This window comes from Pseudomonas sp. EZ-C24, assembly GCF_014525325.1.
Taxonomy (GTDB): Bacteria; Pseudomonadota; Gammaproteobacteria; order Pseudomonadales; family Pseudomonadaceae; genus Aquipseudomonas; species Aquipseudomonas shirazensis.
On sequence record NZ_JACDIU010000014.1, the window covers coordinates 113,293 to 169,473 of the forward strand.

A 56,181-nucleotide genomic window follows, 5' to 3' on the forward strand; every position below is an offset into this window, starting at 1 on the left:
CTATCAAGCGTCTGCAGCGCATCCCCGGCGGCTTTCGTTTGCTGCCGCGCAACCCGGCCTATGCGCCGATCGAGGTTGGCCCTGAGCGCGACTTCTGTATCGAAGGGGTCTTCTGCGGCCTGCTGAGGCGCGACTGATGGGCGCCGTGGTCGATCTGGACGGCCTGCTCGACCAGCGCCGAATTTGGCGTGGCCGGCAAACCCAGGCGCGCCCGCTCGGCCTGCAGCCAACCGGCCATGCCCAGCTCGATGAGCGCCTGCCCGACGGCGGTTGGCCTGCCGCTGCGCTGAGTGAGCTGCTGTTGGCCAGTCCAGGCTGTGGTGAATTGCAATTGTTATGGCCGAGCCTGGCCCGGCTCACCGCAGAGTCCGGGCGGGTAGTGCTGATTGCCCCGCCGTTTATCCCTTTTGCGCCGGCGTGGCAGGCAGCCGGGGTTGATCTGCGCTGGCTGACCCAGGTCGAGGCTGCGCCTACCGATGCCTTGTGGGCTGCCGAGCAGTGCTTGCGTTCGGGCAGTTGTGCAGCCGTGCTGTGCTGGCCTGAACGGGCCGATGATCGCGCCTTGCGCCGCTTGCAGGTGGCTGCCGAAACCGGCCAGGCGCTGGCGTTTGCCTGCCGCCTGCAGCACGCGGCGCACAATCCGTCACCGGCGGCGCTACGTATTGCTGTCGATACCCGGCCCGCACAATGGCGGGTGCTCAAGTGCCGCGGCGGCATGCCGCCTGCTTTGCCAATCGCCAGTCGCGGGCAGGGTTGATGCAGCATGTTGTGGGCCTGCATTCTATTGCCGCAGCTGACGCTGGACAGCGTCCTGCGTGAACGCGATGACCCGGATACGCCGCTGGTATTGATCGGCGGGCCGACTCAGCGCCGGGTGCTGCAAGCAGTCAACCCGGCTGCTGCCAGGCTCGGCTTGCGCGCTGGGCAGACGCTGACGGCCGCCCGCGCATTGGCCGATGGTTTCACCTGCGTTGAAGCCGACCCGGCCCAGGTCGAGCAGGTTCAGCAGTTGCTGGCTGCCTGGGCCTACCGCTACAGCGCGCAGGTCAGCCTGCATTATCCGCGGGCCTTGCTGCTCGAGGTCGGTTCCAGCCTGCAGTTGTTCGGGCCATGGCCTGTGCTCCAGGCGCGCCTGCGCGAAGAGCTGGATGCTCTGGGGCTGCGCCAACGCATTGTGCTGGCGAGCAACCCGGTGGCCGCTCGCATGCTTGCCAACTGTCATGACGGCCTTGCCCTGAGCGATGCCGACGACACCCGCGCGGCCCTGGCCAAGCTGCCGATCAACAAGGTCGGGCTGCCCACCGAGGCCAGCGAGGCCTTTATGCGGATGGGCCTGCGTCAGCTCGGTGAGGTGCTTGGCCTGCCGCGTGATGCGCTGGCCCGGCGCTTTGCCGCCGGGGTGCAACTGCATTTGGATCAACTGCTGGGGCTGCGCAGTCTGGGTCTTGAGTTCTACCTGCCGCCGGACCGCTTCGAGACGCGTCTAGAGCTCAACTTCGACGTTGAATCGCATCAGGCCTTGCTGTTCCCGTTGCGGCGGATGATCAACGACCTGGCGGCATTTCTGGCCGGGCGCGACTGTGGGGTGCAGCGCTTCGAACTGCACCTTGAGCATGTTGAGGGCCCGGATACCGTGCTCAAGGTCGGGTTGTTGGCCGCCGAACGTGATGCGACCCTGCTGTTCGAGCTGGCCCGCGGGCGCCTCGAGCCGCTGCGCATCACTGCGCCGGTGCGCAACCTGCGTTTGCTGGCAGCAGACCTGCCGGCCTTTGTGCCGCAGCATCAAGCGCTGTTCGACCCGCGCGCGCAACAGGCGCAGCCGTGGGAGCAACTGCGCGAACGGCTACGCGCGCGGCTGGGTGATGAAGCGGTGCAGGGCCTGCGTGCCGAAGCCGATCATCGCCCCGAGTGCGCTTGGCAACTTGACAGCCAAGGTGCGTCCGGGCCGCTGCAGGCTGCTGTAGATAGCCGCCCGGGTTGGTTGTTGGCGGCGCCTTTGCGCTTGAGCGAGGCCGATGTGCAGCTGTTGGGGCGAGCCGAACGGATCGAATCGGGCTGGTGGGATGGCGGCGATGTGCGCCGTGACTACTACCGCATCGAAACCCGTGAAGGCTTGCGCGGCTGGGCCTATCAAGACCTCGCCGAGCCTGGTCCGCTGTGGTTGCAGGGGTGGTTCGCATGAGCGCCGGCGGCTATGCCGAGCTGCATTGCCTGTCGAACTTCAGCTTCCAGCGTGGCGCTTCCAGTGCCGACGAGTTGTTCAAACGTGCCCGCGAGCAAGGCTATACGGCGCTGGCGATCACCGATGAGTGCACCCTGGCCGGTATCGTACGCGGCTGGCAAGCCGCCAAAGCGCACCAACTGCGGCTGATCGTCGGCAGCGAAGTACGCTTGCAGGACGGGCCGAAACTGGTTTTGCTGGTCGAGAATCTGCGCGGCTATCAGAGCCTGTGTGGCTTGATCACCCGCGCCCGGCGGCGGGTGGGCAAAGGCGAGTATCAGTTGTTTGCTGCGGACCTTGAGGCCAATTGCGAGGGCTTGCTGGCGCTATGGATACCGGATGCGGCTGACGACGCGCACGCCGCTCAGTGGCTGCGTGAGCTGTTTGGCGAACGGCTGTACCTGGCCGTGCACCTGCACCGTGGCGCTGACGACACTACGCGCCTGGCTCGTTTGCGCACGCTGGCTGCCCAGTTAGACATTCGCGCTGTGGCCTGTGGTGATGTGCACATGCACAGCCGTGGACGGCGCGCCCTGCAGGATTGCATGACCGCCGTGCGCCATCACTGCACGATTACCAGCGCCGGGCGTTACCTGTTCGCCAACGGCGAACGCCACCTGCGCAGCCTGGCTCAGCTCAACGAGCTGTACCCTGCAGACTTGCTCGAACAAAGCCAGTTGATCGCCGAGCGCTGTCACTTCGACCTGAGTGAACTGAAATACCAGTATCCACGCGAAGTAGTGCCGCCAGGGCAAACCCCGGCCAGTTGGCTGCGCCACCTGTGTGAACAGGGCCTGCCCCGGCGTTGGCCGGACGGCGCCAGTGCCGAGGTGCGCCAGGTCCTCGACAAGGAGCTGGCGCTGATCGAAGAGCTGCACTACGAGAGCTACTTTCTCACCGTGCACGACATCGTCGATTTCGCCCGCAAGCAAGGCATTCTCTGTCAGGGCCGCGGTTCGGCGGCCAACTCGGTGGTGTGTTTTGTGCTCGGCATCACCGAGCTTGATCCGATGCAGCATCATCTGCTGTTCGAACGGTTTCTCTCACGCGAGCGCAACGAGCCACCCGACATTGATGTGGACTTCGAGCACAACCGCCGCGAAGAGGTCATTCAGTATGTGTTCCGCCGCTATGGTCGCCACCGTGCGGCACTGACCGCCGTGGTCAGTACCTATCACGCGGCTGGCGCGGTGCGCGATGTGGCGCGGGTGCTCGGGCTGCCGGCCGATCAGGTCGATGCGCTGGCCAAGTGCTGCGGCCGCTGGACGGATCGCATCCCCGATGCGCAGCGCCTGGCCGAAGCGGGCTTCGAGGCGCAAAGCCCGTCGTTGCGGCGGATTCTGGTGCTGGCCGGCGACCTGATCGGTTTCCCCCGGCACCTGTCGCAGCACCCTGGGGGCTTTGTCATTTCCGAGCAACCGCTGGACCAGCTGGTGCCGGTGGAAAACGCGGCGATGGCCGAGCGCACGGTGATCCAGTGGGACAAGGACGACCTCGATATGGTCGGCCTGCTCAAGGTCGACGTGCTGGCGCTGGGGATGCTCAGCGCGCTTCGCCGTTGTTTCGATCTGCTCGCGCAGCACCGTGGGCGCCATTTGACCCTGGCTACCATTCCCAGCGAAGACCCTGCGACCTACGCCATGATCAGCCGCGCCGAGACCATCGGTGTGTTTCAGATCGAATCACGCGCGCAGATGGCCATGCTGCCGCGGCTCAAACCCAAGACGTTTTATGACCTGGTAATCGAAGTGGCGATCGTCCGCCCGGGCCCGATTCAGGGCGACATGGTCCACCCGTATCTGCGCCGGCGGCTAAAGCAGGAAGAGGTGACGTATCCGTCGCCAGCGCTCGAGGCCGTGTTCAAACGCACGCTGGGTGTGCCGTTGTTCCAGGAACAGGTCATGGAGTTAGCGATGGTTGCCGCCGACTACAGCCCTGGCGAAGCCGATCAGTTGCGCCGCAGCATGGCCGCCTGGAAGCGGCACGGCGGCCTTGAACCGCATCGCGTGCGCTTGCTCGAGGGCATGCTGCGTAACGGCTACGAGCTGGCCTTTGCCGAGCGCATCTTCGAGCAGATCAAGGGCTTTGGCAGTTATGGCTTCCCTGAGTCGCACGCTGCCAGCTTTGCCTTGTTGTGTTACGCCAGCAGCTGGCTCAAGTGCCACGAGCCGGCGATCTTCACCTGTGCCTTGGTCAACAGCTGGCCAATGGGCTTCTACAGCCCTGACCAGTTGCTCCAGGACGCCAGGCGCCAAGGGATCGAAGTGCGCCCGGTGGACGTCTTTTACAGCGAGTGGGACTGCACCCTTGAGCCGTTGGCCGGCGGCGCCTTGGCGATCCGCCTGGGCTTGCGCCAGATCCGCGGGTTTACCCAAGCCGATGCCTTGCGCCTGGCACAGGCCAGGCAGCAACGACCTTGGCGCGATGTCGAAGACCTGTGCCTGCGCGCCGAACTCGACAGCCGTGCCCGCGCGCGCCTGGCAGATGCCGGGGCGTTGCGCGGGTTGGCCAGCGATCGTCATCAGGCCCGCTGGCAGGTGGCTGCCGTGCAGGCGCAACTGCCCTTGTTCGCCGATATCGGCAGCGCAGGCGAGCAGGCCGTGGCGTTGCCAAGGCCAACCGTGGCGCAGGACCTGGTAGCCGATTACGCCACCCTTGGCACCACCCTTGGGCCGCACCCGTTGAGTCTGTTGCGCCCGCGTCTGCGCGCGCTGGGTTGTCGCAGTTCGGCGGAGCTGGACAGCGTCGAGCATGGCGATGCAATTGCTGTGACCGGTCTGGTGGTTGGCCGGCAGCGTCCTGGCACGGCCAGCGGGGTGACGTTTGTCACCCTGGAAGACGAGGCGGGCATGGTCAACGTGGTGGTCTGGCGCGACCTGGCCGAGCGTCAGCGGCGGGCGCTGGTTGGCGCCCAGTTGCTCAAGGTCAGTGGCCGACTGGAGCACGAGAAGGGCGTCAGGCACTTGATTGCCCGGCGCCTGGAAGACGTCAGCCCGCTATTGCAAGGGCTGGACGTGCGCAGCCGCGACTTTCACTGAGGCCCGCCTAGACCATCGCCAGGTGCTGCTTGCGCGTAGGCGGGGCAAAGGCCTGATCAATCGCTTGCAGGTCGGCAGCGCTCAAGCACAGCTCGCCTGCCGCGGCATTGAGCTGCACATGCCTTGGGTCGACGGCCTTGGGGATGGCAATCACTCCCGAATGGCGGGTAACCCAGGCCAGGCTGACCTGCGCTGGGGTGGCGTTATGGCGCTCGGCGATTTCGGCTATCAGCGGATGCTGCAGTAGCTGACCTGCCTGGGCCAGCGGGCAGTAGGCCATGATCGGCATCTGCTGCGCCTGGCTCCAGGGCAACAGGTCGAACTCGATGCCGCGTTGGGCCGGGTTGTACAGCACCTGGTTGGCTGCACAGGCCGCGTTATCAAGCTCAACCATGTCGTCCAGATCGAAGTTGGAAACACCCCAGCGACGAATCTTGCCTTGTTCGCGCAAACGCTCGAAGGCCTCGACGGTTTCTTCCAACGGATACTGGCCACGCCAGTGCAGCAGGTACAGGTCAATGCAATCGGTGCCCAGCCGGCGCAGGCTGCGCTCGCAGGCTTGCGGCACGCCGCGCTGGCTAGCGTTGTGCGGGTAGACCTTGCTGACCAGAAACACCTGGTCACGGCGACCAGCCATGGCGGCGCCGACCACTTCCTCGGCGCCACCTTCGGCATACATCTCGGCGGTGTCGATCAGGCTCATGCCAAGCTCGATGCCTTGCTGCAAGGCCGCCACCTCGGCGGCCTTGCGCGCCGGGTCTTCGCCCATGTACCAGGTGCCTTGGCCTATGGCGGCAACGCGGCGGTCTGCAAGTTCTACTGTGCGCATGTCAACTCCTGTGGCGGGGTGTGGGCAATGACTACATCCAGCAGCGCCTCGGCTGCGGTTGAAAGCTTGTGTTCACTCAGCGAAATAACGCCAATACGCCGCTCGACGCTGGGTTCAACCAAGGCGACGCAGCGGGCGCCAAGCTCCTGCATCTGCTTGATGCACAGGGCCGGCACAGCGCTGACGCCAAGGCCATTGGCGACCATGCGGCCGATGGTGGTCAACTGATGGCTTTCGAACGCCACGGTCAACTTGCCGTGGCCGGCGGCGACGTTTTGTTCCAGCAGCAGGCGCACCGCAGACGGTCGTTGCAGGGCGATGAAATCTTCGGCCAGCAATGCCTGCCAGCTCACCTCATGCTGCAGCGCCAGCGGTGAGTCTGCTGGCACCACCGCCACGAAGCGGTCCATGTACAGCGGCACAAAGCGCAGACCGTCGAGGTTGTCCGGCTCGAAACCAATGCCTAGTTCGACGCGGCGATGGCGCACCAGTTCCTGCACCTGTTCATTGATCACGTCATGCACGGTGACGTTGACCCGCGGATAACGCTGGCGAAACACCTTCAATGCCTGCGGCAGCAGGTTGCCGGCAAAGGCCGGCATCGCCGCCACCGAGACCCGCCCCAGTTGCAAGGTAAAGCGCTGGCGCAGCATCTCTTCGGTGTCGTCCCAGTCGGCCAGCAGCCGCCGCGCCAACGGCAGCAGCACCTCGCCTTCGGGGGTCAGGCTGACGCTGCGGGTGGTGCGGGCGAGCAGGGCGCCGCCGAGGTTGTCCTCCAACGCCTTGATGGTCAGGCTCAAGGCCGGCTGCGACACATGCAGATGCTCGCCCGCCTGGGCAAAGCTCAAGTACTTGGCTACGGTGACAAAGGCACGCAACTGCTTGACGTTCATGCGGGGGTGGGCCTTTTGTTTTAGAAAAATTATCAATCGATGACTAAAACAAAATTAACAAATCAGTCGGCAGCGGTGAAGATGGCTGCACGCACAAACAACTATAAAGGCGAATCAGCATGGCCGGACTGGACAAGCGCGTTGCAACCTACGAAGAGGCCCTGGCAGGCCTGACCGACAACATGACCGTACTGGCCGGCGGCTTCGGCCTCTGCGGCATCCCGGAAAACCTCATCGCCCAGATCAAGCGCAGCGGGGTCAAGGGCCTGACCGTGGTCTCGAACAACTGCGGCGTCGATGGGTTCGGCCTGGGCATCCTCCTCGAAGAACGGCAGATCGCCAAGATGATCGCGTCCTACGTCGGCGAAAACGCCGAGTTCGAGCGTCAGTTGCTCAGCGGCGAACTTGAAGTGGTACTGACCCCCCAAGGCACTCTGGCAGAAAAAATGCGCGCGGGCGGCGCTGGCATACCGGCGTTCTTCACCGCCACCGGCTACGGCACCCCGGTTGCCGAAGGCAAGGAGGTGCGTGAGTTCAATGGCCGCAAGTACATCCTCGAAGAAGCCATCACCGGCGATTTCGCCATCGTCAAAGGCTGGAAGGCCGACCACTACGGCAACGTGGTGTATCGCAACACGGCGCAGAACTTCAACCCGCTGGCCGCAACCGCCGGCAAGATCACCGTGGTCGAGGTCGAGGAGATCGTCGAACCCGGCGTGTTGCTGCCAAGCGAGATCCATACCCCAGGGATCTTCGTCGATCGTGTGATCGTCGGTACCTTCGAGAAGCGCATCGAAAAGCGCACCGTCAAGGCCTGAACGCCGCCCATAGAACAACAAAGAGATCCAGACCATGGCACTGACCCGCGAACAGATGGCCCAACGCGTCGCCCGTGAACTGCAGGACGGCTTCTACGTCAACCTCGGCATCGGTATCCCGACCCTGGTGGCCAACTATGTCCCCGCCGACATGGACGTGATGCTGCAATCGGAAAACGGTCTGCTCGGCATGGGCGAGTTTCCCACCGAGAGCACTATCGATGCCGACATGATCAACGCCGGCAAACAAACCGTCACCGCCCGCCGCGGCGCTTCGATTTTCGATTCGGCACAATCGTTCGCGATGATCCGCGGCGGCCATGTCGACCTGACCGTACTCGGCGCCTTTGAAGTGGATGTGGAAGGCAACATTGCCTCGTGGATGATCCCCGGCAAGCTGGTCAAAGGCATGGGCGGCGCCATGGACCTGGTCGCAGGCGCCGACAACATCATCGTCACCATGACCCATGCATCCAAGGACGGCGAGTCCAAGCTGCTGTCGCGCTGCAGCCTGCCGTTGACCGGTGCTGGCTGCATTCGCAAGGTGCTGACCGACCTGGCCTATCTGGAAATCGAAAACGGGGCGTTCATCCTGCGCGAAACCGCGCCGGGCGTGACTGTCGAAGAAGTGATCGCCAAAACCGCCGGCAAGCTGATCGTTGCCGATGATGTGCAAGAAATGACCTTCTGATCGCCGCCGGTTTACCCCAGCCCCCTGTAGTGGTGGGCTTGCTCTGCAAAGGCCGACCCCTTTGCCGAGCAGGCCCGTTGCTGCAGGTTTTTTGCGTGTGCCTTGAAATCCCCTGACAAGACCAATAAAAGGAAAACTACCGTGGCCGCTGAAATTCAGGATAGCCGCTCCGCCCGGTTCGCTCTGCGCTGCTCCAACTGGGCCGAACGCTGGTTCCCCGACTCGTGGGTATTTGCCGCCTTGGCGGTGGTGCTGGTGTGCGTGGCCGCAATGGCCATGGGCGCCAAGCCGACCGACACTGCCAAGGCCTTTGGCGATGGTTTCTGGAGCCTGATCCCGTTCACCATGCAGATGGCCTTTGTGGTCATCGGCGGTTATGTGGTCGCCAGCTCACCGCCGGCGGCACGGCTGATCGATCGGCTGGCACGGATCCCGAAAAACGGCCGTTCTGCAGTCTGCTGGGTGGCGCTGATCTCGATGGTGGCGTCGTTGCTCAACTGGGGCCTGTCGCTGGTGTTCGGCGGCTTACTGGTAAGGGCATTGGCCCGCCGCACCGACCTGAAAATGGACTATCGCGCTGCTGGCGCAGCGGCCTACCTTGGCTTGGGCGCGGTATGGGCGCTGGGCTTGTCGTCGTCGGCGGCGCAGCTGCAGGCCAACCCGGCCAGCCTGCCACCGTCGATCCTGTCGATTACCGGCGTGATTCCCTTCACCGAGACCATCTTCCTCTGGCAGTCCGGCGTCCTGCTGGCGGCGCTGGTGATCGTCTCGCTGATCGTGGCCTATGCCACCGCACCCGGCGCCAGCAGCGCGCGTACTGCCGAGCAATGCGGTATCGACCCCAGCTTCACCGCGCCGCCGCCGGCGCAGCGTACCCGTCCCGGCGAATGGCTGGAACACAGCCCGGTGCTGACCTTGTTGCTGGTGGCATTGGCTGCAGGCTGGCTGTACCAGGAGTTCGCCAGCAAACCGGCGATTACCGCGATTTCCGGGCTCAACACCTACAACTTCCTGTTCATCATGCTCGGCGCTCTGCTGCACTGGCGGCCGCGCAGCTTTCTCGATGCCGTGACCCGCGCAGTGCCGACCACCACCGGGGTGCTGATCCAGTTTCCCCTGTATGGCTCGATCGCCGCGGTGCTGACTCAGGTCAAGGGCATCGATGAGCAGACTCTGGCTCACCATATCTCGACCTTCTTCGTGCAGATCGCCACGCACGACACCTATGCCTTGCTGATGGGCGTGTACTCGGCGGTGCTGGGCTTCTTCATCCCCTCGGGTGGCGGCAAGTGGATCATTGAAGCGCCGTACGTGATGCTGGTGGCCAACGACCTGCAGTATCACCTCGGCTGGGCGGTACAGATCTACAACGCGGCCGAAGCCTTGCCCAACCTGATCAACCCGTTCTACATGCTGCCGCTGCTTGGGGTGCTTGGGCTCAAGGCGCGGGACCTGATCGGCTTCTCGTTCGTGCAGCTGCTGGTGCATGCGCCGTTGGTGCTAGTGCTGCTGTGGGCACTCGGCTCGACCTTGCAGTACACGCCACCGGTGATGCCGTGAGCGGGTGCGGGCACTTAAACGGTTAAACGCGGTCACAGCCGGGCACATATTTACTCAGGAGCTGTAATGAAGAAGATTTCTCTGTGTCTCGGCGCCGCACTGTTGGCCGGGCTGGCGGGCTGCGCCGGCAATGACCACCTCGACACCAGCCGACTGACCAAGGTCGATGAGAACCACGCCAACCTTGAAGCGAACGGCGCGCGTTATACCCTCGACAGCTACATCATCCCGTTCAACCAGCCATACTTCATCAGCGTCCAGCGCGATGACGGCAAACCGCTGACCATCGCCGAGGCGGCAGCTGTCGCACAGCCGTACATCGAAACACGTGGCTGCACCCAGCCCGTGGCGCGTCGTCCGGATCTGGACAAGAGCAATGCTGCGAAAACCCAGTGGATCGTTGGCATCGAGTGCTGATGACTGGCTGTTTGCTGGTGCGCTGAATCGACAACGCCTGGCTGACCTCTGTTGAGGTTCAGGCAGGCGCTTGTGCAGGGGGGGCTACCCGCTCAAACCGCTCAGCGCAGTTGCGCCATCAGTTCCTGCAGTTTCTGGGCAAAAACGGGCACGGCGGATCACCCCGGTAGTGGTCAGGTCAGAGACAATGACGATGCTCGGCACGCGCTTGGCAATGCTGGCCAGGCTGTACTCGGCGACCTGTTGCCATTCACTGTCGCTCAGGTAGGCGCCTTCAACGGTGCTGCCCAGCGGCGCGATCACGTTGACTCCACTGTCGATCAGGCGCTCGATGCACTGGCCGAGTGCGGGCAGGTCAAGCTGTTCGCCGGCATGGCTGAACGGGGTAACGGTGTAGCCGATGATGCCGTGGAATTGTGTAGTCATGGTGCAAGGCCCCGCAAACAAGGCAGGCTTGCTCGACGCTGGCACCGGTCGACAGCTGGCCGTGGTGCGAGAGACTGATTTGCCCAGCCAGGCCGGAGTCATGGCCGTGGTCGAACAGAATTCGGCAGGTCAGTGCCAGCTTTTCGCGCACGGTCCACGTATTATCGGCGAGCGAACTTTGCATCTGGGTCAGCGCCTGGCGCACCAGTTGCTGTTTGCTGTGTGACAGGGTTGTGGCCATGGGCGACTATCCTCTGCGGCGAATGATGAAGGTCAGCGTTCTGTGCTCGGCTGTGTGGTGTGGTCCGAGCTCGACGACGCAATCTATGACACTAGATAGCCTATGTGACACAAAGTGTCATAAGCAGCAGCGTTTCTTGGGAATACCGAAATTCATGTCTATCCGATTGAAATTGAGTTCATCGATCCGACCTTCAAGGAGCACCAGGGCGAGGAGTTTCTGTTCGTCCATAGTGGCCAGGTTGAGGTCGATTTCATGACCGAGCGGGTGCTCCTGGGGCAGGGCGATGCCTTGCATTTCAACGCCCAGACTCCCCACCGGCTGCGCTCGATTGGCCCGCAGCAGGCGCAGTTGCTGGTGGTCGTGCAGGGCGGCGAGTAAGGGGGCAGGGCGATGATCGAGGTCTCACGGTTCTGGCGCGATCCGGCATTGCCTTTTGTTGAAGCGCGCCGCGTGGGTGACGGCCGCCAGGTGTGTTACGCGGCACACTCCCATGAGAGCTTCTCGCTTGGAGTGATTACGGGTGGGCGCAGCAGCTACATGACCGGAGCGGTCAGTCATGAGGTGACTGCGGGCAATACGGTGCTGATCAAACCGGGCGTGGTGCACAGTTGCAACCCGGTCGCTGGCGAGGCGTGGTCGTACCTGATGCTGTTTGTCGATATGCCGTGGCTGAGTGCGCAAGGCGTGCAGTTGCCAGAGGTAACCTTGAGCCATTCTCCGGCACTGTACAGCCGTGTGCTGGAGTTATTCGCTGACTTGTTCGATAAAGCGACGGCCGAGCGCGAAGGCTTGCTGGCTGCATTTTTTCGGGACTTGCCCGGCTATCTGCAACCTGAGGCCGCGACGCCCAGTGATGAACATGCGCAATTGGAAGCTGGCGCAGCGTTCATCCGCTCGCACCGGCAGGACCCGTTGACCCTCGCCGAGATCTGCGCCGCTGCTGGGTTGTCGCGGGCCTACCTGATTCGCGCCTTCCGCCAGCGCTTTGGGTTGACCCCGCATGGTTATCTGCTGGACCAGCGCGTGCAATATGCGCGCAGCCAACTGCGCCTGGGCCGGCCCATCGCCGAGGTGGCGGTGGACGCAGGCTTTGCTGATCAGGCGCATTTGCAGCGCGCGTTCAAGCGGCACCTGGCGGCAACCCCCGGGCACTACCGTAACGCCTCAGGCGCGCAGCAGCACCACAGCGCTGGCCACGAGTAATGCCGCCAGCAGGCGATTGAACAAGCGCAAGCGCTTCGGCTTGTCCAGGTAGTGGCTGATCACACTGCCGGCCCACGCCCAGCTGGCGATCGAGACAAAGCAGATCGGCGCGTAGATTGCGCTGAACAGCCACAGCAGTGGCTGATCTCCGCCGGTATAGGCGCCCACGCCGGCAACAGCCGCCAGCCACGCCTTCGGGCTCAGCCACTGCATGGCCGCGCCTTGCCAGGCTGAGGGTGCCTGCAGCTGTTGTGCAGCCGCTAGTTCACCGTTGTCGCGGGCCAGTTGCCAAGCCATGTACAGCAGGAACAACACACCGCCCCACAACAGCAACTGGCCCAGCGCTGGCCAGCGCAGCAACAGCTGGTGCACACCCAAACCGCACAGCAGCAGTAGCATACAGAAACCCAGCGTCGCACCTGCGACATGGCCAAGGCTCGCCCGCAGGCCGTGGCGGGCGCCGCTGGCCAGGGCTACGATATTGACGGGGCCGGGTGAAATCGAGGCTGCCAGGGCAAAGGCAGCCATGGACAAGGACAGGCTCATGAGCAGGACTCCAGAGTTGAGGTGCGCTGATGGTGCGCGCCCACCCGGCCTACGTATTGAACCAAAGTCCCCTGCGGTTTGCCTCGGAAACACCTGTTACAGGTTTTGTAATAGTTTCCCGCTGTCAGAAAATACGACTGTAATTGTAGGATCTCCATCCCAATTTCCCATTCAGGTATCTATGAACACCTTCTCGGAGCCCCCCAGTTCCTGGTCGTCCCGGCCATCTTGCACCCCCTCCCGTAACACATCCCTTGTGAGTACCCGCTAATGGAATGGCTTGCCGACCCCACGGCCTGGCTAGGCCTGTTGACGCTTATCGTCCTCGAGCTGGTGCTGGGTATCGACAACCTGGTGTTCATCGCCATCCTGGCTGACAAGCTGCCCCCGCATCAGCGCGACCGCGCGCGGGTGATCGGCTTGAGCCTGGCGCTGATCATGCGCCTGGGCCTGCTGGCGAGTATCTCGTGGATGGTCACCCTGACCGAGCCGCTGGTCGAGCTCTTCGGCAAGACGTTCTCGGGCCGTGACCTGATCATGCTGTTTGGTGGTGTGTTCCTGCTGTTCAAGGCCACCATGGAACTGCACGAACGACTGGAAGGGCATGTTGCGCAGTCCAGCGGCAGCGTCCGCCATTCGGCGTTCTGGCCGATCGTTGCGCAGATCGTGGTGCTCGATGCGGTGTTCTCGCTGGACGCGGTGATCACTGCAGTGGGTATGGTCGAACACCTGTCGATCATGATGATCGCGGTGATCTTCTCGATCGGTATCATGATTGTTGCCAGCAAGCCGCTGACCCGCTTCGTCAACGCCCATCCGACCGTGATCATGCTGTGTCTGGGCTTCTTGATGATGATCGGCTTCAGCCTGACCGCAGAGGGCCTGGGCTTCCATATCCCGAAAGGCTACCTGTACGCGGCGATTGGTTTCTCGATCCTGATCGAGCTGTTCAACCAGCTCGCCCGGGCTCGTCGCAAGCGCAGCCTGCAACAGCATCGCCCACTGCGTGAGCGCACTGCGCATGCGGTATTGCGCCTGATGGGCGGTCGCCGGGTAGAAGCGGACGAAGTTGGTGAAGAGATTGCCGATCTGGTTGAGGGTGGTCAGGAGCAGGTGCTGTTCGATCGCCGCGAGCGGGTCATGATCAGCGGTGTGCTGAACCTTGCCGAACGGCCGATCCGCACGGTGATGACGGTGCGTACCGAAGTCGATGCGCTGGACCTGGCACTGCCTGCCGAGAGCATAACCTTGGCCTTGGCCAACTCGCCATACTCGCGCCTACCGCTGATTCGTAACGGGCGTATCGAGGAGCCGCTTGGTTTCGTGCACAAGAAGGAGCTGCTCAAGGAGTACCTCGAGGGCAACAGACCTGACCTTGAGGCGATGGTGCGGGCGCCCCTGAATCTGCTGGAGAGCTTCAGCATCCTCAATGCGCTGGAGCAGATGCGCGGCCAGTCGACCCATATCGCCTTTGTGGTCAACGAATTCGGTGACTTCACCGGTTTGCTGACCATGACCGATATTCTTGAGTCGATTGCCGGTGAGTTGCCAGACGCCAGTGAGGTCGAAGGCCCGGCCATTGTCGAGGAGGCTGACGGCTTTGTGGTCAGCGGTGCCTTGAACCTTAGCCAGGTGCAGGCGCGGACCGGCTTCAGTGCCCGCGCTACCGAGGACTACCAGACCCTCGCGGGCCTGGTAATGAGCTTGCTGGACCGCTTGCCGCGGGTCGGTGATTGTCTGGCCTGGAACGGCTGGACCATGACCGTGATTGCGGTGGAGGAGCGGCGCGTGCGCCAGGTGCGCCTTACACAGAGCGGCGGCGTTGACGGAGCAGGTGCTTGATGCCCTCGAGCACCAGCACCAGTACTGCCGCCCAGATAGGCAGGTAAGTCAACCACTGGTCACGACCAATGGTTTCGCCCAGCAGCAGGGCGACGCCGACAAGCAGCACCGGTTCGACATAGCTGAGCAGGCCAAACAGGCCGAACGGCAACAGCCGACTGGCGAGTACATAGGCAATCAGTGCACCGGCGCTGATTGCCCCGAGCAGCGGAATCAAGCCGTAGAGCCCGGGGTGTGCACGCAGGTCGGCGGCCGACAGTGGGCCGTGGAACACGAAGTACAGCGCCCACGGCAACAGCAGGAACATGTCGCACCACAGACCGCCCAGGTGATCGGTGCGGCAGCGCCTGCGCAGCACGAAGTAGATCGGGTAGCCGATCATCACCACCAGGGTTTCCCAGGCGAAGCTGCCATGCTGGTACAGCTCGTGGCCTACCCCCAGCGCTGCGCACGCCACTGCCACTTTTTGCAGGCGTGAAAGCCGTTCGCCGTAGACCAGCCGCCCGGTCATGACCATCGCCAGCGGCAACAGGAAATAGCCCATCGACACCTCTAGGCTGCGCCCGTGCAACGGTGCCCAGAGGAACAGCCACAGCTGCACACCCATCAACCAGGAAGTGCCGAGCATGCCCAGTAGCAGCGCCGGGCTGCGGCGCACCCGGGCAAACAGCTCGGCGACACGCTGCCAGTCCTTGCTCAGCAGCATGAAAAAGGTCAGGCAGGGTAGGGTCAGCAGGGTCCGCCAGCCAAAAATCTCTTCGCCGTCGAGCGGCGCCAGCAGCGAGCTGTAGAAGTACATCACGGCGAACAAGCAGGACGCCGTGACCGATGTAACAATTCCTTTTGACACGAATGCCTCAATTACAGTGGATGAACGGTTTGGTCAGCTGCGCATGATCTCAGGGCGAACCTCCTTGGGCAACTGCGGACGAGCCGCCAACGCCTGCAGAAAGTCCTCCAGCGGCATCGGCCGGGCAAACAGGTAACCTTGCTGAAAGTCCACGCCGTGACCTTGCAGATAATCGCGCTGCGTGGCTGTTTCGACACCTTCGGCGACAATGCCCAGGCCCAGCTTGGCCGACAGTTCGATGATGCTCTCGAGGATGTGCTGCGACAGCGCGTCACCACCGATCATGGCGACAAAGCTCTGATCGATCTTGAGGTAATCGACCTTGAACTGACGCAGGTAATTAAGGCTTGACTGGCCGGTGCCAAAGTCGTCGAGGGCGATCATCACGCCCATGTCATGCAGTTTGGCAAACAGCTCGAGCGCAACCGGGGTGGCCTCAAGCAACTTGCGTTCGGTGAGCTCCAGGGTCAAGGCAACTCGCCCAGGAGGAAAGTGCTGCAGGAACGTCCGGCAATCTTCCAGCAAGCTCAGATCCTGGCAGTGGTCGGCAGTGATGTTGATGCCAATGTGAAAGCCGTCTTCCAACAGGGCGGCGTAGGGCGCGAGGCTTTGAGCGGTGTGCAGCATGAGGGCGCGGGTCATCGCGACGATCTGCCCGCTGTGTTCTGCATAGGGGATGAACAGGTCAGGGCGCACCAGACCTTCGCGCGGATGGTTCCAGCGCATCAACACCTCGGACCCGGCCCAGTGGTAATCACCCTTGCGTACTACAGGTTGGAAGTATGGTACGAATTCGTTGGCCTGTAGCGCCCGATCCAGCTCCGCGCGTGGGGACGATGCACGGCGCAGTTGCCAGCGGCAGACACCTGCGGCCGCGACGCCCAGCACCAGTAACAGGGCCATCACCGCAGGGTACTGCTGACTGATCAGTTCGACCTGCTCGCCTGCGGCAAAACCGCCATGGATACTGAACGGATAACGCGTCGAGGCCTGCTCTACTGCGGCGCTGGGCGATGCAGGCGGAGTGCCTTGGTGAACTATGCCATCTTGGCCCATCCAATTGCCGCCGACGCGCAGGTACAGTTGCTGACCGCTGCCAATGAGCCGCAAGGCAGTGAGCAGATGATCACTGTCGACAATGGTGAGCGCCGCGCGTTGTGCGTTGCCTGCACGATAGACCAGCAAGGCATGCCCTGGCGTGACAGAGTTGCCATCCATCAGCCACAGACGGTCGTCAGTGTAATGAATGGGGCTGACATCCTCCTGATGCTCGCCAAACAATGACGTACAGTAGAGGATGTTGTCGCTGACCAGATTGGCTGAGCGCACAAAAGGATTGCGCGTGACCTCACTGCGCAGCGCGACCGCAAGCTGCGCGCACGGCTGCCCTGCCAGTGGCAGCAGGGCCTGGGCTGCCGTTGCCAGGCTGTCAAGAATGTGCTCGACATGGGCAACGACCAGACGGCTGGTTTTCTCGCTGGCCTGATACATGTCACGCTGGCTTTGCCAAGCCATTACACCAGCCCCGCACAATACAGGCAGAAGGCCCACCAGCCACGGGAGCAGGGCATGCCAACGGCGGCGGCCGGGATGTTTGTTTGAAAGGGGCATGTGGACCTGAATGTGACGATGACCTGCCTAGGATAGCCGCTGGTCGGGCTGAGCGGACAACTAAAAGCGCGACAAACCCATTTACGCCCTATAGAATCCAATTACGAATAAAACAATAAAGTCCTCTCATGCTGAGGGCCAAGCCGCCGAGAATGTGCCCCTATGCCACACCATGGGTTCAAATTGATCATTGGTACTTTCCTCGCCCGCAGCGTGCGTGGCATCCCCTGCTCGCCACCCCGGCTGTCCGCCATCGAACGCAACTGAATAATCGTTATTACGCAGTAGATGAGGACACGAACATGGCTGATATCTTCGAAAACCCGATGGGCCTGATGGGCTTTGAGTTCATTGAACTGGCATCGCCGACGCCGGGCGTGCTGGAACCTGTATTTCAGATACTGGGTTTCACCAAGGTCGCTTCGCACCGCTCCAAAGATGTCCACCTGTACCGCCAGGGCGACATCAACCTGATCCTCAACAACGAGCCCAAAAGCATTGCCTCGTACTTTGCTGCCGAGCATGGTCCGTCGGTGTGTGGCATGGCCTTCAAGGTGCGCAACGCCCATGAAGCCTATGCGCGTGCACTCGAGCTGGGCGCGCAGCCGGTGGAGATCGAAACCGGCCCGATGGAGCTGCGACTGCCCGCCATCAAGGGCATTGGTGGTGCGCCGCTGTACCTGATCGACCGTCACGAAGAAGGCAGCTCGATCTACGACATCGACTTCAAGTTCATCGAAGGCGTCGAGCGCAATCCGGTCGGTGCGGGGCTGAAGATCATCGACCACCTGACCCACAACGTCTACCGTGGGCGCATGTCGTATTGGGCCAACTTCTACGAGAAGCTGTTCAACTTCCGCGAAATTCGCTATTTCGACATCAAGGGTGAATATACCGGCCTCACCTCCAAGGCCATGACTGCGCCAGATGGCATGATCCGTATTCCGCTGAATGAAGAATCGTCCAAGGGCGCCGGCCAGATCGAAGAGTTCCTGATGCAGTTCAATGGCGAGGGCATCCAGCATGTCGCCTTCCTTACCGATGATCTGCTCAAGACCTGGGACGCGCTCAAAGCTCTGGGGATGCGCTTCATGACCCCGCCACCACAGACCTACTACGAGATGCTTGAAGAGCGGCTGCCAGGCCACGGCGAGCCGGTGGACCAGCTGCAGCCGCGCGGCATTCTCCTCGACGGCGCGGCTGAATCAGGTGACAAGCGCCTGCTTCTGCAGATCTTCTCGGAGACCTTGTTGGGACCAGTGTTCTTTGAATTCATCCAGCGCAAGGGTGATGACGGTTTCGGTGAAGGCAACTTCAAGGCCTTGTTCGAATCGATCGAGCGGGATCAGGTGCGTCGCGGCGTTCTCGACGTGCAATGACGGCTGGCGCACCCTGCTTGTGGTTCAGGCAGTGGTGCGCTCTCGCTTGCGCCGAGCGCGGAGTATGCCCCAGTAGGTAATGGCGGCAGTCAGCAGACCTACCAGCGTCAGCGAGGGCAAGACCTGAACCATCAGCATACGCGCCTCTGACAGCGTGTACCCCGCTGGATAGCCCACGTTCACCCGATAGTCATGCCGAGTCGACGGCGTACTGCGGAAGAATTCGCTCTGTGAAGGTTGTTGCTGATCGCGGCTATCGCCTTGACTCCAGAGATAAGCGTCCTCGAACTCCAGTACCAACACAAGCCCATCCTGAAAACCCTGCAGTTCTCTGCGCAGCTCAATGCCATAGCTCGTCGCAATGATGCCTGGGCCATCGTTGCTCAACCGGTATTCGACCATCACGCCATTGGGCGTTGTCGGCGAGTCGAAATTCAGCCTGACCGTGCGTCCGGCGGTGATGTCGATGTGATGCGGAATGATCGTTGGCAAGGTGCTGCAGTACGCCAGATCATCTTTGGTCAGCTCCAGTGAGTGGATTCGCGGGTCGCTGGCGGTCATCGCTCGCAGTTGTTCGATCACGTTGTCACACGCCTGGCCGCTGAACTGGCTGGCGGTACTGGCCGTGAGCAACAGACTGTCCAAGCGTCGATCGATCGCGAACAAAGCCTCATGGGCCGATATGCGCGCGTTTTCGTCCAACTTGCGCTCCAGCTGGTAGTACATCACGGTCAGCCCGGAAACGATCGGTATCAGCCCGACCGCCGAGACTAACAGCAGCTCCAGCAAACTACGCCCTGTGTGCATGAGTTTTGACATCGGCAACATCCTTCCCTCTGGTGCTGTCCGCGTTTGGACAACTGGCAGATCAGATTACGTAGGGCGCGACACCGCAGATGTAGGCTTATGTCGATTCAGCTTTGGGGAAACACCAGCTACGCTGTGGGAGCTCGGAGCAAAGCGGGGTCAGAGGTCTCCTGCTTGCCTCGCAAATCCGGCGTTGCAGTGGATCAACTTCCAGCAGATCATGCGCATTAGCACCGAGGCCGGCAATGTCTGGTGCGCCCTGGGTTATACGCCGATCAGAGACGAGCAGGCACGCGTCGCGGGTTTTCTGCATACCGTCATCAACGCCACAGCCAGCGTCGAACCGCCGGGCGAGTGGCGTGAGCTGACTGAGTTTGTGACCGTGGTGGGCAGTGACATCGAATGCCCGTGAGGCCTGCAATCTTGCGGGCACAGTGACCATTCCATCACCGACATTGGCCTGCCTGGCGGATCCAGTGGTCGCCAGGTGGCGCAGGCGATGCTGCGGCTGCAACCGCAGCAGAAGATCCTGTTCATAACCGGCTACAGCGATCACCCGATCGAGCAGGCCTTGGCTAACAGTTTGTACAGTCCGCGTCGCCTCTAACCCCAGTCCTGAAGCCTCGGACAGCGTGCAATTGGTTGCCAGGTGCTACAAGCCTTGTTGCAGAATCGGATCGTCCGGGTTCTGGCGCTCTAGCTCGGCCAGCAGCACTTGCACATTCTGCAGTTGCCCGGTCTCCTTCCAGTACTGGATCAACAAAAGCCGCGCATTGCGATTGGCAGGTTGCCGGTCGAGGATGGTTTGCAGCTGCTTCTGGGCGGCTTCAACCTGCTCGAGCTGATGCAAGGTGACCGCCAGCATGTAGCGGTAATCAGTGTTTTCCGGCTCCAGTTCAACCGCGCGGGCAAACGCCAGCAAGGCATATTCGGTTTGCTGATGGCGATTGAGCCACAGGCCGAGATCGTGCTGCAGAAAGGCCGAGTCTGGCTGCAGCGCCAGCGCTTTGGCCAAAACCTGGCGAGACTCGTCGTGCAAGCCTTGGCGTTCGAGCAGGCGTACCTGGACGGCGAGGGCATCCAGGTTTTGCGGGCTCAGCTGCAAACTGCGCTGCAGGGCCAAAGCGGCATGTGCGTAATCATCCTCATGCAGATACAACCGGGCCAGATGCACTTGCGCGGCACTGTCTTCCGGTTGCGCCAGAAGGGCTCGTTGGTAGGCTTCGAGGGCTTGTTGCAGCGGCCCGAAATACAAGCCGATGGCGTCCGCGTCGAGGCCGAGCAGAGCATCTACTGCCGCGAAGCGCACACTTGGCTCGTCATCATCAAGCATAGGCCCAAGCGCCAGGCTGCGTTGGCCGGCAGGCAACAGGCGGCGAATACTCTCGATGGCTGCGCGACGTACCATCGGGTCATCGTGTTGCAGGTCAAGCCTGGCCAGCTCGAGCGCTTTTGGCGAGGGATAGTTGGGCAACTCGGCATACAGTGCTGCGCGCCGGATGGGCGTCAGGTCGTCACGCTGCAACTGTTGATAGAGCACCCGCGCAGCTCCTGGCAGGCCGTCGTGGGCCTGGCGCAGCGCTTTGCCATAACTGTGCGGCGCGACTGCCGGGACGCTAATTTCGACATCACGCGAGCAGTAGCCGAGGGTGGCCGATACCAGGATCAGAGCGAACACGGCGATCAGGTACAGGCGGTGTCTGGGCATTGGCAGGTCCGGTGGTCAGGTAGCACTGAGCTTGGGCCAGCCGCCGCCTAAATGCAATGCGGGAGGGCGCGTGGGCGTCGCTAGACAACACCGCAGTCAGCGAATGAAATGCACCTTGCCGGTGTCGTCATTGCCCATGTAGATCCCGTACACACCCGCCTGACGCTCCAGGATATAGCGCTCGAGAATCTGTCGGATGGCCGGGTAGTAGATCTCGTCCCAGGGGATCTGGTCAGGCTCGAAAAACTTGTAGGCGAGGGTCTCGGCACCGAACACGCCGGTTTCAGCGGTGGCGATGGCGCGGAAGACGATATACACCTCGCTGATTTTGGCCACGCTGAAGATCGAGTAGGGCGAGACGATTTCGGCCTGTACGCCGGTTTCTTCCCAGACTTCACGCAGCGCCGCCTGTTCGGTGGTTTCGCCGGCTTCCATGAAACCTGCCGGTAGCGTCCAGGTGCCAGGGCGCGGGGGGATCGCGCGCTGGCACAACAGGTACTTGCCATCGCGCTCGATGATGCAGCCGGCGATGATTTTCGGGTTGATGTAATGGATGTAGCCACAAGCGCCGCAGTACAGGCGCTCATGGGTATCACCGGAAGGTACGCCCCGGGCAAGCTCGGTAGTGCAGTACGGGCAATAGCGCGGGGCGTTGGGCATGGTCAGCGGCCTATGCGAGGGTCCTTCAGGGCCAGGGGCGCAACGATCTCGCGCACCTTGGTATTGTCGTCCTGCTTCTGGCGCAGGTAGTCCAGCGCCACTGCAGCGGCAGCGCGTACGTGGTCGACCGAGGCCTGGTGTGCGGCCAGCGGGTCGCCACTCTTGATCGCCGCAACGATCTTTTCCATTTCCTTGTTGCTGGCGCCACGGCGGTTCTGTTGCGACACCGAGGTCGCTCGCAGGTAGCTGATGCGTGCCTGCAACTGACGCAACTGGGTTGCCGCGACATGGTTGCCGGAGCCTTCCAGGAGCACGTCGTAGAAGCCTTGCACCGAGTCGATCACCTGTTGCAACTCGCCATCTTCAAGCGCTTCGCGGTTGACTTCGAGCGCGCGCTCGAGGGCGCGGATGTCCTTGGCCTTGGCGTTGAGGGTGAACAGCTGGACGATCAGGCCCTCGAGTACACAGCGCAGCTCGTAGATGTCACGGGCATCTTCCAGGGTGATGATCGCGACCCGCGGGCCCTTGGCGTCGGCAAATTCGACCAGGCCTTCGGATTCGAGGTGGCGTAGCGCTTCGCGGACCGAAGTACGACTGACGCCGAGGCGGTCGCACAAGTCGCGCTCGACCAGGCGGTCACCGGGTAACAGGTGAAAGTTCATGATCGCGTTGCGCAGCTTGTCGAGCACGATCTCGCGCAGGGTAACGGGGTTGCGGTTGACCTTGAAGCTGTCGTCGAGTGGCTGGCGTTTCATCAGGTGCGCTCTTTATGAGGCTGTTGCGCCAACCTCGCGAAGCACCACGAACCGGGGCGCTCCTTGCAGTGGTTCGAACAGCCCGCTGTTAACGGGTTGACTCCGCGTCGGCTTCGGCAAATGCCTCGCGGGCCAGCCGGAAGCTGTCTACCGCCGCCGGCACGCCGCAATAAATGCCGACCTGGAGCAGGATCTCGCGAATCTGTTCACGGCTCAGGCCATTACGCAAGGCGCCGCGGATGTGCAGCTTAAGCTCATGGGGCCGATTGAGCGCGGAAATCATTGCCAAGTTTATCATGCTGCGCTCTTTGAGCGACAAACCATCACGGCCCCAGACATGCCCCCAGCAGTACTCGGTGACCAGGTCCTGCAGCGGCTTGGTGAACTCATCGGCGTTCTGCAGAGAGCGGTTGACGTACGCTTCGCCCAACACCTGCGTGCGGATCTCCAGGCCCTTTTGATACTTGTCGTTGCTCATGGCAGTGCTCCGCAGTAAAACAGGGGCCGCGAACAAGGGTGAGGTTCGCCGCGGCCCCCAAAAAAGTCAGCGCTGCGCCAGGCAGCGCGGTGGCACTCAGGTCAGCCCAGCGATGGCAGGGCGCCGAGCTTGCCACGATGGTAGACCATCGGCGTCACCGGCTCGGCCGGCAGCACCAGGTTTTTCACCGCACCGACGATGATCGCGTGATCGCCGCCGTCGTATTCGCGCCACAACTCGCACTCGATGATCGCGGTGGCCTTGGTCAACAGCGGGTTGCCCAGCTCGCTGAGCTGCCACTCGATGCCCTTGGCCTTGTCTTTGCCCTTGCCGGCAAAGGCATAGGCTTCGGCGGTCTGCCCGGCCGACAGCAGGTGAATGGCAAACTGCTTGCTGTCTCGCAGGATCGGGTAGGTGTCCGAGGCGTAGTTGGGGCAGAACAGCACCAGCGCCGGCTCGATCGACAGCGCACTGAAGGCGCTGGCAGTGATGCCGACGATGCCGCCGTCGGCGTCCAACGTGGTAACGACCGTGACGCCCGAGGGAAACGAGCCCATCACGTCTTTGTAGATGCCAGGTTCGATCATCTTGGCAGTGCTCCTTAGCGCATCACGAAGGGGTCGGGCATGGGCGCGGTGGACAGATTGATCCACACGGTCTTCAGCTCGGTATAGGCCAGCACCGAATCGATGCCACTTTCACGGCCGTAGCCGCTGTTCTTGAAGCCGCCGATCGGCGCCATGGCCGAGACTGCACGGTAGGTGTTGACCCAGATGATCCCCGAGCGCACGTCACGGGCCAGCCGGTGGGCGCGGCCCAGGTCGCGGGTCCAGATACCTGCCGCCAGGCCGAACTGCGAGTCGTTGGCGATCGCCAGGGCCTCTTCTTCGGTCTTGAAACGAATGACCGCCGCGACCGGGCCGAATACTTCTTCCTGCATGATCTTCAGCGAGTTGCTGTCGCACTCGAACAGGGTCGGCTCGTAGAACCAGCCATCGCCCTCGACCTCGGCACGCTTGCCACCCATGCGCAGTTTGGCCCCCTCGGCGCAGGCTGCGGCGACCAGGCCTTCGACCACTGCCAGCTGCTGTGCTGTGGCCATCGGGCCCATTTCGCTCTGCTCGTCCTGCGGGTTACCGATGCGGATGCGTTTGGCCCGCTCGACCAGCCGTGCAACGAACTCGTCGTAGATTTCGTCCTGCACCAGCAGCCGCGAGCCGGCCACGCAGCTCTGCCCAGAGGCCGCATAGATACCGGCCACTGCACCATTGATGGCGCTGTCCAGGTCGGCGTCGGCGAAGATGATGTTGGGCGATTTGCCACCCAGTTCCAGCGACAGTTTGGCGAAGTTCTCGGCGCTACTGCGCACTACATGGCGGGCAGTCGCAGCGCCGCCGGTGAAGGCGATCTTGCGGATCAGCGGATGACGGGTGAGGGCAGCGCCAGTGCTTGGGCCGTAACCGGTGACTACGTTGACCACGCCAGGTGGGAAACCGGCCTCAAGGGCCAGGCGGGCCAGCTCGAGAATGGTTGCCGAAGCGTGCTCGGACGGCTTGAGGACGATAGTGTTACCCGCGGCCAGCGCCGGTGCCAGCTTGATTGCGGTCAGGTACAGCGGGCTGTTCCAGGGGATGATGCCGGCCACTACGCCCATCGGCTCATGCACGGTGTAGGCGAACAGATCAGGCTTGTCCAGCGGCAGGGTGCCGCCTTCGAGCTTGTCGGCCAGGCCCGCGGTGTAATGGAAAAACTCTGGCAGGTAACCGACCTGGCCGCGGGTTTCGCGGATCAGCTTGCCGTTGTCGCGGCTTTCCAGCTGGGCCAGGTGTTCTTTATTCTCGGCAATCAGGTCGCCAAGCCGGCGCAGCAGTTTGCCCCGCGCAGTCGCGGTGAGGCCGCGCCAGGCCTTGCTGTCGAAGGCGCGCTGGGCCGACTGCACGGCCTGCTCGACATCAGCTTCGTCGGCGTCGGGCAGTTGCGCCCAGACCTGCGCGGTGGCCGGGTCGAGGCTGTCGAAAGTCTTGCCGTTCTGGGCATCGCACCATTGGCCATCGATGCACATCTGGAAACGAACGAGGGTCATGCAACTATCCCCTTGGCGGATTCGGTGAGGGTGCGCGCTTGACTGAGGAAGTCCAGCAGCATCTTGTTGACTTCACGCGGCGCTTCTACTGCCATCATATGCCGTTGTTCGGCGAGGACCACGCAATGTGCGCCGGGGATGCGTGCGGCGAGCTGGCGGGTCATGGCCGGAGTGGAGCCGGAGTCGAGTTCGCCGGTGGCGATCAGGGTTGGTGCCTGAATGCTGCCCAGATCGCTTTCGCGGTACATGTCCTGGGTGGCGAACAGCGAATAGGTAGTGTGGTAGCCCTGCGGGTCATTGCTGGCCAGGATCTGCTTGATCGCGGCGACCTGAGCCGGGTTGGCGGCCTTGTACTCGCGGCTGAACCAGCGCTCCAGGGCGGCGTCGACGTTGGCGTCCGGGCCCAGTTCGGCCGCTTGTGCCGCGCGGGCGATGACCCCGGCGCTCTGCTCGGGCGAGCGGTTGAACACGCTGTTGAGCACCACCAGGGCCGTCAACCGCTGCGGATAATTCAGGGCAAAGGCCCGTGCCACCAAGCCGCCCATCGAGAAGCCGATAACCGTGGCCTGGGCGATCTGCAGATGGTCGAGCAGCTCGGCCAGTTGCGCGGCGTAACCCTCAAGTGGGGTATCGGCGGCAGGCAACTGGCTCTGGCCGTGGCCGAGCATGTCGTAGGCTATGACCTTGTAGTCAGTGGCGAGGCCGACGATCTGGCCGCCCCACATTTCCTTGTTCAGGCCGACGCCGTGGATCAGTACCACAGGCTGGCCTTGGCCAGTCACCAGGTAGCTGGTGCCGGCGGGTGTGCGTTCAGCAACAGGCTGAATCATCGAGGGCGCTCCTTGAGCGTGAGGCGTGGCGCTGTGCGCACGCCCCGGCCCGTTGATCTAATTGTTATTGAGCTTTTTCGGCTGCCAGTTCTTCGAGGTCGATGTAGCGGTTGCCGATGCGCGGGTGCAGGCGGCCGCCGTCAGCGGCGCCCAGTACCACCACGATCTCGTCGGCACGTGGTGCATCTTCGATCTGCATTTCCAGGGTGATGTAGTGCGAACGCAGGCCTTCGTCATCCTTCTGCATCATCGGGATCTGGATCGAGGTGCCTGGGCCGCCACGCTTGTTGGTGAAACTCAGGTAGCTCTTGGCTTGCACCGCTTCGCGGTAATGGTTGCCAAAGCGCAGGGTGTGGATCACCGCCGAAGCGTGTTCGATCTCGCCATCAGCACCGACGACCGCCGCTTTGCCGTAGGCCTCGATCTTGTCCGCGCCGCCGATGGCAGCAATCAGACGCTCGACCATCAACGCGCCGAGGTCGGAGCAATTGGCACGGATTTCCGGTTTCAGATCATCAACGAAATCGCGACCCGCCCATGGGTTCTTGATCACCACAGCCAGGCCGACCATGGTCACCGGTTTGTCGGTGGCCTTGCCGCCTTCGATGCGGGTTTCTTCGGAGTAGGTGACGATCTTGCGGATTTCGAAACTCATGGGTGGCTCCTGTCAAAGGTATCTGGTCTTGTTGTCTGATGGTATACCATAATATTTGTTCTGCAATAGCTTGATTGAAATTTCTCCGGCGATAAGACGAAAGGCCGGGCAATCCAGTGATGCAGGTGCGGGGGGTAGATGATCGGCAAAAAAATGCCCGCTCTCGCAGGCGATCAAGCCCGCAGGAGCGGGCTGTTCCCGCAATGAATTCAGGTAATGGGAATTCAGTTGAAAGCCGGCACGACTTCCTTGATGAACAGCTCCAGCGACTTCTTCTTTTCGGCATGCGGCAAGCTGTTGTCACACCAGAAGCTGAACTCGTCGACGCCGAGCTCCTGGTAGTACTTGATCCGCGCAATGATTTCTTCAGGCGTGCCGATCATGGTGTTCTTGCGAATGTTGTCCAGCTCGAAGGCGGGCACTTCGGCAAACTTCGACTCCGGGCTCGGCTCGAGGAAGCCATTGACCGGAACGGTCTTGTTGCCGAACCAGGCATCGAAGGTGCGGTAGAAGCGCGCAATCGCCTTGGCGCCGACCTTCCAGCCATCTGGCTCGGCAGCGCTGTGCACGTGGGTGTGGCGCAGCACCATCAGTTGCGGGCGCGGTACCTCTGGGTTGTTGTCCAGCGCGGCCTGGAATTTGTTTTTCAGGTCGAGCACTTCTTCGTCACCCTTCATCAACGGGGTGACCATCACGTTGCAGCCGTTCTTCACGGCAAAGTTGTGCGAGTCTGGGTCACGTGCGGCAATCCACATCGGCGGCATGCCGCTTTGGACTGGCTTGGGTACGCTGGTCGAAGTAGGGAATTTGTACACTTCGCCTTCGAAGGCGTAATCGCCTTTCCACAATTCGCGGACCGCCGGGACCATCTCACGCAGAGCCTTGCCGCCTTCAGTGGCGGGCATGCCATTGGCCATGCGGTCGAATTCGAATTGGTAGGCGCCGCGCGCCAGGCCCACTTCCATTCGCCCGTTGCTGATCACGTCGAGCAGGGCGCATTCGCCGGCTACCCGGATCGGGTTCCAAAACGGCGCGATGATGGTGCCGGCGCCCAGGCGAATCTTCTCGGTGCGTGCGGCCAGGTAGGCCAGCAGCGGCATCGGGCTGGGCGAGATGGTGTATTCCATGGCGTGGTGTTCGCCGATCCACACGGTGCTGAAACCGCCGTCCTCGGCCATCAGGGTCAGTTCGGTGAGGTCTTCAAACAACTGGCGGTGGCTGACCTGTTCATCCCAACGTTCCATGTGCACGAACAACGAAAATTTCATGGGGCATTCCTCAACGCTTGAATGTCGCGCCTGGCAGGGCAGGCGTCAGTGATCACAACGGACGCGCCTGGCATCCGTAGACAGAATAGGCAGTGCTCAGGCGAAGGCAGGCAGGCTGGCCATCTTGCCGCGGCAGTAGATCATCGGCTGTGGCGCTTGCTCAGACACGATCAGGTTCTGCACCTTGCCGACCATGATGGCGTGGTCGCCACCTTCATATTCACGCCACAGTTCGCACTCGATGATTGCGGTGGCGTTGGCCAGCAGGGGATTGCCCAGCTCGCTCAAGGTCCACTCGATGCCAGCGGCCTTGTCCTTGCCCTTTTTCGCGAAGGCGTAAGCCTCGGCCTGCTGCTCGCCGGAGAGCAGGTGAATGGCAAAGCGCTTTTTGGCGATCAGGACAGGGTAGGAGTCGGAGCTGTAATTAGGGCAGAACAGCACCAGCGGCGGGTCCATCGACAGCGAGGAAAATGCGCTGGCGGTAAGGCCGACGATCTGGCCGTCGTCATCCAGGGTGGTGATGACGGTAACGCCGGACGGGAAGGAACCCAGGACGTTCTTGTAGACGGTTGCGTCGATCATGAAGTGATCCTCTTCGCAGGGGAGCGGTGGTCCGCTTTTTATCGTTGATGTGTCTGATGGTATACCGTAATACTCGTTTTGCAAGCGCTAATTACGCATCTGGAAAAAACACGATGAAAGGCGCCAACCCTTTGAATACGCGGTCTTGCCGTCAATTTAGATTGGCTTAGAAAGTTGCTGAACCGGATCAGTTACTGATTTTTAGGGCGGCGCAGTGTTGTCAAAAGTTTGGAATACCATAATATGGTCCGCAGCTGAGAGGCCGCCATGAGCGGTTTCCTACAACGATAAAAACGACCCTTTCGAGCTGAATTCCTATGTCCCAATCGTCGTCGCAGCACCAGTTTGTCGAGAATCACACGGTCGATTACGTGCCACCTGCAGAGCGCCACGGGAAGGCGCGCGACCTGTTCACCCTCTGGTTCAGCACCAACATCGCGCCACTGCCCATCGTCACCGGCGCCATGGTGGTTCAGGTGTTTCATCTGAATCTGCTGTGGGGGTTGATCGCCATCGCTCTAGGGCACTTGCTCGGCGGGGTGGTGATTGCCCTGGCCTCGGCGCAGGGGCCGCAATTGGGCATTCCGCAAATGGTCCAGAGCCGTGGCCAGTTCGGCCGCTATGGCGCTCTGCTGATCGTGTTCTTCACCGCGCTTATCTATGTTGGCTTCTTCATCTCCAACATCGTGCTGGCCGGCAAATCGATCCATGGCATTGCCCCCAGCGTACCGATGCCGACGGCAATCGTGATCGGCGCTCTCAGCGCCACGGCGATCGGCGTGATCGGCTACCGCTTCATTCATAGCCTCAACCGCATCGGCACCTGGGTCATGGGTTCGGCGCTGCTGGCCGGTTTCATCATGATGTTCGTCCAGGACCTGCCCGCCGACTTCTTCAGCCGCGGCAGCTTCAACTTGTCGGGCTTCATCGCCACTGTGTCGCTGGGCACCATCTGGCAGATCAGCTTCTCGCCCTACACCTCTGATTACTCGCGCTATCTGCCGCGCGAAATCGGCATCGCCAAGCCGTTCTGGGCGACCTATTTCGGTGCCACCCTGGGTACCATCCTGTGCTTCAGTTTTGGCGCGATTGCGGTGCTGTGCGTGCCGGAAGGCACTGATGCCATGGCGGCGGTGGAACAAGCCACTGGCTGGTTGGGGCCGATCCTGATGGTGCTGTTCCTGCTCAATATCATCAGCCACAACGCCCTCAATCTGTACGGCGCGGTGCTGTCGATCGTGACCGCGATTCAGACCTTCGCGGCGCAGTGGACTCCCAGCATCAAGGTGCGGGTGATCCTCGCTGCAGTGATTCTGCTCGGTTGTGGGATGGTTGCGCTGAACGCGTCGGCTGACTTCATCGGCCAGTTCATCGGGTTGATCCTGGCACTGCTGCTGGTGCTGGTGCCGTGGGCGTCGATCAACCTCATCGATTTCTACCTGATCAAGAAAGGCGTGTACGACATCGCCTCGATCTTCAGCGCCGATGGCGGCATCTATGGGCGCTTCAACCACCACGCGATCATTGCCTACGCCTGCGGCATCCTGGTGCAGCTGCCGTTTGCCAATACTGCGCTGTATGTCGGGCCGTACTCGAATCTGGTCGAGGGCGCAGATTTGTCGTGGTTGTTTGGCTTGTTGGTGACCTGCCCGCTGTATTACTGCCTGGCCACACGTGGCCAGACCCAGCGGGCTGGCAAGCCGCTACGCATCAACCCCTGATAGACAGCAGGGGCTGCCCGGCAGCCCCTTGTACTGTCAAAGCTTGAACTGCGCCACCATCCCGTTCAGGTCCACTGCCAGGCGCGACAGATCCTGCGCCGCAGCGCTGGTCTGGTTGGCGCCCGCCGAGGTCTGCATCGACAGATCGCGGATGTTGACCAGGTTGCGGTCCACCTCTCGCGCCACCTGCGCCTGTTCTTCGGAGGCGCTGGCGATGACCAGGTTGCGCTGGTTGATCGAGGCAATCGCTTCAGCAATTACCTCCAACGCTTCGCCGGCTGACTGGGCCACTTCCAAGGTGCCGTTGGCGCGGCTGCGGCTGCTGTGCATGGCTGTCACGGCGCGTTCGGTGCCGTTCTGGATACCGGCAATCATCTGTTCGATTTCAGCGGTGGACTCCTGAGTGCGGTGGGCGAGGGCGCGCACCTCGTCGGCGACCACGGCAAAACCGCGGCCAGCTTCGCCAGCGCGGGCGGCTTCGATTGCCGCATTGAGGGCCAGCAGGTTGGTCTGCCCGGCGATGGCGCCGATCACGTCCAGCACGCGGCTTATTTCGTTGGCACTGGTGGCCAGTTGTTCGATTTCAGTTGAAGTGCCGCTGACGTCGTTGACCAGATGCTGGATCGAGCTGAGTGCCTGATTGACCTGATCGCGACCGTCACGGGTGCTCTGGTCGGCGCCTTTGGATGCATCGGCAGTGGTCACGGCGTTGTTCGCGACTTCTTCGACGGCGGCAGTCATCTGGTTGACCGCAGTGGCTGCCTGGTCAATTTCGGCACTTTGCTGATGCAGGCCGCGGCTGGTGTCTTCGGTCACGCTGTGCAGCTCTTCGGAGGCCGAGGCCAATTGGTCGGATGAGGCAGAGATCTTGCGCAGGGTGTCGCGCAGGCTGCTCTGCATCCGCGCCAGGGCAGCGAGCAGCAGGGCTGGCTCGTCCTGGCCTTGTACACGGATATCCTGGGTCAGATCGTTGGTGGCGACGCGTTCTGCCACTGCGACGGCATCAGCCAAGGGCACGACGATGCTGCGGGTGAGCAGAATCGCGATGGCCACCAGTGCACCGAGGATGATCAACAGCGACACGACGATCACCGAAAACGCCTCATCGGCCACGTCGCTGCTGCGCTGGGAGGCCGCCTCGGCGCCATTGCTGTTGTAAACGAGCAGAGCGCCCAGGGCTTTCATCATCACATCGGCGGACTGCGCCATGGCGCCAGTCAATAACGCATTGGCCTCGTCAGCCTTGCCAGCCACTATCAAGCCGAGTACCTGCTTCTGCTGATCCAGATACTGGCGCTCGGCGGCGGCGAAGGTATTGAACAGGGCGCGATCATCAGCAGCGACGATGGTTGCTTCATAGGCCTTGATACCGCTGGCCAGTTGCTGGTTGATGCTGTCGACCAGGGCCATGCTGCTTTGGCGGGCACTTGCCTGTGTTTCCAGTGCGGTGCGCAGGGTAATGGCGCGGGCGCGGCCCAGATTGGTGCCGACGTCGCTCAAGGCAACCATGGCCGGGATCCAGGTATCGCGGATCTCATCGGTGGAGCGGTCCATCTGGCGGGTTTCGTACAGTGAGAGTAAGCCCATGACCAGTACCAGCACGCCCAGCAGGGTAAACACACTGGCGGCGCGAGTGCCGATCTTCATATTCCGTAATTGCATGGGAAGCTCCTTGACGATGGCTGGCAGGCGTCAAGAGCTGGTTCGGCGAAGCCGCGTCACCTGGTAGGCGCCGGGCTCTCGATGCGCTGCGAAAGGGTGAGGTTGTTCCTCAATCGTGCTGATTGTTTTTTTCGATGATGCCACAGTGCCACTATTATTGACCACTCATTCAATGTAACTGCAACTTACGACAGTTCCGTCATTTTCTGACGAAACTGTCAGCTTTATTGCGCTCAGACGATAGCAATCGCGGGGTCGGCGGCAGCCAGCGCCGTGGCCCTGTCTGCGGCTGGCGGGTAGATCCATTGCGTGTTGATTTGCCGTTTGACTGCCTTGCCTTCCTCACCTTGCAGTTTCAGCTCGCGCTCCCAACCTTCGCTGAAGGTCGCGCCCCACGCGCCGAGGTCGAGGCAGGTGACATATTTGGGCTGGCGATAGACCACGGGCGTTAGCGCGAGCAGATCTGCTGCGGCGTTGTTGCCCGCATGGCGGCCCATAGGGATGGCGTGCTGGCAGGTCATCAGGGCATGGTTGCCGAGGTCATCGACGGCCGCCCAGGCAACGTCGCCGGTGGCATAGATGTGTTCCTGACCTTTGACCTTGAGATGCTCGTCTACCCGCAGCCGACCCTGGCCGTCGCGCTCGCCGGGTATTTGTGCCGTCAATGGGCTGGCCTGCACGCCGACGGTCCAGATCACTGTCTTGCTGGCGATGTAGTCGCCGTTGTCCAGCGTGACGCCGCCACTGTCGACTGCCACCACCGAGGTTCCGGGCAACCATTCCACGCCGGCTTGTTTGCAGGCGGCGACGATTGAGGGAGTGATCCCGGCGCCTAGTGCCGCGCCGATCTGTGCGCCGCGGTCGACCACCACTACGCGCAAGCGGGTCTCGGCGCCGAGCATTGCACGCAAACGCTCGGGCATTTCGGTTGCCGTTTCGATGCCGGTGAAACCGCCGCCGCACACCACCACGGTGTTGCGCGCAGGGGATCCCGGCAGCGCGGCGAGCGCGTGCAGATGCTGTTCAAGGCGCACGGCCGATTCCAGTTGGTCGACATCAAAGGTGTGCTCGGCCAGGCCGGCAATGTTCGGGCGCGCCACCTGGCTGCCGGCGGCGAGGATCAGGCGTCGATAGCTGATCCGTTGGTTGTTGCCAGCGCCGTCTTCATAGCTGACCTGGCGTCCATCCGGGTCGATCTCCCGGGCGTGACCCTCGATGAACTTCACCCCAACCGCATCGAACAAGGCGGTCAGAGGCGCCTGCAGGGTATGTGCCTGGGCCTCGTAAAGGCGTGGGCGGATGCGCATCTGCGGCTGAGGGGCGAGAACGCTGATGCTCAACTCGCCGCGTTGCGCCTGGTCGAGCAAGCGCGCAGCGCTGAGTGCGCTCCACACGCCAGCGAAGCCTGCGCCGATGATCAGGATGTCGGTTTTCATGGGATTGCTCCGGGTGATTGAGAGGGACGAGACACCATCGAGCACAATCCTGTTGTCGCTCGAATAACTACGACTCTATTGGTCGTAGTTATAAATCACAAGCGTTTTGTTGATTGCGATCAGCGTCGAACCAGCAGGTCTTTGCCTACAGGCGGCCACAGGCGTACCATTTGCGACTAATCCAGTCGGAGATTGATATGTCGCTTTACAGCGCCGGGGTTGAATACGGCATCCATTGCCTGCTGCTGTTGCTCGATGAGCAGGATGAGAGCCGCGAAGCCAGCGTGCGTGATCTGGCCGAGCTGCAGGGGGTGCCTCAGGAATACCTGGCCAAGGTCTTTACCAAACTGGCTCGCGCCGGCCTGGTGGCGGCCACCGAAGGCGTGCGCGGCGGGTTTCGCCTGGCGCGGCCGGCGGCCGAGATCAGCGTGTTGGACATCGCCACTGCAATTGACGGGGCGAAGAAGATTTTCGATTGCCGCGAAATCCGCGAGCGCTGTGTGCTGTTCGAGGGCTCGGCGCCGAGCTGGGCGACCGAGGGCACCTGCGCAATCCACGCGGTGATGATCAGCGCGCAGAAACGCATGGAAGAGACCCTGGCCCAGCAGAGCATCCTTGATCTGGGGCAGCGCTTCGGGCGCAAGGCGCCGGCGCAGTTTGGCGAACAGCTCAACGACTGGATGAGCGATCGCCGTGAGGGCAAGGGCAGCGCCGGCGACATCCCTTTGACCGAGGTTTGAGTGGGGCGGTCAATGCACCGCTTGGCGCTGCCTGACGCAGGCCTGGGCCTGTAGCGCCAGTTCGTCAAGATGCTCATCGCGGCGCTGTTCGGCGTCTATCATGGCGTCTTCGCCTTGCTGCTTGAGCAGGTAGGCATGGATCTGGCGCACTTCCAGCGTTTCATAGATCGGGGCGATATCCAGAGTGCCGACCAGCGCGCCGCTGGCGTGGCCTGTGCTGCTCATCAGCACTTGCGGGCCACGTGCCGCGACCACCTGCATGCCCATCTCTTCAAACCAGGGCACCAGCCCTGCGAAGGCATTCAGTTCGACACAGGTGTAGCGTGACTGCAGGTCAGCCAGCAGTGCGCGAGCGATGCCCTGGCGACGGTGGCTGGGCAGCACCACCATGAACGCCAGCGAGCAGGCCTGCGGGTCGTCCTGAGCGGGCAGAGTGAGCGCGAAACCCAGTAGTTGATCAGGCGCGTCGGCATCCAGCGCGAGCAACAACTGCACGGCCAGCCCACGTGTGCCGTCCATGGCTTGCAGGTACTGGTGCACCTCAAGGCCGACACCGTATTGATAGAGCGGGTAGAGCGGGTTGTCACTGCTGATGGCGACACTACTCAGCTCGCCGACATGGTCGATCACCAACTGGCGGATCTGGTTCTGGAAGGATTCGGGCGGCACGCTGTCGAGGCGGCTGAGAATGAACATTGCAGGCAAAGCTCCGGCTGGCAAAAACACCCCGCATCAACGGCAACGCGGGGTGACAGTCTACCCGGTTTTGCCGGTTCAGCTGTGCTCGGCGAACGCCGCCAGCATCAGGTCAAGGTTTTGTACCGCCGCGCCCGAGGCGCCTTTGCCCAGGTTGTCGAATACCGCAGTGAGCACAACCTGGCCGTGCTCCGGGTTGGCGAACAGCGCCAGGCGCAGATCATTGCTGTCGTTGAGCGCCTCTGGGTCCAGTGCTGCGGCTGGCCCGTGCTGGTGCAGTGGCATCAACTGGACGTGACGGGCGTTTTGATAATGCTCCTGCAGGCAGGCTTGCAGATGCTCGGCATTCACCCCAGCAGGCAACAGCCGCAATTGCAGCGGGATGCTCAGCACGATGCCCTGGCGGTAATCGCCATAGCCTGGGAGAAATACTGGCCGCGCGCTGAGGCCGGCATGCTGCTGTATTTCCGGGACATGCTTGTGGGCCAGATCAAGGCCGTACAGCTGCAGCGTAGGCAAGCGTTCTGCGCGTGGATGTTCATGCCGCTCGACCGCGGCCCGGCCGCCGCCGGAGTAGCCTGAGATCGCATGTACTGTCAGTGGATAGTCGGTGGGCAGCAGCCCGGCCTCGATCAGTGGCCGCAACAGGGCAATGGCCCCGGTTGGGTAGCAGCCAGGGTTGCTCACCCGCTTGGCCTGGGCGATGCGCTCAGGCTGCTGCGCATCCAGTTCCGGCAAGCCATACACCCAACCTGGTGCAGTGCGGTGGGCGGAGCTGGCGTCGATGACCCGCACCGCAGGGTTGCTGATCGCCGCTACCGCTTCGATCGCGGCGGCATCCGGCAGGCACAGCAGGGCGATATCGGCGCTGTTGATCGCCTCTGCGCGGCGCTGTGGATCCTTGCGCTCGGCTTCGGCCAGGGTCAGTAGGCGCAAATCGTTGCGCCCGTGCAGGCGGGCGTGGATCTGCAGGCCGGTGGTGCCTTGGTCGCCGTCGATAAAGACCAGAGGAGTACGCATGGGGTGATGTCCGTGTAATAAGGAAGATGGCCTATGCTCGCTCACGACTGGACGAATGGAAATTTGCATTTCATGATGGTCACGTTCAGAAATCCTGAATCAGGGAGCGCTTCCGTGTCAGTCCATTTGCATCCAGCCCATGCGTGAGATCAGCCTCGACCGTTTGCGCACTCTGGTGGTGATTGCAGACCTTGGCTCGTTCGCTGAAGCTGCCCGCCAGCTCAACCTGGCGCCGCCGACCATCAGCCTGCACGTCGCCGAGTTGGAGGCGCGGGTAGGGGCGCCGCTGCTCAGCCGGACCCGCGGCCAGGTGCGCCCGACGGCCATCGGCGAGACGCTGCTGGTGCGGTCGCGAAAGCTGCTGGCAGACGCCGAACTGGCACTGGAGGAGGTGCGTCGACAGGTGCAGGGCTTGACTGGGCGGGTGCGGCTGGGCGCGTCGACTGGCGCCATCGCCCATCTGTTGCCGCAGGCGCTGGAGATGCTGCGGGTCGAGCATCCGGGGATTGATGTGCAGGTGCAGGTGTTGACTTCGCAGGCTTCGTTGGCGGGTCTGCGCGAGGGGCGGTTGGATATTGCTCTGGTGGCACTGCCGCAGGTGGCTGGCAAAGGCGTGCAGATTACGCCTTGGCGGCGGGATCCGATCATGGCCTATGTGCCCAGTGAATGGCGCCCGCCTGCGCGGGTGACGCCGGCGTGGCTGGCTCAGCGGGCGTTGATTCTCAACGACAGCAGTACTCAGTTGTCGCGAGTGATTGCGCAGTGGTTTGGGGCAGCGGGGTTGTTTCCTGAACCGCGCATCGAGCTGAATTTCAATGATGCGATCAAGAGCCTGGTCGGTGCTGGGTATGGTGCGACGCTGTTGCCGCAGGAGGGCGAGGTGGCGGCGCTGGATCCGCGAGTGAGTCGGCGGCCGCTGCGGCCGGGGTTGTGGCGGCAACTGGGGATTGCTTGCAGGGTTGGTGAGATGGAGCGCGCCACCGGCTATGTGCTGGCGGCGTTGCAAGGGTTGCGGCAGTGATTCGAAGCGCACATGGTGTCTGTGGGAGCGCCCCGGCAAGGCCGCTCCTACAGAGTGCGTATGCTGCGGGCGGCCCTTTCAGTACTTCTCGCACAGCTGATACCCCAGCCCATGCACCGTGTGCAGTAACGGGCTGTCGAACTGTTTGTCGATGATGCTGCGCAGGATATGGATGTTGCTGCGCAGGTTGTCGCCCTGCGGTGCGTCACGTCCCCAGATGGTTTCTTCGAGCTCGCTGCGACGGACCAGGTTGGGGCTCTTTTGCATGAGCACCTCGAGCAGTTTGCGGCTGGTTGGCTTGAGCTTTAGCACCGTGCCGGCTCGGGTCACCTCGAGGGTGTCGAGGTCGAACTGCAGGTCGGCTACTACCAGCTTGCGACTGGCGCGCTGCTGGCGCCGAGCGACCACTGACTGCACCCTGGCCAGCACTTCGGACATGGCGAACGGCTTGACGATGTAATCGTCGGCACCGACCTTGAACCCGGTCAGGCGATCGCTCAGCTCATCGCGTGCGCTGAGCATGACAATCGCCACCTGCGAGCGCGAATGCTCGCGCAGGCTGTGGCAGATCTGATTGCCGTCGATGCCTGGCAACATGATGTCGAGGATGATGGCGTCAAAGTTGTTCGACGCCGCCAGATGCAGGCCGGTCAGGCCGTCCAGCGCGCCGGTGACCTCGTGGCCCCTGAGCTGGAGAAACTCGACCAGATTGTCGTGAATATCGCGGTGGTCCTCGATAACCAGAATTCTCATTGCTGTCCCTTGTGTTTGAAGCGCATCAACCGCGTGTCGATAACTCTTGAAGTCTTATGCCAACCGCTCAAAGCGGGCAAACGTGCAAGCCTCGGCGTCGGAGTCAGTGCGGGCAAGCCCTGCAAGGCTGGCCGGCCATAGCAGAACAGGGCCGTCAGCCAGGTCGTCAACCAGACAAAGATCCCGGCCCAGAACGTATGTGACATGAAGTGCCAGCCTTGCAGTACCCGGGTGGTGCCATAGACCAAACCTAGCAAGACAATCCCCACCAACAGCAGCCGTGCGTGGCGCCATTGATGGCGCAGCGCGACAAAGTACAGCGCCAGCAGGGTGAAGCCGCTTGAGGCGTGGCCCCCGGGCCAGCAGCGGCCGCCGGCAGTCTTCTCGGTCCAGTTGAAGTTGCTGAACCACTCCTGCCGCAGGTGCGTACCACCGTAAAGCGTAGTTTCTACCGGGCAATACACCCCGGTGTGACTCTTGAGGTAGTGGATGACCGTCGTGCTCAGTGCGAATGCGACGACCACGAACAGCAAGTCCTGCCGGTGGTCGCGGGTAAAGCGCAGCAGCGGCGCCGCGCCGATGGCGTCCAGCAGGCGCTTGGGGTTGGCCGTGAGGCGTGGCCAGATGAACGACAGCAGCAAGCCGACAATCGCCGCCTCGCCGGTCCAGTCCGGAAGAATGCGCGGCCACTTGTGGCTGACCTTCTCGAACCATTGATCGTGCAGCAACGGGAACTGCCCGCTGACCGGATCAAGTAACAGGTTGCTGATCGACTGATCGAGGCTGGTCAGGTCGAACAGCACAAAGACCAGCGCCGCCAGCAACAGTGGCAGGCCCAGATTGATCAGATAGAAACGGGTGCGCGGTGACGGCTGCATGGCTCAACTACCTCTCTTGGCAATCAACCTGGGCCATTGCTCGGCGTTGGTCTGGCCGAGAATGTGGGGTTTGCCGTGGCCGTCGACAGCCACGAACAGCGCGCTGGCATAGGCACTGGAACGCTGCCCGCCAGGCACATGCAGTTGCCGCTCGAGTTGATCGATGCAGCCACTGTGGGTTACGAGGGCCAGATTCTGGCCCGGCTGCTTGTGGCTCAGCGCCACATCGGCGAAGTGGCCATCACAGTCATTGAGCCACTGCTGCGTGGCGAGCGGCTTGTCGAAGATGAACTGCGCCGTTTGCCGCGTGCGCAGCTCCGTGCTGCTGAGCAATGCGGTGTTGGCCAGGCCCAGCCTCTGCAGGCCTTCACCGACGCGGCCAGCTGCCTGGCTGCCGGCCACCGTGATACCTGTTGGGTCGTTCAAGCAGACTTTGCTGGAGCGGTCACAGCGCTCGGCATGGCGGATAAGGACCAGCACCGAGCCCTCGGCCCAGGCCGCAGACAACCCGCTGCTGCGCATCTGCTGCTCGCTGCTGATAGTCGGCACGTGGTTGCTCAGCGCAAACCAACCGAGCGCACCGAAGGCCAAGGCAGTGGCTGCGACAACGCCGACGACCGAGGCCATGCGCGGCAGGCGCCGGGTCAAACCGGCTGAACTGGAGTACTGCTTGAAGACCGCTTGTTGCACGTTCGATGCTCCCGACGTTTTCAATGGTGGCAATTTAGGTGTCGGGCTGTTGGGGTCGGGTGAAGCAAATGTGAAAAATACCTTCAACTGGCGGCGCTGCCGAAATCTCTTGCAAAGCAGCGTGGGCAACGCCACCGTCAGGCTTTCACTGGGCGTAGAAGGGGCAAAGATCGGCAATGGCTTATGAAGTGGACGATCGCCTGGTCATCGGCGTGGCATCGAGCGCGGTGTTTGACCTGAGTGAATCAGACGCGGTGTTTCGCCGCGAAGGCGAGGCGCAGTACCGCGAATATCAGCAGCAGCACCTGCACGCGCCGCTGGCGCGGGGGATTGCCTACCCGTTCATCAAGCGCTTGCTGGCGCTCAATGACCTGTGTGATGACCCGCAGGATCCGCTGGTCGAGGTGGTCTTGCTGTCACAGAACGATCCGGATACCGGCCTGCGCGTGATGAAGACCATCGAGCACTACGGCCTGAACATGACCCGGGCGATCTTCATGCAGGGGCGCTCGCCTTATGAGTACATCCCTGCGCTGAACATCGCCCTGTTCTTGTCGGCCGACAAGGCCCACGTTGATGCGGCGATCAAGGCAGGTTACCCGGCCGGGCAGGTGCTCGATTCACAGTTCGACGATGACGAGGACGATGATGGCCTGCGCATTGCGTTCGACTTCGATGGGGTGCTGGCAGGGGACGAATCGGAGACGGTGATGCAGCGCGATGGCCTGACCGGTTTTCATGCCCATGAGGTCAGCAACGTGACCCAGCCGCACAACCCCGGGCCGTTGAAGGAGTTCTTTGTACGCATTGCCAGCATCCAGGCCGCCGAAGAGCGTTACAAGCTGGCGCATCCCGGTTACGAGAACCGCCTGCGCGTATCGATTGTCACCGCACGCAATGCGCCTTCCCATGAACGCGCGCTGAATACCCTGAAGAGCTGGGGGGTGATGGCCAACGACGCGTTCTTTCTTGGCGGTATCGAGAAGCGCCGGGTGCTGCAGGTGCTCAAGCCGCATATCTTCTTCGATGACCAGTCTGGCCACCTAAACAGTACGCGCACTGTTGCGCCGTCAGTGCACGTACCGTTCGGCATTACCAACCAGCCGCTGTGAACCTCAGAACCAGCGGTCGTTGCGTTTGCGACCGCGGGTCAGTGCCGGCAGGATCAGCCCCAACAACAGGCCGGCACCGGCAATGCTGCCGCCGTAAACCATATAGCGCATCATCACCTGCTTGTTCTCGTCCCCCAGTTGCGCCTGGGCATCGCGCAGGGCGGACTGGGCTTGGTCGAGTTGCTGGGTCAGGTCTTTGTTGCGCACTTCCAGTTCGTCAGCCAGCGTCTTGCGCGAGTCGAGGGTCTCCTGCATGCCCTGCACGCGGGCCTTCCAGCTGTCGTCGATGGTTTTCAGCTGCTCGGACAGTTGCGTGACCTTACCGTCCAGCTCTGGCAGGCGTTCGGCCTGACCCGGTACTGCCTGCAGGTCGCTGTTGAGGATCCATACCAGGTCGCCGTTCTGGCCGCGGATCTGGCTGTAGTTGCCCTGGGTGTCGACCAGGCTGACCTTCTCGCCAGCCTTGAGGCTGCCAACGATGCGGTGGCCATTGGTCGGGCCGCTGCGCACATAGGTGCTCAGGCTGTCACTGACCCAGCGCGCATCGCTACTCGGCTGTTCGGCCTGAACCGGCGCGGCGAGGGCGATCAGGCAAGCGAGCAGGCTGCCACGCAGGGCAGGACGGACGGGTAGGGCGGGGCGGGAATCGGGCATGATGATCTTCGCTGCTACTGGACAAAAGTAGGCCCGATGACTGGGCCGATGAACGGGTCGGTGACTTGACCGTCAGCCAAAGACCGTTTTTTTGTCAGCAGGTTCACCACCTGGCGTGGGAAATGTCAGCTAAGTGTTGCGGAATTGTTCAGGGCTGATGATGGCAGGCGTACTGGCCCGATTGCATGAAAATGCCATCGAGCCAGCTCGTTCAATCACGCTTTCAGGTCACGACCTGGTAGCACGGCACATAGGCTGCGCCGCCAGGTAGCTTCATCCGGTGCTGGTCAACGAAGGCCTGCAGCAAGCGTCCCAGCGGGTCGAGCACAGCGCTGTCACCGCGGATCTGATACGGGCCGTGTTGCTCGATCAGGCGGATGCCATTGTCCTTGACGTTGCCCGCGACAATCCCGGAAAACGCTCGGCGCAGGTTGGCCGCCAGTTCGTGCGGCGGCAGATCGCGGCGCAGTTCAAGGTTGGCCATATTGGCGTGGGTCGGGTCGAACGGGCGCTGGAAGCCCTCTTCAATCTTCAGCAGCCAGTTGAAGTGGAAGGCATCGTTGCGCTCGCGGCGGAACTGCTTGACCGCCTTGAGCCCCTCGACCATCTGCCGCGCAACCTCAGCCGGATCATCGATGATGATCTGGTAATGCGCTTGCGCCGCTTCACCCAGGGTGGCGCCGACAAACGCATGCAACTGCTGCAGATAAGCTTCGGCGCTGCGCGGCCCGGTCAGCACCACCGGGAACGGCAGGCCTTCGTTGTCCGGGTGCATTAGAATGCCGAGCAGGTACAGGAACTCTTCGGCCGTGCCGGCGCCACCTGGGAAGATGATGATGCCGTGACCAACCCGGACGAAGGCTTCCAGGCGCTTCTCGATGTCGGGCAGGATCACCAGCTCGTTGACGATCGGGTTCGGCGCCTCGGCGGCGATGATGCCCGGCTCGGTCAGGCCGAGATAGCGGCTGCCGTGCATACGCTGTTTGGCGTGGGCGATGGTGGCGCCCTTCATCGGCCCCTTCATTACGCCCGGGCCGCAGCCGGTGCAGATATCCAGCTTGCGCAGGCCCAGCTCGTGGCCGACCTTCTTGGTGTACTGGTATTCCTCGCTGCTGATCGAGTGGCCGCCCCAGCACACGACCATCTTCGGCTCGACGCCCGGGCGCAAGGTGCGCGCGTTGCGCAGCAAGTGGAAGACGTAATCGGTGATGCCCTGGGAGCTTTCCAGGTCGATGCGCTGGCTGGCCAGTTCGCTCTCGGTGTAGACGATGTCGCGCAGGGCGCTGAACAGCATCTCGCGGGTGCTGGCGATCATCTCGCCATCGACGAAGGCATCGGCCGGGGCGTTCAGCAGTTCGAGGCGTACGCCGCGGTCCTGCTGATGGATGCGTACTTCGAAGTCCTTGTAGGCTTCGAGAATGGTCTTGGCGTTGTCGACATGGGCGCCGGTGTTGAGGATCGCCAGGGCGCATTGACGGAACAGGGTGTAAAGGCTGCCGCTACCGGCTTCGCTCAGTTGCTGAACTTCACGTTGCGACAGCGTTTCGAGGCTGCCTTTGGGGCTGACGGATGCATTGATTACATTGCGTTGGGGCATCTAAGTCTTTCCTGTGCATGTAAAACTCCTACTTGGACACCACCATACCGACAAATGTGCGCCGCAACGAGGGGGCTGTTGAAAATCCCTCGTTCGCTGCTCAGCCGAACAGCCGTTGCACGGCCAAGGTGATGCCCAGGCCGCCGAATACCAGCCACAGGTTGAGAATCGCCCCGGTTGCCAGCGCCCTTGGGCCGGCCTGGCGAATCTGGCTGAATTTGGTCTCCATGCCCAAGGCGGTCATGGCCATGGTCAAGGCGAAGGTATCGAACTGATTGACCGCGCTCACCATGCCAGCGGGCAGCACCTGCAGCGAGTTGACCAGCACCAGTGCGAGGAAGCCAAAGGCAAACCACGGCACGTTGATCCTGCCGTTGCCCTGCGCCTGACCAGCCTGGCGCGAACGGCTGATCCACAGGCCCACCACCAGCAACACCGGCACCAGCAGCATGACCCGGGTCATCTTGACGATGGTGGCGATATGCGTGACTTCCGGGCTGACGTTGCTCGCTGCGCCGACCACCTGGGCGACCTCATGCAGGGTGCCGCCGAAAAACACGCCAACGCCGAGCGTGTCCAGGCCCAGCCAGCCGCTGTTGACCAGCACTGGGTAGAGCAGCATCGACAGCGTGCCGAACAGCACCACGCTGCCAACCGCCATGGCGCTCTTGTGCGGCTGCGAGCGCAAGGCCGATTCAAACGCCAGCACTGCGGCTGCACCGCAGATGGCGCTGCCGGCGGCGGTCAGCAGAGCGGTGTCGCGGTCCAGCTTGAATAACTTGATGCCGACCCACAGGCCGAGCAGCAAGGTGCTCACCACGATTGCCAGCGACACGGTCAGGCCTGACCAGCCGACCTGGGCGATCTCCTGCAGACTGACCCGCAGGCCGAACAAGGCCACGGCGATGCGTAGCAGATTGCGTGCACTGAAGTTGATACCGCTGGCCCAGCCGGCGGGTATGCCCTGGCGCAGCAAGTTGCCGTACAACGCGCCGGCAAGGATGCCGACAATCAGCGGGCTGATGCCCAGGCGGGCAAAGGCGGGCAGTGCTGCCAATTGCGTCACTGCCAGGGCGAACAGGGCGACAAACAAGATACCGTTGAGCCGCCCACGGATGTCGTGAGTAGGCGTATGCGAGTGTGTAACGGGAGCCGTAGCCATCATGCGTCCTCCGGTCGAGGTAGCGTTTTGATAGGTCCACGTTAATTCAGTTATAAGCTTATAAAAAATCGTGATTCAGGATGGAAAATATCCGTCTAGCTGATACTTTGTGCAGATGACCCCTGAACAGCTTATAACTTTCGCTACCGTTGCTGAACACGGCAACATCAGCCACGCGGCGCTGGCCCTGCACCTGTCGCAGCCTGCCGTATCCGGGCAGTTAAAGCTGCTGCAAGAAGAATTCGGCGAGCCGCTTTATCAGCGTGCCGGCCGTGGCGTGCGCTTGACTGCAGCGGGCGAGCAATTGCTCGGCCACGCGAAACGGCTGCGCGATACCTTCGTCCAGGCCAAAGCGCTGAAGGACGCGCTGCGCGGGCTGGAACGCGGCACCTTGCGCATCGGCGCCAGCACGACCCCAGCGAGCTATCTGCTGCCGTACCTGATTGCCGATTTTCGCCAGCGCTACCCCCAAGTGCTGGTGACGACCATCAATGGCAACACGGCTGACATCGTCGCCGCCCTGGGATCGTTGGATATAGCCCTGATCGAAGGTCCGCCCGGCCCCGACTTGCCGGCAGGCACAGGGGTTACACCGTGGCGCGAGGACGAAATTGTTGCCATCGTGCCCAGCCAACACCTGCTTGCCGCAGTTGAGCACGGGCAGACCCTGCAAGCGTTGGGCGCCTATCCACTGGTTCTGCGCGAAAGCGGTTCGGGCGTACGCCAGTTGGTCGAGCGAGCATTTGCTCGCAGCGGGGTGGCGATGCGGGTGGGCCTGGAGATTGCCGGTGTGGAAGGGGTCAAGGAAGCAGTGCGGGCAGGGATGGGCGTCGGTTTTGTCTCGTCGATGTCGATGCGCCATGAGGACGCAGCGCTGCGGCGCCTGCGGGTTGCCCCGGAAGCGTTGACCCGGCGCTTCTCGATCCTGATGCCGCATGCCGACACGCCGTCGCGGGTGGCGGCGCGGTTTCTTGAGCTCTGCACTGCGCCCGCTTGCGAGCCGGGGCAGGGCGTGGGGCCGGCGGATCAGTAGACATCGCGCAGGTAGCGTCTTTGCTCGCTCAACTGGCGCCAGTAATCAGCGGCAGCGTCGGATTCCAGGCCACCATGACATTGCGCAACCTGGCGCAGGGCATAATCGACGTCCTTGGCCATGCGGCTGGCATCGCCACAGATATACAACTGCGCGCCTTCTTGCAGCCAGCGCCAGAGCTCGGCGCCTTGCTCCAGAATGCGGTCCTGAACATAGATTTTCTGCGCCTGGTCGCGGGAAAATGCCAGGCTCAAATGGGTGAGCAGGCCATCGCGCTGCATGGCTTGCAGCTCTTCGCGGTAATAAAAATCACTGGCCGCGTGCTGCTCGCCGAAGAACAACCAGTTGCGGCCTGGATCACCCCGCGCCTGGCGCTCCTGCAAAAAGCCCCGGAATGGCGCCACGCCAGTGCCCGGGCCGATCATGATCATCGGCAGCGAGCCATCGGCCGGTGGGCGAAAGTGCTTCGATTGCTGGAGGAAAACCGGCACCTCGGCGTGTTCTGCGCGGTCGGCAAGAAAGGTCGAAGACACGCCCTTGCGCTTGCCGTAGCGCACGGCTGCAACCGTGAGATCGACTGCACGGGGATTGGCCTTGGGGCTGGAGGCGATCGAGTACAGGCGCGGTTGCAGGCGTTTGAGTGTGCCAAGCAACTCGCTGGCGCCGCAGTCGATCGGGTAGGCATGGAGCACGTCTGCCAGCTGGCGGCCCCACAGCCACTCATTCAGCTGCGCTTTGCGCTCGCTGCTGAGCAACTGCTTGAGTTCCGGGTTACCGCTGCGTTCGGCGATCAATGCCAGCGCTTCGCGGCTGGGGCGGGCGATTTCGAAGTGTTCGCTCAGTGCCTGGCCTAACGGAACGTCACCAAGCTTGTCGAGGCTGACCGGCGTGTCCGCAGCCAGGCCGGTCAGTTCGAGCACTTCGCCGACAAGTTCCGGGCAGTTGCGTGGCCACACGCCCAGTGCGTCTCCCGCCTCATAGGCCAGGCCTGAATCTTCCAGGGCGAAGGAAAACAAGCGGGTATCCTTGCTCGCACCCGGCTGATTCAAGCGAACATTGCTCAACAGGCGTGAGGCATAAGGCTTGGCTTTGCTCGGCGTCGCGCTGGTTGCTGGGTCCTCAATCAGCGCTGTCGGCGCAAGATCGAGTGCCTGCTGCAACTGCGCCAGCCAGTGCTCGGCCTGCACCTCGTAGTCGCTATCGCAGTCGACTCGCTCAATCAGGCGGGTCGCGCCCAAGGCTTGCAGGCGATGATCGAGTCTCTTGCCGTGGTTACAGAACTGCTCATAACTGGCGTCACCCAGCGCCAGCACGGCATAGCGCAGTGACTCAAGCTGCATCTGCTGCGCATTCAATGCGCTCCAGAAGCGCTCGCCGTTGTCGGGTGGGTCACCGTCACCGAAGGTACTGCTGATCAAGGCCAGGGTCTGCGTGCTGGCCAGCTTGCTCGCGGGAAAGTCCGCCATCGCACACAGCTGCACGCTGACCCCTGCGTCGCGCAAGCGCTTGGCGTAGCGCTCAGCCAGGGCTTCGGCATTGCCGGTCTGCGAAGCCCACAGCAGCGTCACGTGGCCTGGCAAGGCAGCGTCTTCCTCGGCCCCCATGGCGAGGTCTTCGTGAGCAGGGCTGGCGGTGAGTGCGGGAGCGCTCGCCGTATCCAGCCATTGGTGGTCGATCAGCTCGACCCGTTGCAGCGCAATCGCACAGCACTTGAATTCGGGTTGCAGCGAAATCGGGTCGACAGCGTCGTTGGTCACGGCATTGATCGCCAGGTTGTCGCCAAACACATCGTTCCAGTGAAAAGGTGCAAAGCAATTACCCGGCAGGACCCGTTCGGTGATCACCGCTGGCAATACGGCGCGACCGCGTCGCGAGCGTATTTCCACGGCGTCTCTGGCCTTGATGCCAAGCATGGCTGCATCCTGCGGGTGGATCTCGATAAACGGCCCAGGATTGAGCTTGTTCAGCGTGGCCACCTTGCCGGTCTTGGTCAGGGTGTGCCATTGGTGCTGCACGCGTCCGGTGTTGAGCAGCAATGGGAAGTGTTGGTCGGGCATTTCAGCGGGTGGCAAATGCGGGCGCGGCAGAAACACGCCCTTGCCATGCTCGGTCGGGAAGACGATGGCAGGTCGGCTGCCGTCTTCTGCCAGTGCAAGCGACTGGCTGACGCCGTCGTTGAGGTAGCGGATCGGATTGCGCGTCTGGCCAGGGTCCACAGCGCACGGCCACTGCAGCGGCTGTTCGCGTAGACGGGCGTAGGTCGCCCCGCGAATGTCATAGCCGGTCTTGGGATTCCAGGCGCGCTTGATCTCTTCAAATATCTCGGCTGCGCTGCTGTAGCTAAAGGCATTGGCAAAACCCATCTCGCAGGCCACCCTGGCAATGATCTGCCAGTCGGGCAGGGTTTCACCGGGTGCCTGCACGGCTTGCTGCATCAGGGTCAGGTTGCGTTCGGAGTTGATCATTACCCCTTCAGCCTCAGCCCATAGCGCGCCGGGAAGGAGGATATCGGCGTAGCGATTGGTCTCGGTGTCGAGGAAGGCGTCCTGAGTGATCACCAGCTCAGCCTGTTGCAAGCCGTCGATGACCTGCTGGCGGTTGGGCACCGATGCCACCGGGTTGGTGCAGATGATCCAGCAGGCCTTGATCAGGCCGCTGCGCATCTGCTCGAACATCGCCACAGTGCCGCCGCCTACGTCCTGCCGCAGGCTGCCGCGCGGGATCGCCCACAGGTCTTCGATGAACTGCCGGTCGGCCTCGACCAGCACCGAGCGTTGGCCGGGCAGGCCGGGGCCCATGTAACCCATCTCGCGCCCCCCCATGGCATTCGGTTGCCCGGTCAGGGAGAACGGCCCGCTGCCCGGGCGGCAGATGGCGCCGGTGGCCAGATGCAGGTTGCACAGCGCGTTGGTGTTCCAGGTGCCGTGGGTGCTCTGGTTGAGACCCATGGTCCAGCAGCTCATCCATTCGCCGGCTTCACCGATCCAGGCTGCAGCCTGATGAAGGTCGGCCTCAGGGATACCCGTGATGCGCGCGACCTGGTCTGGCGGGTAGTCTTCGAGAAACGCCGGCATGGCCTCCCAGCCCGCGGTGAACGCCGCGATGAACGCCGGATCGGTGTGGCCGTTTTTCACCAGCAGGTGCAGCAGGCCGTTGAGCAGGGCCAGGTCGGTGCCGGGCTTGATTTGTAAAAACAACCCGGCTTTGTCTGCCGTGGCAGTGCGGCGAGGGTCGACGACGATCAGCCTGGCTCCGGCCTTGACCCGATCCATCATGCGCAGGAACAGAATCGGATGGCAGTCAGCCATGTTGGCGCCGATCACGAAAAACAGCTCGGCCTTGTCGAAGTCCTGATACGAGCCCGGCGGCCCGTCCGCGCCAAGCGATAACTTGTAGCCGCTGCCGGCGCTGGCCATGCACAGGCGCGAGTTGGACTCCAGGTTGCTGGTGCGGACAAAACCCTTGGCCAGCTTGTTGACCAGATACTGCGCCTCCAGCGACATCTGCCCGGAGACATAGAACGCCAGTGCATCGGGGCCGTGCTGTTCAAGGATGGCGCGCAGGCGCCGGGCGGTCTCGCTGATGGCGGTGTCCATCGCGATCCGCACCGGGTCCTGATTGCGCTGCTGGCGCAGGTAGGCGTTTTCCATCCGGCCAGAATCAGCGATGGCCTGGCCACAGGTGGTGCCCTTGGTGCAGAGCCTGCCGAAGTTGCTCGGGTGCGCCTTGTCGCCGCTGACCTTGACCACGCGGTTGTGCTCGACCTGCATGACGATGCCGCAGCCCACGCCACAGTAGGGACACACGCTGCGTACAGTTTTGCTTGTCATCTTCGCCCCTTGATCTCTGCCCGCCGCAGCGGCCCAGAAACAAAAAAGGCGCCATGAGACCTCCCGTCGAAACGGGGTCTACACGGCGCCTTTGTCGTATTAGGTGCAGTCTTCGTTGACTGCGCAGGTGAACTAGCAAACAGCGGGCCATAACTCGCCCAGCACCCGCCCGACTCGCGCTGGCGAGTAACTCTATTGGACGCTGTTCACTTACGTTGCACTCAGAATTTGCACGGGAGGGCAGGGCGCACCAGTTCAGCGCACAGCGCTGGCATGGCTCGTTCAGCGCTGCAACGCGTGGTTCAGGGCCTTGAGCAGGTCGTCGATCGCGTAAGGTTTTTTCAGTAGCTGAGGGTGGCGCTGGGAACCCTGGGAAAGGGCGCTGCTGTAACCACTGGCAAGCACCACCGGCAATCCCGGCCAGCGCTCGCTGATCACATCAGCCAGTTCCAGCCCGGTCATGCCCGGCATCACTACGTCGGAGAGCACCACGTCAACTGGCAGGTGTCGGCCTTGCAGCAGCTCGATAGCGGCTGCTGCGCTGCTCACCAACTGGGTCTTGTAGCCAAGTTCCTGGAGCAGGCTGACGGTAATTTCGCCAACCTGTGCGTTGTCTTCCACCAGCAGCACCTGAGCGTCGTTTACTGCCAATGGCACTGCAATCTCTTGTTGCGAAGGGGGAGGCGGGGTTGCTGCGGGCAGCGCGATCCTCATCGTCGTGCCCGTTCCCAGCTCGCTCTCGACGCTGACCTGGCCACCGGACTGATTGACGAAACCATACACCTGGGACAGCCCCAGGCCAGTGCCCTTGCCGACGGCTTTGGTGGTGAAGAAGGGTTCGAACACCCGTTCAAGGTTGGCCGCATCGATGCCATGCCCTTGGTCAGTAACGCTGATGATCACAGTCGGCGCACTGGCTGGCGAAGAAAGCGCAGGTGCGGCACTCACTGCCAGCGTTATGTCGCCCGCGCCCTGCATTGCATCGCGGGCATTGATTACCAGATTGACCAGCGCCGTCTCGAATTGATTTGGATCGGTGTTGACGTAGTGGTCCTGCTCTGGAAGTGACAGCTCGATACGAATGTTCGCCCCGACCATGCTGCGCAGCATCTCGGCAATTTGCTGCACGCGCTGCGCCGCCAGAAAGGTTTCTGGCTTCAATGTCTGGCGGCGGGCGAAGGCCAGCAGTTGCCCGGTGAGTTTGGTCGCTCGGTCAGCAGTTTCCAGGATCAGGTCGATGAAACGGTGTTGCTTGTCGCCCGCGCCGGGATTGCGCCGCAGCAACTCTGCTGCGTTGCGGATGATGGTTAGAATGTTGTTGAAGTCATGGGCCACGCCACCGGTGAGCTGGCCGATGGCTTCAAGCTTCTGCATTTGCCGCAGTTGCGCCTCGGCGGCGAGCAGGTCGCGTGAGCGCGCTTGCACCTCAACTTCCAGCTGTTCGTTGAAGTTACGCAGTTGGTCTTCTGCGTCATGCCGGTCATGCACGTCGATGGAAGTGCCGTACCAGCGCAGGATCTGCCCTGAATGCGGCTCTCGATAGGGCGTAGCGCGGACCATGAACCAGCGGTAGGTGCCGTTTTGCCCGCAGAGGCGATGTTCGGTCGTGAAGTCCTGCCCGCTCGCCCGGGCCAGTGCGAAATCTTGCACTGTTTTGCCAACGTCCTCAGGGTGAACACCAGCATGCGTCATCAGCCCGTTACCCGCACCATCGACCGCCGCGCCGAAATATTCCTGCCAGCGGTTGTTGACGAACACCACACTGCCTAGGGCATCGCATACCCACGCCAGCTGCGGCATGGTGTTGGCCAGAAGCTCGAAGGCCGCTTCGCTCTCATCGAGCCGTGCCTGGCTGCGGTGGCGCTCGGTCAGGTCGCTGGCTGCACCAAACCACTCGATGAGCTCGCCGGACTGGTCAAAAATAGGCACCGCTCTGGAGTGGGTCCATCCAAAACTGCCGTCGGCGAGTAACACTCGATGCTCCAGTTCGAACACGGATTGGGTGCGGATCGCTTGCTCGACCGCCGCCAACACCTGGGTGCGGTCTGCGTCTGGAATGTATTTCTCGATCCAGCCCTGGCATGGCTGAGCGGTCTCTTCGAGAAAGCCCTGGCCGGTCAACTCATGCATCTGAGTCCAGTCGGGACTCATGCGGTAGAGGGTGGTACTGCTGGCACTGACCTGTGCGCGGAAGCGCAACTCGCTGTCATGCACGGTGCTACTGCTACCTGTCGCGGACAGCGGCGGCCCGGCGCGTTCAGTTCGAAGTGTTGGTCGATGTTCCATGAGCTGTCCCTGAGCTGAAAGTTGCCATGCAGACCCGGTCGGATCACGCGTGATTACGCAGGAGAGGCCATGCTTGCTCGTGGAGTTCAGTGCGAATGGTCATGGTGCGATATGCGGCATGCCCTGGACTGAGGCATTCGCGCCCTGTACCGCAATTGTTGTGTCGCTGAACCTGGCAGGCAACGGAACTGGACGATGGCAAATTCGGCCGGTTCAAAGTGCTGTCAGCGGCGAGGAGTGATGGAGGTCGGCTCCGCAAGCCTGGGCATCGATCTGAGCCACGACTATGCCGGCTTGTACAAGTGGCTGCTGGCGAGCTTCCTCGTTGGTAAACGGATTCGTTAGTCGGTGGCACTTGCGGCGTATCACGCGCTGGTCGTGGGCAATGGTTAACTATTTGGACCTTAACGTCAAAGTGGATGCAGCTCGCCTGAGTCAATAGTTGCTCAGCTTCGACGGTATCGGTCCCAAGGCGTTGGAAATATTTATGCGGGAGTTGCACTGCATGCAACGGTGAATCAATTAGATATCCGGCGTTATGCAAAACTCTTCGTTTTGTATAAGTTTTTTTGCCGTTTATCAGAACGTTACCCTGTTTGCACTGATGTAGTTGATTCGACAACCTGAAGCGCTATGTTGGGTAACGATAGGATTAAAGTCGCAGGAGGATGCCATGCGAATTCGCGGTGATGTGTTCTGGAGTTGGGCCGACCCCGCGCTGCACCATCGAGGTCATGACGAAAAGCTCGAGAGTGGCGTCATGATCGACGTTCAGGTGCGCTTGGCACGCACTGGCCAGACGCAGTTGTTCATCGGGATCTATGCCGCGAGCGGAATGTCGCTGCACGAGGAGGCTTACGATTCTCGTCCTGGAGAATCAATGACGCACGCATTGGCCTGGGGGGTAGGGCGAGCACGGCATTTGATCAAGGAGCAGCGGCTCGGCAAACGTGTCGCCTAGCTGCGTAGGGCGGCGCGGCAGTGGGCCCTGACGAAGACTGCCATTTTTGGTAGCGTCTGCGCCCTATGAAGAATCCCAATCAGACACGCGTCAACACATCATCGATGTCGCCAGGTCGCTGATGATCCAAAAAGGTTACACCGCGGTCGGCCTCAGCGAACTGCTGGCTACGGCTGGAGTGCCGAAAGGCTCGTTCTACCACTACTTCCGCTCCAAGGAGGAGTTCGGTCAGGCGCTGCTCGAGGAATACTTCAGCGAATACCTGGGGCGCGTCGATTCACTGACGCATGCAGAGAATCACCAGCATGGTCGAGCAAGGCCAGGCGGATGGCTCGATCAGCGCGGCTTCGCCGCCAACGGTCCTGGCTGAAGGTATTTATCAGCTTTGGCTAGGTGTCGTTGCTGGTCAAGGTTACCCATTCGGAACAGCCTTTTGATGTAGCAATGACAAACAGCCAACACCTCTTGAACTGACTTTTTCAGCGCTTTCGACCCGTCTCATACTGAATAACCGTGAGCAAATCTAACTTCGTCGTTGAATATAGCGCCATCGTTGCAGTGCTGAACAAATACAACGAAGGCGGCAAGCAAGCGGGCAGCCGTATCATGCAGCCGGCCTTCAGCGATCAGGCCACTATTTTTGGGCTTGATGGCAACAACAAGTTGGTCGGGGGCGCCATTCAGGAGTTGTTCGACACCATCGACAAACCATCTTTCCGACCTTCGCCCGAAGCCCAAGGTGTGATTGTCAATGTTGATATTGTGGGTACTGCCGCCAGCGTGCGGATCGATACCAATGGTATTTCCGGTTTCTGCTTCACCGATTTTTCAATCTGCTGAAAGTCGAAGGTGAATGGAAAGTGATCAGCAAGATTTACCACACCCATGTAGCGCCCTGAATCTGCTCTCTGCACCGAGAGCAAGACTGTGATCCAATGGTCTGCCAGCTCCGATCATCGCGGGCTGGACCCGCAAGGCCAGCAGGTCGAGGCTATCCGCGAATTGATCGTAGCTGGCCATGACAGCCTGCTGGCACATTTCGAGAGCCAGCCTTCGGCTTGAATCAATGCTCCGGGCGCGCAGTCGATGCGCTCGGACAGCTGGAGCATGTACCCATGAATGAACACATTGCAGCAGTCGCGCTGGAAAAAGCCTACAGGCTGCTCAACCACGGCCCGACGGTCCTGGTCTCTGCTCGCCATGCTGGCGTGGACAACGTGATGGCTGCGGCCTGGGCGTGTGCGCTGGACTTCTCGCCGCCCAAGTTGACGGTGGTGCTGGATAAAATCGCCAAGACTCGTGAGCTGGTCGAGCAGAGTGGCCAGTTCGTGATCCAGATTCCGACCGTAGCGCAGGCTGAGCTTACCTTCCAGGTCGGCCACCGTAGCTTGCTCGAGCAACCGGACAAACTGGCGCGCAGCGCGGTCGAGCTGTTTGCTGTGCCCGGCCACGATCTGCCATTGGTTGCGGGGTGTTCAGCCTGGCTTGCCTGCCGCCTGATCCCGGAGCCGCACAACCAGGATCGCTACGATCTGTTCATTGCCGAGGTCGTAGCGGCCTGGGCCGATACGCGGGTGTTTCGTGACGGGCACTGGCACTTCGAGACTGCTGATCCCAACTTGCGCAGCCTGCACTATGTCGCTGGCGGCCACTTCTATGCGATCGGTGAGGCCGTCGACGTCGAATCCAAGGCTGAATAAAGCCAGTCGATAAACGTGCACTTTGCGCCCCGAGAAGTCTGTGAGCTGACATGGCCAAAGGCGTCTGAGCGGGTTATCCCTAAAAAGCCGTCTTCAACGTCAACGACAGGCTGCGCGGGTCACCATAGATGGCACCGGCATAGAACCCGTAGCGGGTGTAGTAATGCTTGTCGAACAGGTTGTTGGCATTGAGCGTCAGCGAGACATCGTCATTGATGTCGTATTTGGCCATCGCACTCCAGATCGCATAACCCGACCAGTTGACGTCCGTGGCAGCGCGGCTTACGCCGTTGCTGGGCTGGCCAGCGGGGGTGGAGTTGGCGCGGATGTTGGTCTGCGCGGTAACGCCGGTTCCGACGGTCAAACGATCGAGTGGGCCAGACAGGCGATAGGTGGTCGAGGCCTTGAACAGGTGCGACGGGTCGCTGCGACCGTCCGCATCGAGCCTGCGCAAATGCAGATAGGTGTAGCCGGCATAAAGGTTCCAGTCCGGAGTAAGGGCACCCGAAACTTCCAGATCGATACCGTCGGTTTCCACCCCTGAACCGGCCTTGTAGGCCTGGGCGCCGGTTGGCGTCAGATTGTCGCTGTCGGTGACGGCCTTGTTTTCCTGACGGGTCAGGAAGTACGCCGCCTGGGCGTTGACCAGGCCTCCCAGCCATTCGCCCTTGATGCCGCTTTCATAGCTTTGGCCACGAATTGGCTCGATCTTGCTGCCGCTGACGCTTTCTTCGCTCTGCGGGGTGAAAATATCGGTGTAGCTGGCGTACAGCGAGTAATTGTCGTTGAGGTCATAGACTGCTCCCAGGTACGGCGTGACGATGCCGTTTTCTTCCTGGTTACTGCGCACGCCTGCGGTACTGCGGGTAGTGCTGCTGTAATTGCTGACGCGGGCGCCGACAATCACCGACAGCGGGTCGGTAATGCTCAGGCGTGTCGCCGCGTACATGCCCTGCAGACGGGTGGTGGTCTTGCTGTGCAGGCCGGTCTTGTAGGCATTGATGGCGTAATCGTCGTCCACGCCATCATGCCAGTTGCTGATCGGGAAGCCGTTGTTGGCGCGGAACTGGCAGCCGAGGGTGTTGGCGCTGGTGCGGTCGGCGCTGACCATGTTGCAGGTGTACTGCGGCGACCAGGCAACCGTGCGGCTGTCGCTGTAGCCGAGCATGGCTTGATGGCTGCGACCAAGCAGTTCGAACGGGCCGCTGACATCGATCTGCGCCGATTGCTGGGTCGTGTCGGTCGAGCTGTGCAGGCCGTTGAGCACCGCGCCGCTGCCGTCCTGGTTCCAGTAGCCGCCATATACGCCGCGGCCGACCGAGTTGACCTTGGCCAGGCCGCGGTGGTTGAGCGCGTCGGTGGTGCTCTGCGCCGCCTTCAGGTTCAGGCTCCAGTCGTTGTCGAAGTGATGCTCCAGCGAGCCGAAGGTGGTGCGCGTTTCGTACTCGCCAAAGCTCCAGCTGGGCACCAGGTTGCTGCTGCGCGGCAGCTTGGTCTTGCTGCCGTCGCCGTACCAGATCGGAATGTTCGCGCCCCAGCCACCGCCAACAATCTTGCTGTATTCGTACTGGTAACCAGCGCCCAGGGTGGTGGCATCACTCAAGTCGAACTCGAAGCTGGCCAGTGCCGCGCGCGAACGCTCGGACTGATTGTCGCGGAACGAGTTGGCATCCTGCTGGGTCATCACCAGCCGCGAGCGCAGCCTGCCGTCTTCCGTCACCGGCAGGTTCAGGTCGGCGCCCAAGCGGCGTTTGTCCCAGCTGCCGTAAGTGATGTAGGCACTACCGCCAAATTCCTTGCCTGGACGCTTGCGAATCAGGTTGACGGTGGCCGATGGGTCACCGGTGCCGCCCATCAGGCCGTTGGCGCCCCGGACGATATCGATGCGTTCATACATGTCCATGTTCAGCGCCGTGCCTGCGCCGCTGAAGTCCGAGCCGCCGGGGAACTGCAAGCCGTCTGCCTTCCAGTTGGTGATCGGGTAACCACGCGCGCGGTACTCGGTACGGCCGCCAACTTCCATTTTGCTCATGCTGACGCCGGGCGTGGTATCCAGCGCCTGCTCGATGTTGGTGATCTGTCGATCCGCCATTTGCGCCTGGGTGATCGTCGTGACTGACTGCGGCGTCTCGCGGGGTTTGAGCTTCAGCCCGGTGGAGCTGGTGGTGCTGTTGACGGTATAGCCCAACTGTTCGGTGCTGTTCTCAACCGGCATCTGGCCATCGACGTTGACCGCATCCAGTTCGACGACCCTCTCGGCGTTGGCGTGCAGGCTTAGGCTGCCTAGGGCCAGGCCGATTGCCAGGGGCAATGGCGAGCGGCGGCAGTACAGACGTGGGTGTTTGCTTGCGATCGCAAGCGGTGTATGCGCGGAATGACTGGTCATGATGCCCTGCTGTGCAATTGGTAATTCATCGTATTCGCAGATGATTTTTGCTAGCATTTTATGCATCGCTTCTGCGCGCTCTATCAGCGGCTTGTATGGGTATGTAATGGAATGTAATGAAGGTTTTATCGGCCGTGCGGAGGTCGCCCGGCTTGCGTCGGCGAGAACGTTTCTGGTGGTCGATGACGATGACGAGATCCGCGAACTGCTCTGCGATTACTTGAGCGAAAGCGGCGATCGGGTACTGGCCGCCGCCAGTGGCAGCGAGATGTGGCAGCAGTTGGCACGGGAACCGGTGGACTTGGTGGTGCTCGACGTGATGCTGCCTGGCGAAGATGGCTTGAGCCTGTGCCGGCAACTCCAGGCCAAACCTGGCTTGAGCGTGATCATGCTGTCGGCCAAGGGCACGGCGTTCGACCGCATCATTGGCCTTGAGGTAGGCGCCGACG

General features: G+C 62.0%; 51 protein-coding genes and 5 pseudogenes (2 of these 56 cut by a window edge). 25 read left to right on the top strand and 31 right to left on the bottom strand.

Going from position 1 to position 56,181, the window contains the following annotated elements; genetic code table 11:
• The 4 genes in view from lexA to IDM28_RS09615 are tightly spaced (at most 6 nt apart) and all read left to right on the top strand, a layout consistent with a single transcriptional unit that may run on beyond the window.
• Positions 1-137 carry the 3' portion of a transcriptional repressor LexA gene (lexA, locus tag IDM28_RS09600; RefSeq protein WP_178080761.1) on the top strand. Its footprint begins 481 nt before the window's first position, so only the last 137 of its 618 coding nucleotides appear in the window; the start codon falls outside the window, past its left edge; the stop codon is at positions 135-137.
• Entirely contained in the window at positions 137-757 is a 621-nt protein-coding gene (gene imuA / locus IDM28_RS09605) for a translesion DNA synthesis-associated protein ImuA (protein WP_188035799.1), read from the top strand. Before lexA ends, imuA begins: the two co-directional genes overlap by 1 nt.
• 6 nt (positions 758-763) lie before the next feature.
• The gene (locus IDM28_RS09610; RefSeq protein WP_188035800.1) at positions 764-2,182 is read left to right on the top strand and encodes a Y-family DNA polymerase; all 1,419 of its coding nucleotides are present in this window, start codon (positions 764-766) and stop codon (positions 2,180-2,182) included.
• The gene (locus IDM28_RS09615; RefSeq protein WP_188035801.1) at positions 2,179-5,259 is read left to right on the top strand and encodes an error-prone DNA polymerase; all 3,081 of its coding nucleotides are present in this window, start codon (positions 2,179-2,181) and stop codon (positions 5,257-5,259) included. Before IDM28_RS09610 ends, IDM28_RS09615 begins: the two co-directional genes overlap by 4 nt.
• A 7-nt stretch (positions 5,260-5,266) precedes the next feature.
• Here IDM28_RS09615 and IDM28_RS09620 read toward each other — a convergent pair whose 3' ends face one another.
• A complete protein-coding gene (locus IDM28_RS09620; RefSeq protein WP_188035802.1) occupies positions 5,267-6,088 on the bottom strand; it encodes an aldo/keto reductase in 822 nt (273 codons plus the stop codon).
• On the bottom strand, positions 6,076-6,981 hold the full coding sequence (locus IDM28_RS09625) for a LysR family transcriptional regulator (protein ID WP_101318835.1): 906 nt from the start codon (positions 6,979-6,981) through the stop codon (positions 6,076-6,078). Before IDM28_RS09625 ends, IDM28_RS09620 begins: the two co-directional genes overlap by 13 nt.
• Positions 6,982-7,100: 119 nt before the next feature.
• On the opposite strand from IDM28_RS09625, the gene IDM28_RS09630 reads away from it, so the two are divergent.
• The 4 genes from IDM28_RS09630 (at position 7,101) to IDM28_RS09645 (ending at position 10,467) form a co-directional block, all read left to right on the top strand.
• The gene (locus tag IDM28_RS09630; RefSeq protein WP_101318837.1) at positions 7,101-7,799 is read left to right on the top strand and encodes a CoA transferase subunit A; all 699 of its coding nucleotides are present in this window, start codon (positions 7,101-7,103) and stop codon (positions 7,797-7,799) included.
• Between the two features lie 34 nt (positions 7,800-7,833).
• The gene (locus IDM28_RS09635) at positions 7,834-8,490 is read left to right on the top strand and encodes a CoA transferase subunit B (protein ID WP_101318839.1); all 657 of its coding nucleotides are present in this window, start codon (positions 7,834-7,836) and stop codon (positions 8,488-8,490) included.
• Between the two features lie 141 nt (positions 8,491-8,631).
• Positions 8,632-10,050 carry a short-chain fatty acid transporter gene (locus IDM28_RS09640; RefSeq protein ID WP_101318841.1) on the top strand — a complete coding sequence of 473 codons (1,419 nt, stop codon included), beginning with the start codon at positions 8,632-8,634 and terminating at the stop codon, positions 10,048-10,050.
• 66 nt (positions 10,051-10,116) lie between these two features.
• Positions 10,117-10,467 (top strand): hypothetical protein, encoded by a 351-nt coding sequence (locus tag IDM28_RS09645; RefSeq protein WP_150569449.1) that lies wholly within the window; start codon positions 10,117-10,119, stop codon positions 10,465-10,467.
• A 117-nt stretch (positions 10,468-10,584) separates the two neighbouring features.
• Here the strand turns inward: IDM28_RS09645 and IDM28_RS09650 are convergent.
• Positions 10,585-10,893: pseudogene (locus IDM28_RS09650) on the bottom strand (dihydrodipicolinate synthase family protein); the annotation flags it as partial.
• A gap of 73 nt (positions 10,894-10,966) precedes the next feature.
• Positions 10,967-11,134, bottom strand: a pseudogene (locus IDM28_RS09655) (aldolase); the annotation flags it as partial.
• A gap of 156 nt (positions 11,135-11,290) precedes the next feature.
• Here IDM28_RS09655 and IDM28_RS09660 point away from each other — a divergent pair.
• Both IDM28_RS09660 and IDM28_RS09665 read left to right on the top strand, forming a co-directional pair.
• Positions 11,291-11,515, top strand: a pseudogene (locus tag IDM28_RS09660) (cupin domain-containing protein); the annotation flags it as partial.
• A gap of 12 nt (positions 11,516-11,527) precedes the next feature.
• Positions 11,528-12,340 (top strand): AraC family transcriptional regulator, encoded by an 813-nt coding sequence (locus tag IDM28_RS09665; RefSeq protein ID WP_188035804.1) that lies wholly within the window; start codon positions 11,528-11,530, stop codon positions 12,338-12,340.
• Here IDM28_RS09665 and IDM28_RS09670 read toward each other — a convergent pair.
• Positions 12,302-12,886, bottom strand: a complete 585-nt coding sequence (locus IDM28_RS09670; protein WP_188035805.1) for a LysE family translocator — start codon at positions 12,884-12,886, stop codon at positions 12,302-12,304. The genes IDM28_RS09665 and IDM28_RS09670 overlap by 39 nt on opposite strands.
• Positions 12,887-13,156: 270 nt before the next feature.
• On the opposite strand from IDM28_RS09670, the gene IDM28_RS09675 reads away from it, so the two are divergent.
• Positions 13,157-14,728, top strand: coding sequence for a TerC family protein (locus IDM28_RS09675; RefSeq protein ID WP_101318849.1), 1,572 nt, complete (start codon positions 13,157-13,159; stop codon positions 14,726-14,728).
• Here IDM28_RS09675 and rarD read toward each other — a convergent pair.
• Together rarD and IDM28_RS09685 are read right to left on the bottom strand one after the other, a co-directional pair.
• Positions 14,691-15,578 (bottom strand): EamA family transporter RarD, encoded by an 888-nt coding sequence (gene rarD / locus IDM28_RS09680; protein ID WP_101318851.1) that lies wholly within the window; start codon positions 15,576-15,578, stop codon positions 14,691-14,693. The genes IDM28_RS09675 and rarD overlap by 38 nt on opposite strands.
• Positions 15,579-15,611: 33 nt before the next feature.
• Positions 15,612-17,189: an EAL domain-containing protein gene (locus IDM28_RS09685; RefSeq protein ID WP_188035806.1), complete on the bottom strand. Its 1,578-nt coding sequence runs from the start codon at positions 17,187-17,189 to the stop codon at positions 15,612-15,614.
• Between the two features lie 302 nt (positions 17,190-17,491).
• Here IDM28_RS09685 and hppD point away from each other — a divergent pair, with 302 nt between their 5' ends.
• Entirely contained in the window at positions 17,492-18,568 is a 1,077-nt protein-coding gene (gene hppD / locus IDM28_RS09690; RefSeq protein ID WP_101318855.1) for a 4-hydroxyphenylpyruvate dioxygenase, read from the top strand.
• Positions 18,569-18,592: 24 nt separating this feature from the next.
• Here hppD and IDM28_RS09695 read toward each other — a convergent pair whose 3' ends face one another.
• The gene (locus IDM28_RS09695; RefSeq protein ID WP_188035807.1) at positions 18,593-19,387 is read right to left on the bottom strand and encodes a CSS-motif domain-containing protein; all 795 of its coding nucleotides are present in this window, start codon (positions 19,385-19,387) and stop codon (positions 18,593-18,595) included.
• A 208-nt stretch (positions 19,388-19,595) separates the two neighbouring features.
• Here IDM28_RS09695 and IDM28_RS09700 point away from each other — a divergent pair, with 208 nt between their 5' ends.
• Complete coding sequence (locus IDM28_RS09700) at positions 19,596-19,787, top strand: hypothetical protein (RefSeq protein WP_150569441.1); 192 nt, start codon at positions 19,596-19,598, stop codon at positions 19,785-19,787.
• A gap of 240 nt (positions 19,788-20,027) precedes the next feature.
• On the opposite strand, the gene IDM28_RS09705 is transcribed toward IDM28_RS09700, so the two are convergent.
• From IDM28_RS09705 to IDM28_RS09750, 10 genes are all read right to left on the bottom strand, one after another.
• The gene (locus IDM28_RS09705) at positions 20,028-21,083 is read right to left on the bottom strand and encodes a HEAT repeat domain-containing protein (protein ID WP_188035808.1); all 1,056 of its coding nucleotides are present in this window, start codon (positions 21,081-21,083) and stop codon (positions 20,028-20,030) included.
• Between the two features lie 96 nt (positions 21,084-21,179).
• Positions 21,180-21,743, bottom strand: a complete 564-nt coding sequence (locus IDM28_RS09710) for an NUDIX hydrolase (RefSeq protein ID WP_101318861.1) — start codon at positions 21,741-21,743, stop codon at positions 21,180-21,182.
• A 2-nt stretch (positions 21,744-21,745) separates the two neighbouring features.
• Positions 21,746-22,498, bottom strand: a complete 753-nt coding sequence (locus IDM28_RS09715; RefSeq protein ID WP_101318863.1) for a GntR family transcriptional regulator — start codon at positions 22,496-22,498, stop codon at positions 21,746-21,748.
• An 88-nt stretch (positions 22,499-22,586) separates the two neighbouring features.
• A complete protein-coding gene (locus tag IDM28_RS09720; RefSeq protein WP_188035809.1) occupies positions 22,587-22,976 on the bottom strand; it encodes a carboxymuconolactone decarboxylase family protein in 390 nt (129 codons plus the stop codon).
• Between the two features lie 101 nt (positions 22,977-23,077).
• Positions 23,078-23,563, bottom strand: a complete 486-nt coding sequence (locus IDM28_RS09725) for a flavin reductase family protein (protein WP_103437117.1) — start codon at positions 23,561-23,563, stop codon at positions 23,078-23,080.
• A gap of 14 nt (positions 23,564-23,577) precedes the next feature.
• Positions 23,578-25,059, bottom strand: coding sequence for an aldehyde dehydrogenase (locus tag IDM28_RS09730; protein ID WP_101318869.1), 1,482 nt, complete (start codon positions 25,057-25,059; stop codon positions 23,578-23,580).
• Positions 25,056-25,889: an alpha/beta fold hydrolase gene (locus tag IDM28_RS09735; RefSeq protein WP_101318871.1), complete on the bottom strand. Its 834-nt coding sequence runs from the start codon at positions 25,887-25,889 to the stop codon at positions 25,056-25,058. The genes IDM28_RS09730 and IDM28_RS09735 overlap by 4 nt, the downstream gene beginning before the upstream one ends.
• A gap of 64 nt (positions 25,890-25,953) precedes the next feature.
• Positions 25,954-26,544: an amino acid synthesis family protein gene (locus IDM28_RS09740; protein WP_188035810.1), complete on the bottom strand. Its 591-nt coding sequence runs from the start codon at positions 26,542-26,544 to the stop codon at positions 25,954-25,956.
• A 224-nt stretch (positions 26,545-26,768) separates the two neighbouring features.
• Complete coding sequence (locus IDM28_RS09745) at positions 26,769-27,812, bottom strand: LLM class flavin-dependent oxidoreductase (RefSeq protein ID WP_181107220.1); 1,044 nt, start codon at positions 27,810-27,812, stop codon at positions 26,769-26,771.
• A gap of 96 nt (positions 27,813-27,908) precedes the next feature.
• Positions 27,909-28,394, bottom strand: coding sequence for a flavin reductase family protein (locus IDM28_RS09750; protein ID WP_188035811.1), 486 nt, complete (start codon positions 28,392-28,394; stop codon positions 27,909-27,911).
• A gap of 317 nt (positions 28,395-28,711) precedes the next feature.
• On the opposite strand from IDM28_RS09750, the gene IDM28_RS09755 reads away from it, so the two are divergent.
• Positions 28,712-30,115: a purine-cytosine permease family protein gene (locus IDM28_RS09755; RefSeq protein WP_101318879.1), complete on the top strand. Its 1,404-nt coding sequence runs from the start codon at positions 28,712-28,714 to the stop codon at positions 30,113-30,115.
• Between the two features lie 36 nt (positions 30,116-30,151).
• Here IDM28_RS09755 and IDM28_RS09760 read toward each other — a convergent pair whose 3' ends face one another.
• Complete coding sequence (locus IDM28_RS09760) at positions 30,152-31,777, bottom strand: methyl-accepting chemotaxis protein (RefSeq protein ID WP_150571901.1); 1,626 nt, start codon at positions 31,775-31,777, stop codon at positions 30,152-30,154.
• A 233-nt stretch (positions 31,778-32,010) separates the two neighbouring features.
• Positions 32,011-33,213 (bottom strand): NAD(P)/FAD-dependent oxidoreductase, encoded by a 1,203-nt coding sequence (locus IDM28_RS09765; protein WP_150569438.1) that lies wholly within the window; start codon positions 33,211-33,213, stop codon positions 32,011-32,013.
• A 197-nt stretch (positions 33,214-33,410) separates the two neighbouring features.
• Between IDM28_RS09765 and IDM28_RS09770 the strand changes: the two genes are divergently transcribed.
• Entirely contained in the window at positions 33,411-33,953 is a 543-nt protein-coding gene (locus IDM28_RS09770) for an RrF2 family transcriptional regulator (RefSeq protein ID WP_188035812.1), read from the top strand.
• Between the two features lie 9 nt (positions 33,954-33,962).
• Here the strand turns inward: IDM28_RS09770 and IDM28_RS09775 are convergent, their stop codons facing one another.
• Positions 33,963-34,649: a GNAT family N-acetyltransferase gene (locus tag IDM28_RS09775; protein ID WP_188035813.1), complete on the bottom strand. Its 687-nt coding sequence runs from the start codon at positions 34,647-34,649 to the stop codon at positions 33,963-33,965.
• Between the two features lie 78 nt (positions 34,650-34,727).
• Complete coding sequence (gene argC, locus IDM28_RS09780; RefSeq protein WP_188035814.1) at positions 34,728-35,669, bottom strand: N-acetyl-gamma-glutamyl-phosphate reductase; 942 nt, start codon at positions 35,667-35,669, stop codon at positions 34,728-34,730.
• A gap of 139 nt (positions 35,670-35,808) precedes the next feature.
• On the opposite strand from argC, the gene IDM28_RS09785 reads away from it, so the two are divergent.
• Complete coding sequence (locus IDM28_RS09785; protein ID WP_150571906.1) at positions 35,809-36,690, top strand: LysR family transcriptional regulator; 882 nt, start codon at positions 35,809-35,811, stop codon at positions 36,688-36,690.
• Positions 36,691-36,768: 78 nt separating this feature from the next.
• Here the strand turns inward: IDM28_RS09785 and IDM28_RS09790 are convergent, their stop codons facing one another.
• Genes IDM28_RS09790 through IDM28_RS09800 form a run of 3 tightly spaced genes read right to left on the bottom strand, consistent with a single transcriptional unit; the run spans position 36,769 to position 38,948 of the window.
• Complete coding sequence (locus IDM28_RS09790; RefSeq protein ID WP_101318893.1) at positions 36,769-37,443, bottom strand: response regulator transcription factor; 675 nt, start codon at positions 37,441-37,443, stop codon at positions 36,769-36,771.
• Complete coding sequence (locus IDM28_RS09795) at positions 37,440-38,321, bottom strand: phosphatase PAP2 family protein (RefSeq protein WP_188035815.1); 882 nt, start codon at positions 38,319-38,321, stop codon at positions 37,440-37,442. The genes IDM28_RS09790 and IDM28_RS09795 overlap by 4 nt, the downstream gene beginning before the upstream one ends.
• A 3-nt stretch (positions 38,322-38,324) precedes the next feature.
• A complete protein-coding gene (locus tag IDM28_RS09800; protein WP_188036355.1) occupies positions 38,325-38,948 on the bottom strand; it encodes a histidine phosphatase family protein in 624 nt (207 codons plus the stop codon).
• 43 nt (positions 38,949-38,991) lie between these two features.
• Here IDM28_RS09800 and IDM28_RS09805 point away from each other — a divergent pair, with 43 nt between their 5' ends.
• Both IDM28_RS09805 and IDM28_RS09810 read left to right on the top strand, forming a co-directional pair.
• Positions 38,992-39,198 carry a hypothetical protein gene (locus IDM28_RS09805; protein ID WP_188035816.1) on the top strand — a complete coding sequence of 69 codons (207 nt, stop codon included), beginning with the start codon at positions 38,992-38,994 and terminating at the stop codon, positions 39,196-39,198.
• Positions 39,188-40,123: a 5'-nucleotidase gene (locus IDM28_RS09810; RefSeq protein ID WP_181107210.1), complete on the top strand. Its 936-nt coding sequence runs from the start codon at positions 39,188-39,190 to the stop codon at positions 40,121-40,123. The genes IDM28_RS09805 and IDM28_RS09810 overlap by 11 nt, the downstream gene beginning before the upstream one ends.
• 3 nt (positions 40,124-40,126) lie before the next feature.
• Here IDM28_RS09810 and IDM28_RS09815 read toward each other — a convergent pair whose 3' ends face one another.
• The 3 genes from IDM28_RS09815 to IDM28_RS09825 form a co-directional block, all read right to left on the bottom strand.
• Entirely contained in the window at positions 40,127-40,777 is a 651-nt protein-coding gene (locus tag IDM28_RS09815) for a TIGR04211 family SH3 domain-containing protein (protein WP_103437129.1), read from the bottom strand.
• 223 nt (positions 40,778-41,000) lie between these two features.
• Positions 41,001-42,374, bottom strand: coding sequence for a nucleotide 5'-monophosphate nucleosidase PpnN (gene ppnN / locus IDM28_RS09820; protein WP_101318899.1), 1,374 nt, complete (start codon positions 42,372-42,374; stop codon positions 41,001-41,003).
• 100 nt (positions 42,375-42,474) lie between these two features.
• A complete protein-coding gene (locus IDM28_RS09825; RefSeq protein WP_188036356.1) occupies positions 42,475-43,536 on the bottom strand; it encodes a YeiH family protein in 1,062 nt (353 codons plus the stop codon).
• A gap of 115 nt (positions 43,537-43,651) precedes the next feature.
• Here IDM28_RS09825 and IDM28_RS09830 point away from each other — a divergent pair, with 115 nt between their 5' ends.
• Entirely contained in the window at positions 43,652-44,569 is a 918-nt protein-coding gene (locus IDM28_RS09830) for a LysR substrate-binding domain-containing protein (RefSeq protein WP_150569431.1), read from the top strand.
• Here IDM28_RS09830 and IDM28_RS09835 read toward each other — a convergent pair.
• Both IDM28_RS09835 and IDM28_RS09840 read right to left on the bottom strand, forming a co-directional pair.
• A complete protein-coding gene (locus IDM28_RS09835; RefSeq protein ID WP_188035817.1) occupies positions 44,563-48,399 on the bottom strand; it encodes a bifunctional nitrate reductase/sulfite reductase flavoprotein subunit alpha in 3,837 nt (1,278 codons plus the stop codon). The two genes, IDM28_RS09830 and IDM28_RS09835, sit on opposite strands and share 7 nt — an antisense overlap.
• A gap of 282 nt (positions 48,400-48,681) precedes the next feature.
• Positions 48,682-50,613, bottom strand: coding sequence for a PAS domain-containing protein (locus IDM28_RS09840; protein WP_188035818.1), 1,932 nt, complete (start codon positions 50,611-50,613; stop codon positions 48,682-48,684).
• A 745-nt stretch (positions 50,614-51,358) separates the two neighbouring features.
• Between IDM28_RS09840 and IDM28_RS09845 the strand changes: the two genes are divergently transcribed.
• From IDM28_RS09845 to IDM28_RS09860, 5 genes and pseudogenes are all read left to right on the top strand, one after another.
• Positions 51,359-51,646, top strand: coding sequence for a hypothetical protein (locus IDM28_RS09845; protein WP_101318908.1), 288 nt, complete (start codon positions 51,359-51,361; stop codon positions 51,644-51,646).
• A 121-nt stretch (positions 51,647-51,767) separates the two neighbouring features.
• Positions 51,768-52,120 (top strand): annotated as a pseudogene (locus IDM28_RS09850) (TetR family transcriptional regulator).
• A gap of 39 nt (positions 52,121-52,159) precedes the next feature.
• A pseudogene (locus tag IDM28_RS09855) lies at positions 52,160-52,545 on the top strand (nuclear transport factor 2 family protein).
• A 28-nt stretch (positions 52,546-52,573) separates the two neighbouring features.
• On the top strand, positions 52,574-52,708 hold the full coding sequence (locus IDM28_RS23830; RefSeq protein WP_259074005.1) for a hypothetical protein: 135 nt from the start codon (positions 52,574-52,576) through the stop codon (positions 52,706-52,708).
• 53 nt (positions 52,709-52,761) lie between these two features.
• Positions 52,762-53,346: a flavin reductase family protein gene (locus IDM28_RS09860; protein ID WP_188035819.1), complete on the top strand. Its 585-nt coding sequence runs from the start codon at positions 52,762-52,764 to the stop codon at positions 53,344-53,346.
• A 79-nt stretch (positions 53,347-53,425) separates the two neighbouring features.
• Here IDM28_RS09860 and IDM28_RS09865 read toward each other — a convergent pair whose 3' ends face one another.
• Positions 53,426-55,732, bottom strand: coding sequence for a TonB-dependent siderophore receptor (locus tag IDM28_RS09865; protein WP_188035820.1), 2,307 nt, complete (start codon positions 55,730-55,732; stop codon positions 53,426-53,428).
• A 106-nt stretch (positions 55,733-55,838) separates the two neighbouring features.
• Here IDM28_RS09865 and IDM28_RS09870 point away from each other — a divergent pair, with 106 nt between their 5' ends.
• On the top strand, positions 55,839-56,181 hold the 5' end (the start) of the coding sequence (locus IDM28_RS09870; RefSeq protein ID WP_150569426.1) for a response regulator. Its footprint extends 428 nt past the window's final position; 343 of the gene's 771 nt are visible here — the first part of the coding sequence; its start codon is at positions 55,839-55,841; the stop codon falls past the right edge of the window.

Excerpts from the sequence above, each read along its gene's own strand:
- IDM28_RS09670 (WP_188035805.1), bottom strand. The coding sequence starts at position 12,886 with ATGAGCCTGTCCTTGTCCATGGCTGCCTTTGCCCTGGCAGCCTCGATT.
- IDM28_RS09645 (WP_150569449.1), top strand. The coding sequence starts at position 10,117 with ATGAAGAAGATTTCTCTGTGTCTCGGCGCCGCACTGTTGGCCGGGCTG.
- IDM28_RS09865 (WP_188035820.1), bottom strand. The coding sequence starts at position 55,732 with ATGACCAGTCATTCCGCGCATACACCGCTTGCGATCGCAAGCAAACAC.
- IDM28_RS09735 (WP_101318871.1), bottom strand. The coding sequence starts at position 25,889 with ATGATTCAGCCTGTTGCTGAACGCACACCCGCCGGCACCAGCTACCTG.
- IDM28_RS09795 (WP_188035815.1), bottom strand. The coding sequence starts at position 38,321 with ATGCAGCCGTCACCGCGCACCCGTTTCTATCTGATCAATCTGGGCCTG.
- IDM28_RS09825 (WP_188036356.1), bottom strand. The coding sequence starts at position 43,536 with ATGGCTACGGCTCCCGTTACACACTCGCATACGCCTACTCACGACATC.
- IDM28_RS09790 (WP_101318893.1), bottom strand. The coding sequence starts at position 37,443 with ATGAGAATTCTGGTTATCGAGGACCACCGCGATATTCACGACAATCTG.
- imuA (WP_188035799.1), top strand. The coding sequence starts at position 137 with ATGGGCGCCGTGGTCGATCTGGACGGCCTGCTCGACCAGCGCCGAATT.
- IDM28_RS09630 (WP_101318837.1), top strand. The coding sequence starts at position 7,101 with ATGGCCGGACTGGACAAGCGCGTTGCAACCTACGAAGAGGCCCTGGCA.
- IDM28_RS09715 (WP_101318863.1), bottom strand. The coding sequence starts at position 22,498 with ATGAAACGCCAGCCACTCGACGACAGCTTCAAGGTCAACCGCAACCCC.
- hppD (WP_101318855.1), top strand. The coding sequence starts at position 17,492 with ATGGCTGATATCTTCGAAAACCCGATGGGCCTGATGGGCTTTGAGTTC.
- IDM28_RS09765 (WP_150569438.1), bottom strand. The coding sequence starts at position 33,213 with ATGAAAACCGACATCCTGATCATCGGCGCAGGCTTCGCTGGCGTGTGG.
- IDM28_RS09620 (WP_188035802.1), bottom strand. The coding sequence starts at position 6,088 with ATGCGCACAGTAGAACTTGCAGACCGCCGCGTTGCCGCCATAGGCCAA.
- IDM28_RS09760 (WP_150571901.1), bottom strand. The coding sequence starts at position 31,777 with ATGCAATTACGGAATATGAAGATCGGCACTCGCGCCGCCAGTGTGTTT.
- IDM28_RS09675 (WP_101318849.1), top strand. The coding sequence starts at position 13,157 with ATGGAATGGCTTGCCGACCCCACGGCCTGGCTAGGCCTGTTGACGCTT.
- IDM28_RS09785 (WP_150571906.1), top strand. The coding sequence starts at position 35,809 with ATGCGTGAGATCAGCCTCGACCGTTTGCGCACTCTGGTGGTGATTGCA.
- IDM28_RS09730 (WP_101318869.1), bottom strand. The coding sequence starts at position 25,059 with ATGACCCTCGTTCGTTTCCAGATGTGCATCGATGGCCAATGGTGCGAT.
- IDM28_RS09775 (WP_188035813.1), bottom strand. The coding sequence starts at position 34,649 with ATGTTCATTCTCAGCCGCCTCGACAGCGTGCCGCCCGAATCCTTCCAG.
- argC (WP_188035814.1), bottom strand. The coding sequence starts at position 35,669 with ATGCGTACTCCTCTGGTCTTTATCGACGGCGACCAAGGCACCACCGGC.
- IDM28_RS09750 (WP_188035811.1), bottom strand. The coding sequence starts at position 28,394 with ATGATCGACGCAACCGTCTACAAGAACGTCCTGGGTTCCTTCCCGTCC.
- IDM28_RS09720 (WP_188035809.1), bottom strand. The coding sequence starts at position 22,976 with ATGAGCAACGACAAGTATCAAAAGGGCCTGGAGATCCGCACGCAGGTG.
- IDM28_RS09740 (WP_188035810.1), bottom strand. The coding sequence starts at position 26,544 with ATGAGTTTCGAAATCCGCAAGATCGTCACCTACTCCGAAGAAACCCGC.
- IDM28_RS09745 (WP_181107220.1), bottom strand. The coding sequence starts at position 27,812 with ATGAAATTTTCGTTGTTCGTGCACATGGAACGTTGGGATGAACAGGTC.
- IDM28_RS09830 (WP_150569431.1), top strand. The coding sequence starts at position 43,652 with ATGACCCCTGAACAGCTTATAACTTTCGCTACCGTTGCTGAACACGGC.
- IDM28_RS09710 (WP_101318861.1), bottom strand. The coding sequence starts at position 21,743 with ATGCCCAACGCCCCGCGCTATTGCCCGTACTGCACTACCGAGCTTGCC.
- IDM28_RS09695 (WP_188035807.1), bottom strand. The coding sequence starts at position 19,387 with ATGTCAAAACTCATGCACACAGGGCGTAGTTTGCTGGAGCTGCTGTTA.
- IDM28_RS09700 (WP_150569441.1), top strand. The coding sequence starts at position 19,596 with ATGCGCATTAGCACCGAGGCCGGCAATGTCTGGTGCGCCCTGGGTTAT.
- IDM28_RS09705 (WP_188035808.1), bottom strand. The coding sequence starts at position 21,083 with ATGCCCAGACACCGCCTGTACCTGATCGCCGTGTTCGCTCTGATCCTG.
- IDM28_RS09625 (WP_101318835.1), bottom strand. The coding sequence starts at position 6,981 with ATGAACGTCAAGCAGTTGCGTGCCTTTGTCACCGTAGCCAAGTACTTG.
- IDM28_RS09615 (WP_188035801.1), top strand. The coding sequence starts at position 2,179 with ATGAGCGCCGGCGGCTATGCCGAGCTGCATTGCCTGTCGAACTTCAGC.
- IDM28_RS09815 (WP_103437129.1), bottom strand. The coding sequence starts at position 40,777 with ATGCCCGATTCCCGCCCCGCCCTACCCGTCCGTCCTGCCCTGCGTGGC.
- IDM28_RS09755 (WP_101318879.1), top strand. The coding sequence starts at position 28,712 with ATGTCCCAATCGTCGTCGCAGCACCAGTTTGTCGAGAATCACACGGTC.
- IDM28_RS09810 (WP_181107210.1), top strand. The coding sequence starts at position 39,188 with ATGGCTTATGAAGTGGACGATCGCCTGGTCATCGGCGTGGCATCGAGC.
- IDM28_RS09725 (WP_103437117.1), bottom strand. The coding sequence starts at position 23,563 with ATGATCGAACCTGGCATCTACAAAGACGTGATGGGCTCGTTTCCCTCG.
- IDM28_RS09665 (WP_188035804.1), top strand. The coding sequence starts at position 11,528 with ATGATCGAGGTCTCACGGTTCTGGCGCGATCCGGCATTGCCTTTTGTT.
- IDM28_RS09835 (WP_188035817.1), bottom strand. The coding sequence starts at position 48,399 with ATGACAAGCAAAACTGTACGCAGCGTGTGTCCCTACTGTGGCGTGGGC.
- ppnN (WP_101318899.1), bottom strand. The coding sequence starts at position 42,374 with ATGCCCCAACGCAATGTAATCAATGCATCCGTCAGCCCCAAAGGCAGC.
- IDM28_RS09845 (WP_101318908.1), top strand. The coding sequence starts at position 51,359 with ATGCGAATTCGCGGTGATGTGTTCTGGAGTTGGGCCGACCCCGCGCTG.
- IDM28_RS09860 (WP_188035819.1), top strand. The coding sequence starts at position 52,762 with ATGAATGAACACATTGCAGCAGTCGCGCTGGAAAAAGCCTACAGGCTG.
- IDM28_RS09685 (WP_188035806.1), bottom strand. The coding sequence starts at position 17,189 with ATGCCCCTTTCAAACAAACATCCCGGCCGCCGCCGTTGGCATGCCCTG.
- IDM28_RS09770 (WP_188035812.1), top strand. The coding sequence starts at position 33,411 with ATGTCGCTTTACAGCGCCGGGGTTGAATACGGCATCCATTGCCTGCTG.
- IDM28_RS09610 (WP_188035800.1), top strand. The coding sequence starts at position 764 with ATGTTGTGGGCCTGCATTCTATTGCCGCAGCTGACGCTGGACAGCGTC.
- IDM28_RS09800 (WP_188036355.1), bottom strand. The coding sequence starts at position 38,948 with ATGGCCTCGGTCGTCGGCGTTGTCGCAGCCACTGCCTTGGCCTTCGGT.
- IDM28_RS09635 (WP_101318839.1), top strand. The coding sequence starts at position 7,834 with ATGGCACTGACCCGCGAACAGATGGCCCAACGCGTCGCCCGTGAACTG.